This window comes from uncultured Pontibacter sp. (assembly GCF_947492645.1).
Lineage (GTDB): Bacteria > Bacteroidota > Bacteroidia > Cytophagales > Hymenobacteraceae > Pontibacter.
Genome location: NZ_CANLMZ010000009.1, coordinates 1 through 57671, shown reverse-complemented (window position 1 = coordinate 57671; position 57671 = coordinate 1). Strand labels below are relative to the sequence as shown.

Sequence of the window (57671 nt, the reverse complement as noted above, 5' to 3'; positions counted from 1 at the left end):
CTTCACGTCCAGCATAGCTGCCTGTAACGTATCGAGCCGTGAGTTTACGCCAATGGTAGAGAATTTATACTTTTCAGACTGTCCATGATTGGCTATTTTACGGATTACTTCTGCCAGCGAATCATCGTTTGTAAACACAGCCCCACCATCGCCCATGCCACCTAATGGTTTACTCGGAAAAAACGAAGTAGTGCCGATATGCCCCATTGTACCCAGTTTCACCTCATGCTCATCTGGTTGCACATAAACAGCCCCTAACGACTGGGCGTTATCTTCAATTACGTATAGCTTATACTCCTGTGCAATTTCCATTATTTCCTGCATGGCAGCTCCCTGGCCAAACAAGTGCACAGGAATAATAGCTGCTGTAGCGGGAGTAATAACCTTTTTAACCGATTCGGGATCAATAGTAAAAGTATCCGGCAGCACATCGGCAAATACAGGTTTTAAACCCAGCAACGCCACTACCTCCGCCCCCGACACATAGTTGAATGATGGTACAATCACCTCGGCTCCAGCTGGGAGTTGCAGCGCCATTAAAGCTATTTGCAGCGCATCGGTTCCGTTAGCACAGGGTATGGCATGGCGCACCTGCAGGTACTCTTCCAGGCTGCGGGCAAAGTTTGAAACCTGAGGCCCATTAATAAACTCCATACTTTCCATCACGGCACTAAAAGCAGCATCCAACTCAGGTTTGAGCTTGGCATATTGTGCTTTCAGGTCCACCATCTTAATGTCTTCCATGCAGGTAAATTATAACTGATGAGGTGTATAACAAAGATAAGTAAAGCTTTTAATGTTACAGAGTGAATATACCGATTCGCATTAACAATTGGGCGCAGGCATACTTCTTTTATGTTTGCCTTTCCATCAAAAAAACTGTAACTGCTCAGCAAATTCTACATCCATTAAGCTAAGCCTGCAATATAAACCCCATAAGAAAAACTGAGGCAACAGAATCGTGTCAGTAGTGGAGGGAATACTTTAAAGCCTGGTTATCAAAAAGTTATTTATAAACGAGGTGCTTAGTTGCCGACAGATGATTCGGGATGTATAACACTTGCTGGCTCTATGTAAGGGAGCTTTTAGTAAGGCGCTTGCAGCATTCCTCATAGCTTTCATACTTGATCACAAACAGGAATTGATCCCTTAGTAACCATTCGTTAACGAAAACTGCTCTACTTTTGAATCAAGCACTTTCCCGTTTTCGCATTTAAGGACGCGTTTCGGGTAGCGGTTTATAATTTCGTAATTATGGGTGGCCATAAGTATGGCGGTGCCGCTGTTGTTGATCTCCTCGAAAAGCTTCATAATGCCATCGGCCACCATGGGATCCAGGTTACCGGTTGGCTCATCTGCAAAAAGTATAACAGGCTCGTTTAGCAAGGCACGGGCAATTACAATGCGCTGCTGCTCCCCCCCCGATAGCTGGTGTGGCATTTTATTAGCGGCGGCATCCAAACCAACGCGCATCAAAACTTCCGAAATACGCTGCTTTACTCTTGATTTGTCTTTCCAGCCGGTTGCACGTAGCACAAAACTTAAGTTATCTGCAACTGTCCTGTCAAACAAAAGCTGGAAGTCTTGGAAGATGATGCCGATTTTACGACGGAGGTATGGTACTTGCTTTTTGGGAAGATCAGATATTTTAAAATCTGCTACAGCCGCTGAACCAGACAGCAGAGGCAGGTCGGCGTAAAGGGTTTTAAGCAATGAACTTTTCCCGCTTCCTGTGCGCCCCACCAGATACACGAACTCCCCTTTTTCAATGTCGAAATTAACGTTGCTTAAAATGGTGTTTACATCTTGGTAAATAGCGACTTCGCGGAGCGAAACCACAGGGGAAGTAGAAAAATTCATATAAGGATTAAATCTCTAATTTCTGAAGCTTGCCGAACTCAAGGGAATCGATCAGCGCAGCTAGCGCATCTTCCTTTCCATCCAAACCATACCGGTCCAGGTTCTTAAGTGGTCTGTCAGCTCTAAAGTAAGCAATTAGCACAAAATTATCATCACGGAGCTGTATATAATCCGGAATCTTGGCTTTGCCTTTTACTTTTATAATATACATGATCAGAATTGTAAATGAAGGATGACTAACAAAATGATGCAAAAAGCTTACGCTTATATAGCTCTGTCAATCATCCTTCATTAATTCATTACTTATTGCCTTTTGCGTGGTCAGCCAGGAACTGGGCCAAGCCACTATCCGTTAGCGGGTGCTTCAGCAAACCAGTTATAACCTTAAGCGGGCAAGTTACTACGTCTGCTCCAAGCTCAGCGCATTGCACTAAGTGCATTACATGGCGAACAGAAGCTGCCAATACCTGCGTTTGATAACCGTAGTTGCCATAAATATGCACGATCTGCTCAATCAGCTGTAAACCATCTGTAGACACATCATCCAAACGCCCGATGAACGGAGACACGTAAGTTGCGCCTGCCTTAGCAGCCAGCAACGCCTGGCCGGCAGAGAACACTAGTGTACAGTTTGTTTTGATGCCTTTCTCGCTGAAATAACGGATAGCTTTAACACCATCTTTTATCATCGGCACCTTTACAACTATGTTAGGATGCAGCTCAGCCAAAAGCTCGCCTTCGCGCACCATACCTTCAAAATCAGTTGCAATTACTTCTGCGCTGATGTCACCATCCACTATCTCGCAGATTTGCTTGTAGTGCGACATTACGCTATCATGGCCAAAAATACCCTCTTTCGCCATAAGCGATGGGTTAGTAGTTACGCCATCTAAAACGCCTAAGTCGTGCGCTTCCTGAATTTCCTGCAAGTTTGCAGTATCGATAAAGAATTTCATAATGCTGAAGTGTAGTAGATTATGCCTACAAATCTAACGCATTAATTGTGAATCCGGAAGGTAATGGTTGGAAATTTACTTGGGAGGGATACCGTTGGGGTATGGGCAAAAAAAAGTGGCAAACCGAACATCGCGCCGCTCAACCACCTACCCTTGCTACCTTCCGGTCCTGGGGGAGTTCAGCAGGAGCTGGCCGTGCCGATTTGCCGTTACAAAAGTACAAACAATTCCATTCAATGCAAATGGAAACAAATATTATGTTTGATAAAAGCCTGAAATTTGCGTTTTGTAATTGATCGTCAGGAAGAAAAATTTTGGGTGCTGGATAGAAAATGCCTGAATAAGAAGTATAAATCTACTGGGTTGTACGCTAATGTAAGAGAAACCTAAGACAGCAAAACAAGAGAAAGAAATACACAAAGTAAGAAAAACTGAAGAGATATGCATAGCCTTCTCCCCCGCCAGCAACAGCAAGAAAATAATCAAATAACAGAATCTATTGGCAAATACTATAAAACAGCCTTACCTTTGCGCATGCCAGAAAAAATTCTCATCCTCGACTTTGGCTCCCAATACACCCAACTAATTGCCAGAAGGGTGCGCGAGCTAAATGTATATTGCGAAATATACCCCTACAATAATGTGCCAGCACTCACCGAAGACGTTATGGGCGTTATCTTTTCAGGTAGCCCTTGCTCGGTACGCGACCAGGAACACCCAACCATAGACTTAAACCAGTTTTTAGGTAAAGTTCCGGTGCTTGGTGTGTGCTATGGCGCCCAGCTGATGGCGCAGGAATTAGGCGGTGAAGTTACACCATCCACTATACGAGAGTACGGCCGCGCCCGCATCAGCGAGCTGCACAATTCCGACAGGCTGCTGAAAGAAATTACTTTAGGCTCTGTGGTGTGGATGTCGCATGGCGATACCATAAAGGAAGTACCAGCTAACATGGAAGTAATTGCCAGTACAGAGAGTGTGCGCGTGGCTGCTTACAAACTGCGCGACCAGGAAACCTATGGTATTCAGTTTCACCCGGAAGTAACACACTCTGAAGAAGGCAAAACATTGTTGCGCAACTTCGTGGTGCATATCTGCGGATGCCAGCAAGACTGGACCTCTGAGCAATTTATTGAGGCTACCGTAGCCGACCTGCAACAGCAGTTAGGTAACGATAAAGTAGTACTTGGCTTATCAGGTGGCGTAGATTCTAGTGTGGCGGCCATGCTGATACACCAGGCCATAGGTAAAAATCTGTACTGCATTTTTGTAGACAACGGCCTGCTGCGCAAAGGCGAGTTTGAGCAGGTGCTTGATTCTTACCAGCACATGGGGCTGAATGTAAAGGGCGTTGATGCTAAAGATAAATTTTATACTGCGCTGGCCGGTTTAACAGACCCTGAACAGAAGCGCAAGGCGATTGGAAGGGTATTTATTGAAGTGTTTGATGAGGAGTCGCACCAAATAGAGGATGTGAAGTGGCTGGCACAGGGCACCATCTACCCCGACGTAATCGAATCCATGAGCGTAAAGGGGCCTTCTGCCACCATAAAATCGCACCATAACGTAGGCGGCTTACCAGATTACATGAAATTGAAAGTAGTAGAGCCACTAAAGACCTTATTCAAGGATGAAGTGCGTTTAGTGGGCAGAGCGCTTAAAATAGATGAAACTATACTTGGCCGCCACCCATTCCCGGGTCCGGGCCTTGCCATACGTATACTTGGCGATGTTACGGCAGAGAAAGTAAACATACTGCAGCAAGTAGATCACATATTCATCAACAACCTTAAAAAAGACGGACTGTATGATGAGGTATGGCAAGCAGGTGCTATACTTACACCGCTGCAATCGGTTGGGGTAATGGGTGATGAGCGCACCTACGAAAACGTGGTAGCTTTACGTGCTGTAACAAGTATAGATGGCATGACGGCTGACTGGAGCCGTTTACCGTATGAGTTTCTGGCGGATGTCTCTAACGAAATCATCAACAAAGTAAAAGGCGTTAACCGAGTGGTTTACGACATCAGCTCAAAACCACCCGCTACTATCGAATGGGAATAGTTTTCTAAACTAAAGTATATGACACAAGACACAGGACTTTCGTACTTTTGCTGAAAGTTCTGTGTCTTGCGTTTTATAGGCACTTATATCAAAACAAGATGGGAAACTTCAGAAATATTATTGCGTGTTTTTTGTTTACAGGCTTAGTCAGTATGCAGGCTCAAGCCCAAACGCAAGATCCGGCTACAACATACAACAACGGCAAAATACTGCTGCAACAGCAAAAGTTTGACCAGGCAATGGCAGAACTTCAACCGTTAACGGCCAGCACATCTGCCTACGCACAAGAAGCTTCCTATTTTTATGCATTAGCTGCGCTTAAAGGCCATAAACCAAAAGAGGCTTATGCCATGTTGCTGCAGCTGCAAAACCAGTACCCGAACTGGGCCGGCATGAACGATGCAGATTACCTGTTGGCTAATGTATTGTTTGAGCAAGGCGATTATGAGCGTGCCCTCAGCAAATTGCAGGAGCTACAGGGCACACCCCTTGCAACTGACGCTGAAGGTCTTAAACGCTACTACTTAAACAGCCTGAACGACAGAGCAGCCTTTGAAGCATTGCTACAGCGCAATCAAAACGATAAGGTTGTTGCTCAGGCTTTTGCTGATAAGCTAATTGGTGGCTGGTACCGCCCACACGACAGGCAAACACTAGAAAATATCGTGAGCCGCCATAAGCTGGACCGTAACCGCTATCTAAGCAAAGATGCGCTTCGCAGCCAGAGCTTTAATGTGGCCTTGCTCCTGCCCTTCCAGTTAAACCAGGACTACCAGCAAACTGCCCGAAAAAATCAGTTCGTTACGGATATGTATGCAGGCATTAAACTAGCTCAGGACTCTCTACAGAAACAGGGCATTGCTGTCAACTTGTATACTTACGACATCGGCGCCGATACCATGGGTGTAAAACGTGTGCTTAACCTGCCAGAAATGAAGCAGATGGACTTACTTGTTGGTCCTATCTATAAATCTACGGCAAAGGTAGCAGCCCGTTTTGCTGCACAAAATGGCATCAATGTTATCAATCCTTTGTCTCAGGACATAGAGATGGTACGCGGTAATACCAATGCATTCTTGTTTGAGTCTTCTGTGGCCACGCAAGCGAGGCAGGCTGCCACTTACGCTTACCAGAATTTCTCTCCGAAATCAGCTGTTATACTCTTTGAGAACGCTAAAGAAGACACCACCTTCTCTTATTACTACCGCCAGCATTTTATCAAGCTCGGTGGCAAGGTTAAAACTTATCGTAAAATTAACTCTAGCCAGGCCACAGCAACGGCAACATTATTCAAAGGCCTGAATTTAGAGGAAGTAGGCCATATGGCGGTTTTCTCCGATAAAATGACAGCTGCCGTAAATACAACAAGCCTTATACAGGGCAAAGCACCGCAAATGCCCATTGTTACTTATGACAAGTGGCTGGATATTAGCCAAATTTCGCTACGCCAGCTTGATAACCTCGAAGTATACTTCATCAGCCCGAAATATGTAAACAAGCAGAACCCAGGCAGCGAGTGGTTCCGCAGAAATTACGTGAGCAAGTATAACATGGCACCTTCTACGTTTGCATATACTGGTTTTGAGATGATGTATTACTTTGGCCAGCTGCTCCAGCACTATGGCCCTCAGTTTAACCAGCAACTGCTTAGCACAAGTATAAAACCTGGTGTGTTATACTCTGGTTTTGGTTACATCGACCCAAGTTCCAGAAACGATGCGCGCCAAGACAACCAGTACGTACCTATCACTAAACTTGAAAACCTGGAGTTAACAGTTGTGAACCCGGTTTTTTAGAAAATCTAAATTGACATTATCCATATGACACAAGCACCAATCAGCAACGAGTTATTCCATCGTGCCCAAAATAGTATACCAGGAGGCGTAAACTCTCCGGTTAGAGCATTTAAAGCCGTAGGTGGCAACCCAAGATTTATGGTATCAGCAAACGGGGCCTACATGCTTGACGAGGATGGCAACCGCTATATTGATTTTATAAATTCATGGGGACCAATGATTTTGGGGCATGCTGCCGAGGTGGTACAGGAGGCGGTGCAAAAAGCGATTCCTAACTCATTGTCTTTTGGAGCTCCTACCCGCAAAGAGATTGAGATTGCCGAGCTTATTGTGAGCATGGTACCAAGTATAGAGAAAGTACGCATGGTAAACTCTGGCACAGAGGCAACTATGTCGGCGATACGTGTGGCTCGTGGCTATACTGGCCGCGATAAAATAATTAAGTTTGAAGGGTGCTACCACGGTCATGGCGATTCATTTCTGATTTCAGCTGGAAGTGGTGCCATAACCTTAGGTGTTCCGGATAGCCCGGGTGTAACCAAAGGTACCGCCAACGATACACTAACAGCTCCATATAACAACCTGGATGCCGTTAAAATGCTGGCAGAAGCAAACAAAGGCCAGATTGCAGCCATTATTCTTGAGCCTGTGGCTGGCAACATGGGTTTAGTTACTCCAGCAGAGGGCTTTCTGCAAGGGCTACGCGATTTGTGTGACCAGGAAGGGATAATACTTATTTTTGATGAAGTAATGACCGGATTCCGCTTAGCAGCTGGTGGTGCTCAGGAATTATACGGCGTAACTCCAGACATGAGCACACTCGGTAAGATTATCGGTGGCGGCATGCCAGTAGGTGCTTATGGTGGCAAAAAAGAGATTATGGATTATGTGGCTCCCGCAGGTCCGGTTTACCAGGCAGGTACACTCTCAGGCAACCCGATTGCGATGGCAGCAGGCATGGCAATGCTTACTTATCTCAAAGAGCACCCGGAAGTATACACGCAGCTTAACCAGATTACTGAAAAGATGGTGAGTGGCATGCAACAAAACATGCAGCAACTAGGTGTTAACTATACAATCAACCGCGTGGGTTCTATGTTCAGTATCTTCTTTACAGAGCAGCCTGTCTCTGATTTCGAAAGTGCCAAAACATCAGATACTGCACTTTTCGGCCGCTACTTCAACGCCATGCTGCAGAAAGGCGTTTACCTTGCCCCTTCTCAGTACGAAGCGTTGTTTGTTTCAACAGCCATCACAGAAAGTATAGCTGATGAATACATAAAGGCCAATTTAGAGGCACTAAAGGAGGCGCTGCAATAAGCTACAAAAAACCTAAAAGTCAAGTACATCCTGTGGCTTGATTTACTTACATTTACGTTGCATTTTATTACCCTTATGATATTAACAGACAGACAAATTTTAGAGGAAATGGAGAGCGGCAACATTCTCGTGGAACCGTTTAACCGCGCCTGCCTCGGCACCAACTCCTATGATGTGCACTTGGGACGTTATTTAGCTACCTATAAAGATGAGGTACTGGATGCGCGCAAGCACAATGAGATTGAAACGTTTGAAATCCCTGAAGAAGGATTTGTACTGCAACCGGGCCGTTTATACTTAGGTGTTACCCTGGAATATACCGAAACGCATGCGCATGTGCCTTTTCTAGAGGGAAAATCAAGTGTGGGCCGTTTAGGTATAGATATACATGCTACAGCGGGCAAAGGTGATGTAGGTTTTTGCAATACCTGGACACTTGAGATATCTGTTTCGCAGCCAGTACGCGTATACTATAGTATGCCTATCGGGCAATTGATTTACTTTGAAGTAAAAGGCGGTATCGATAATTATTATAACAAGAAGCAGAACGCTAAGTATAACAAACGCACCATTACTCCAGTAGAGTCTATGATGTGGATGAACGAGTGGTAAACTCAGAAAATTATTTAGAAAAAGGCTGATTTATTCTTGTAAATCAGCCTTTTTGGCATCATATGTGCACTAAATAAGGTGAAAGCATTTTTTTACACTCTCAGGAATTATTAAAAAGTTTAGGGCGTTGTAAAGAATCGGGAAACAAACTTAGAACTATAGAAAAAGAAAAAATTATGAAGAAGCTACTGGTAATGACTTGTATGATGTTTGGATGTGCATTTACAGCTGCAGCGAATGGCGACACAAAACCTGCTGTTAAGAAAACATCCAAAGTTGATAAAAAAGTAGCTCTTGTGGCCGAGCAGAGAGCAAATCATCTGTCGAACAAAATGATTATTGATTTAGGCCTGAACAACTACCAGTCACGCAAGATCAGAGAAATAAATAACGAAGTTGTCGCCAAGAAACTTGCCGTTGAAACAGAGTTTGCAGGTAACCAAGCTGTTATTGATAAAAAATGCGAAGAGATTTGCAACGTTAGAGATATTGAACTTGAAAGTGTGTTAAGCACAAGACAGTATAACGAATATTTTGGTGCCCGTAAGGTTTATAACCAAGCCGAGCAGGAGTTTATGGCTAGCTTAGACGTGCAGGATAATGCAACCGCAGCAACTGAAACACCTGTTGCTGTTACGCTTAACTAAGAAAATACTACCTCTATAAAAGCAGAAAGGCCCCATTTTTGGGGCCTTTCTGCTTTTATAGAGGTAGCTTTATACTTAAGAGTCACCTTTTTGCTGCTGCTCTTCAATATGTTGCATTAACTCTTCACAAAGCGTCCGCATTTTTTGAGCCATTACGCTATCGCTGGTTGCTGTAGCTATACTTTGCGCCATAGCCCCAATAGTATCCACATAAAAATACTTCATTTCATCTACAGGCATATCCTTTGTCCAAAGGTCTATTTTCATGGTACCCGCCTGGTCACGGTCCCAAAGCGAAATGTTGATGGCTTTAGCAAAGTGGATTTTCTCTCCTGCATCTGTGGCTCTCCAGCTAATAGCTTCAGGTATTTTGTTTTCGTCTAAAGCAATGCTGAAGTATATCTCTGATTTCTTCATTTTCTAGGTTTTTAAACTTTATACTATATATATCTCGTACTATGCTTGAAAACATATAGAGGTACAAAGTTACGCGATGCGCCACGGAATAAAAACACTATTACTTATTTTTACCCTTAGCACCTTTATAGGGTGTTCCAGGGTACTTGCACCCTCATCAGGAAAGCTACACACTATTGCGTTTTATAACACGCAAAACCTGTTTGACACTATAGACGACCCCACTAAAGACGATGAAGACTTTACCCCGAAAGGTGCAATGAAGTGGGACCAGGAAAAGTATAACCGTAAGATACAAAAGCTAGCCAGCGCCATAGCCACCATCGGGAACAGCAAAGGTCCTGCTTTTATAGGACTGACAGAGGTAGAGAACGCTTTAGTTTTACAAGACCTCATAAAGACACCGCAACTCCGTAAAATGAAGTATGCGTATATTCATTTTGAGACTGACGACACACAGGGTCTGGACCTGGCCGTACTATATAAGCCGGGTGTCTTTAAATTGGAAACACAGCAAAGTATAAAAGTAGACTATGGCGCAAACAGTACTGCCAAGGATATACTGCAGGTAAACGGAACTGTACAGGGCATACCGCTCACTATCTTCGTAAACCATTGGCCTGCCCGCGCCGCTGCCCGCCGTAGCACCCAGGACGATGCCAGGCAAGTGGCTGCCGCAACAAAGCTGCGCAAAGAAATAAACGCCATACAAGCTTCAGATCCTGATGCAAACATTGTTGTTATCGGCGACTTCGATGCTGAACCACGCACGAATGTGATGCAAAAGCATTTGCTTGCAACCGGAAGGCCAAACCCATACTACAATGAAGAACTTTTTAATACCTTTTTTATGCATTATGTAAATGGCTTAGGCAGTTATTACAGCCGTGGCGACTTTAAAATGCTAGACCAGATACTTGTATCCAAATCATTGATCGCAGGCAAAGGCCTTGAATATGTACGCGGCTCTGCCAACATACATGACCCTGAGGAGCTGAAGTTTCTTTATGGAAAGTATAAAAACACGCCGCTGCCTACGTTTTCGGGAAACACCTATTTTGGAGGAGCCAGCGATCACTTCCCTATTTATATTAAAGTAAGAAAAGCGAAACGCTAGTGGCAGGCAGGTAATGTCAGGTTAAAGGTGGTGCCTTTATTCTCGTCACTCTCAACTGTGATACTGCCCTTATGCTGCTCTACCAGCCGCTGCACGATATTTAACCCCAACCCTACTGACTTTTCGCCACGTATGCCATGTCGTCCGGCCCGGGAGAAAGCGTTAAACAGGTGCGGCTTAAGTTCCTGAGGTATACCAATCCCATCGTCTGATATCTGCAACAGAAACTCTTTATCTTTCTGGCTGAGTTTAATACTGATACGGCCGTTTTCCTTTGTAAATTTTACTGCATTAGATAACAGGTTATCCAACACGCGCTTAAACTTATCGGAGTTTATACTTGCATAGGCTGGCATCGGCAGAGCCATGAACTCCAACTGGCGGCTGTCTTTCAGTTGCTCTTTCCATTCCTGGTATTCCTGCTCCACAATGAGGTTCAGGTTTGTTTTCTCCAGGGGGTAATGTTCTTCCTGATCTACCCTAGCCATGTCCAGCAAATCGTTAATGATAGCTTTTGAGTTCTGGCAGCTTTTCTGAATCATGGCATAGTATTTAGCCATTTCTTCTTTGTTGAGTTCTTTTACCTGCATCAGGTTTACAAGCATCTCAATGTTAGAAAAAGGCCCGCGAAGGTCGTGCGCCACAATACCCAGAATTTTTGTTTTAGCTTTGCTTACGTCTTCCAGAGCAGCGTTCTTCTCCTCTATCTGCTTTAGCTGCATAAAATGGTTTACCCTGAATGTATAATTCAAGCGTGTAAGCAGGAAAAAGAATATGAGTAAGAAAACAGAACCCGTTTGGTTTCCAATCAGCTGCGCATCCGAGAGGTTTAAAAACAGAACGCCAATGGCAAACGTGAGCCCTACCAGAAAAACAAGCGCAACTACTTCCCTTAACTCCATTACCCAAAGCAATGCCACAAGTATAAGCCCCATCAGGTACATTGTCATGTTATTGATAGGGTTGCCTTGGTTGGCCACAGACATTAAAAGGCAGGTAACAGCAAATACAAAGCTGTAAGCCAGGTTAATGTACCTGAAGTATGAATGTGTTTTTGGTAATCCCCGCTTTAGCAGGAAATAGATAGCAGACAAAGCGAGAGTAGCCGAAGCAGCATAACTTAAATAGGCCACACGAAACAAAGCTGCACCCGGAAATTTATCGGCGTAATCAAAAATGGCATTACTGCCCAGAACTGTTAAAGAAATGCTTAACCAGATGATAGCCATCATGCGGGTGCATTTCAGGTTATGCGGCTGGTAAAAATCTTTGAACGCAACTGCATAGGCAGCAGGCGCGGACCTGAATAAGTATAATTGCATCAAATAAATGCTGTAAAAACAATGCAAATGTACGAATCAGTTATAATACTTTACATATCAGTCATCTACTTAATTTTATACAGCTAACCTGATTTAATTTTTCAAATAACTGCAATAAAAAAGGTGAGCTTGTAGGCTCACCTTTTTATTTATACTTTATACTTATTAAACGTAGTTGTTAAGCATTACCGGCATCACCAGCATCAGCACACTCTCGTTTTCCTCGTTTACGATCGGCATTAGCAAACCTGCACGGTTTGGCGTAGAAAGCTCAAATGTGATCTCATCAGAGTCGATGTTATTAAGCATTTCCATCAGGAATTTAGCGTTGAAGCCAATTTCCATATCCTCTCCTTCGTACTGGCAGGTAAGGCGCTCGTTTGCTTCGTTCGAAAAGTCTAAATCCTCAGCTGATACCTGCAGCTCAGAACCTGAAAGCTTCAGGCGAATCTGGTGCGTGGTTTTGTTTGAGTAAATAGAAATACGCTTTACAGAGCTTAGCAGGTCCTGGCGGTCAATTACCAGCTTGTTTGGGTTCTGTACCGGAATAACGTTCTCGTAGTCTGGGTAGCGCTCATCAATCAAACGGCATATCATACGGATATTGTCGAAGCTGAAAAAGGCATTGGATTGGTTAAACTCTACTTTTACAGCAGTAGCCTCTGATGGCAACGTAGACTTTAACAGCATGAATGCTTTACGCGGAATGATCAGCGAAGCTTCCTGGCTTGTAGTGATATCAGAGCGGCGGAAACGCAGCAAACGGTGACCATCGGTGGCTACAAAGGTAACATTATCGCTGCGCAGCTGCACAAAGATACCCGTCATGGCAGGGCGAAGCTCGTCGTTGCTTACCGCAAAGATCGTCTTGTTGATAGCTCTGCCTAACACATTAGATGGTATCTCGATAGCGCTTGCTCCCTGCACAACCGGTACACGAGGGAAATCAGTAGCATTCTCGCCAGATAGCTTGTAACGGCCATTAGAAGAGCTGATCTCGATGGTGTACGTCTCCTCGTCAATTGTGAAAGTAACGGGTTGGTCCGGTAGGTTTTTCAGCGTTTCGAGTAAGATTTTAGCAGGAGCGGCTATGCGGCCGTTTTCTTTCGCTTCCACATGCAGCTGCGTGATCATGGATGTTTCCAGGTCGCTTGCTGTAATGGTTAACGTGCTGTCGTTTATCTCGAAAAGGAAATTTTCCAGGATTGGCACCACAGGGTTATTGGTTACCACACCGTTTATACTTGATAATTGCTTTAGAAGAGCAGAAGAGGAGACGATAAATTTCATTATTCTATCTATAATGTTATTTGGACAAAGTTATAAATAAATCGCATTTATACTATCAACTAATATAGTGTTTTGGCTGTATTTTATACGAAAAAGTTATATAATTTAAAACCGCTCATACTTGCGCTTGCGCAGGTAATACCGGCTTATACCGAAGAGCACGAGCAAGGCTATCGGAGCCACCAGGTTAAGCAATTGCCAGAAGCTTTTCTCCTCCTGCACGCGCACTTTATCCAATGGCCGAAGTTTTATTTCTTTGCTGCGTACGTTAATAAGGCCTCCGGAGTCTAACAAATAATGAATAGTATTCATGGCCAATTCTTTGTTAGCGAACTTCACATTGTTATAGCGGTCAAAGCCAAGCTCATAAGCCTGCCCGGTTCGTGGGTTTATTTCGTTGCGCACCAAATCCCCATCCGAGAAAATGGCAATTTTCGTGTTTACACCATTTTCTTTTACAACTGTTTCGGCGGCACCCTGTGGGGCACGGCGATTGCGGAACAACGATGTAAATTGACCTTCGAGCAAATAACCAACCGGCTGCTCCCCTGCCCCGTACTGTTCCGGGTTCACATCCATACGGGCCTCTTCTAATGTAACCGGCACAGGCGGCTCCAGCACCCTGGAGTATTTTGAAGTATAAACCAGCGGCGTTTTTCTGATGCCATCTGCCCTAACAGTATCAATGGTGCCTACAAACTTAGTATAAACGGCATCCAGGTTACGTGTAATCGGGTGTTTACTGAAGTTGTTGAGCAAGGGGTAAAAGCGCCAGTTAATCATCTCGGTTTGTGGGCGGTCTCCTGCATAGCCTGTTACCATAGGTATAAACCCTGAATTCAAATCCATGATCATCGTCGGGTTCAGGCGCACACCGTAGCGGAAAAGCAGGTCTTCCAGGTTTAAATTATAGGGTAGCGCAAACATCCCTCCTGCTCCTACGCTGTCCATATTGGCGTTTAAGGCATCTACAAAAAATACAGCTTTGCCACCATTCATAATAAACTGGTCAATTTTATACTTGTCCAGCTCTGTAAACTGATGTGTTGGCTTGGCAATAATGATCAGGTCGAGCCCCTTTAGTGTTGGTATCTGTGGCAAATCGCCTCGTGCAACTCGGTAGTACTCCTGCAGAGATCCCAGCAAATCGGTTACCTGCTGCATTTCCAGTTCGCCCTGCCCGGTAATGTAGCCTATTATCTTGTTGCCTGAAAAAGCCAGCTTACGCACACCAGTTGCCAGCTCAAACTCAACCCCCTCAACCGATTGGTTTAGGCGTTCGTCGGCAGAGGCTGCCAAATTGCCTTTCAGGAAATTAACTGCGGTTTCTTTGCCTTTATACTTGATGATAGCCCCCGGAAACACCAGACGCTCCACTTGTTTACCCTCTTCGGTAGCACGCAGGTTAGTAGGGTTTATGCCTTTCTGGGCCAGGTTCATGATAAACTCGTTGCGCTGCGTTTCGTCACTTATCTCGTTCGGGTCTATAAAATTATACCTTAGATTACCGCCCGCATAAATCCTGAATTCGTCCAGCGTCTCCTTTACCGATTGCTGCAGCCGCTTAAAGCCTGCCGGAAAATCGCCCTCCAGGTATACATCCACTACAACCTCATCGGGCAACTGCCCCAACATCTGCTTTGTAACTGGTGCAATAGTATAGCGTTTATCTTCCGTCAGGTCGAGGCGGAAGAAGAAGTTAGCTGCCAATACATTTAAAAGTATAATGCCTACAGCCCAGGCTGCGAATTTGAGCAGGTCGTTGTTCCGTTTGCTTTTGTTAGATGCTGCTACCATTTTCTGCTCTTTAATACAAGTGTAGTGGCCAGTATCATAATGGCGATAACGCTCACAAAGTATAACACATCCCGTGAATCGATCAGACCTTTGCTGATGGCAGTATAGTGGTAAGAGATACCCAACTGGCTTACCAGGTAGCCATACCTGCCCCACATCGGTATAGATGAGATCAGATCAAAACCGGTATAAATGATAAAGCACAGGAAAACAGCAATCACGAAAGAGATGATTTGATTACTGGATACAGAAGATGCAAACACACCGATGGCGCAGAACACACCCGCCAGAAATACAAGCCCTAGGTATGAGCCTACTACTGCAGCAGAATCCACGTTGCCTTTTGGGTTGCCTAACTCATAAACCGAGTAATAGTACAACAGCGTTGGCAACAAGGCAAAAAGCGCCAGTAACAGCGCTGCAAAGTATTTACCAAGTATAAGTTGCAGGTCAGAGATTGGTTTGGTTAAAAGCAGTTCAATGGTGCCTTCGCGCTTCTCCTCGGCAAACGTGCGCATGGTGATGGCAGGTATCAGGAAAAGGAAAACCCATGGTGCCATGTTAAACAGCGTCTGCATGTCAGCGAAGCCATAATCCAGCACGCTGCTCTCCGGAAACACCCACATAAACATGCCAATGGCTACCAGAAACACCGCTATCACGATGTACGCGATAAGCGAGTTAAGGAAGCCGTTAAATTCTTTTTTAAGTATAGCGAGCATTCTCTTTAATTATGAATCATGAATTATGAAAGAGTTTCTTTTGCCCCTTTCACAATTCGTAATTTAGAATTTCTAATTCTTCGTGAGTTGTTGGAATATCTTTTCAAGGGAGTTCTCCTCCTGCCGCAGCCCAACCAACGGCCAGTTATGCTCGGCGGCAATCCGGAACACATTAGAGCGTACGTCGGCTTCACGGCTTGAAGTGACGCGGTATGTGTTGCCCTGCGCCTGTTCTGCGCGTAACACCCCCGGAATCTGAGCGAGTAAACCTATTTCAATGGGCTGTTCAAACTCCACCAGCGTCACTTTTTCGTTCTTGCCTCCTGCTTGCAAACTTGCCACATCGCTATCTGCCACTAACTTACCCCGGTTAATTATCACTACCCTGTCGCAAATAGCGGTAACTTCCTGCATAATATGTGTTGAAAAGATAACCGTTTTGTTTTGTCCGATTTGCTTTATCAAGGCACGGATATCTACAATTTGGTTTGGGTCAAGGCCTGTAGTAGGCTCATCAAGTATAAGTACCTGTGGGTCGTGCACAAGGGCTTGCGCCAAGCCAACCCGCTGCCGGTATCCTTTCGATAAGGCTCCAATCTTCTTGCCCTGTTCCAGGGTTAAACCACACAGCTCCACCATCTCCTGCACCCGGGCTTTGGCATGTTTGCTTTTTAAACCATACACAGCTGCCACAAAAGCCAGGTACTCGTGCACGTACATGTCCAGGTAAAGCGGGTTGTGCTCTGGCAGGTAGCCCACGTTGCGCCGTACCTCTATGGGGTGCTGCACCACATCAAAGCCATTAACCACCACCGTACCGGCACTTGGAGGCAGGTAACAGGTCGCTATTTTCATGGTAGTGGACTTACCTGCACCGTTTGGCCCCAGGAACCCAAGTATCTGGCCTTGTTGCACCGCAAACGAGATATCATCCACAGCATGCTGTGTGCCGAAAATCTTTGTAAGGTTCTTTACTTCAACAGACAATTTTAGTTAAGGCTAATGATGAATGAAAATGTATACCAGGAACCCCGGTTATACTTTTATACTTGCCAACTGGCTTTAACAGCAGCAACAGTTATACTTTGATAATCTTCAAAATTTATCGTCAAAGGTACAAATATACCGCTTACCGTTAATTCTGCGCTTATTTAATCTTTAGTTCTTCGGTCGTTTTCCTTTTGGCATAAGCGGGCGAACTTCAATGTCTACATGGTGGTAGTTCGGGTGAGATTCCAGGGCATGCAGTATCGTTGAGGCAATGTCTTCGGGGCGCATCATGTTCTCGTTCACAGTTACACTTTCGATAGGGTCGAAGAAGTTAGTTTGCACCGAGCCAGGATAAATGCAGGTTACTTTAACGCCATAGTTGCGCACTTCTTTGTAAAGCGAATGAGAAAGTCCGCGTACTGCATGTTTTGTGGCGCAATAGCCAGCCATTTCCTCTATACCTGTTGTGCCCGCGATAGAAGATATGTTAATGATATGGCCTTCCTCCTGCTCTTTCATACCTGGCACCACTAAACGTGTGCAATAGAACATACCATGTACGTTGGTGTCAAACATCATATGCCAATCTTCCAGGCTTTGCTCCTCCAATGGTGCGGAATACCCTAGACCGGCATTGTTCACAAGTATGGCTACAGGGTTATTAAATATCTTGACAGTCTCGTTATAGGCGCGTTGCACGTCATCAACGTTCCGCACATCGCAAGGTATAAACTGGAAGTTATCGTGCTTCAATTCAGGTGACGTCCGGCTCCAGCCTGCAACTTTAGCCCCTTTTTCAAGTAATATTTGTACTGTTGCTAAACCTATCCCTTTACTTGCTCCTGTTACGATGGCTACTTTGCCTGCTAAATTCATGGTTGTTATACTTAGATTCTGACTGATTGTTAAACGGAGCGATCAAACTGCATTTTAAGTCAAATTATAAAACAGAGATTTTAGAGCCTGCTTATACTTTGCCTTACCCCATTCCACACAATTAATTTGTTTACGAGCTTCTTTTATTAAATGTCTCCTAACTGAGGCCTGATAAGAAGTTCTTCTACTACACTATTCTCTGAAATTATGTAAGCGTTGTGCACAGCCAGGGCAACATCCTCTGGTTTCATAAAACGCTCTGGAGGCAGATCCACACCTTCCCAGCTTGCAGTTAAAGTTGCACCCGGAAGTATGGCCGTTACACGAACGTTATGCTCCTTCGTCTCTTCCCGAAGCACTTTCGTCATGCCATACAAGGCATACTTGGATATACAGTAAGAGCCTCCGTTGGTATAGGGCGTTATACTTGCCGTTGAGCACATGTTAAAAATGTGGCCGGCGCGCCGGCTGATCATATCTCCTACAAATGCTTTGGTGATGTAATAGGCGCTATACAAGTTCGTGTTAATCATGAAAGGCAATGCTGAGTCATCTTCCTCGTGTATTTTACCAGGTATAAACAGGCCGCTGTTGTTCACCAGCACATCAATCTTCACTTTCAAGCTTTTCACGTACTTGATGAAGGCTTTTAATGAATCAGGTTGGCTAAGGTCGGCTTCGCGGTAAAATACTTTTGAGAAAGTATAACTCTGCTCTATCTCCAGCTTCAACTTTTGCAGTTCCTTTTCGTTTCGGGAACAGGTAATAATGTGGAATCCGTTTTTTGCAAACTGTTCGATTACAGCCCTGCCGATTCCCTTAGTGCCGCCTGTTACCAAAATGTATCGTTGCATAAATATGTGTCGTTTTATATGTTTTGCAATTTTAAACGTAATATAGCTATTAATACAGTATTTTTGTTTACAAACACGCTTTTAACCCGCATCTGAACCCCATATGCTCCAACACTTCGGAAAGTACTTGCTCTTTATGTCGAGCCTTTTCACCAGAACCGAATCGCCCAGGATACTATTTAACAGAACGATAGATGAAGCGATACTGATAGGCATCAACTCAATTGCTATTGTAGCCATTGTATCTACTTTTATCGGGGCAGTTACATGCGTGCAGGTGTCTTATAACTTGAACAATGCGTTTATACCGCGCTCTACCATAGGTTTTATGGTACGTGAAATGACGATTTTGGAACTAGCGCCTACCATTACCTCCATTGTATTGGCTGGCAAAGTGGGCTCTAACATTGCAGGCGGGCTTGGAACCATGCAAATAACAGAGCAGGTCGATGCCCTGGAGGTAATGGGTATCAACTCAAGTTCGTACCTGGTGCTGCCTAAAATACTGGCCTCGCTCTTTGTTTTCCCTTTGCTGGTAATCTTGGCAATGTTCCTGTCGATCGCCGGTGGCTATGTGGCTGGTACTGTTACTGATGCTTTAACGGCTCAGGAATACATCAGCGGTATCCGGGGTGACTTTGTTCCTTATAACATCTTATTTGCCCTGATCAAGTCTGTTGTATTTGCTTTCCTCATCTCTTCCATTTCTTCTTTCAGAGGATATTTTACCTCAGGTGGAGCTTTGGAGGTAGGCGCGGCCAGTACAACAGCCGTAACAAATAGTGTGATTGCTGTTCTTATCGCAGACTTTGTATGCGCACAACTGCTTTTGTAAAAAAGCACTCAAATACCCACAGCTTGTAAAACAATGATTGAAATACATAACATACATAAAACCTTCGGCGACAAAAAAGTACTGGATGGCATTAGCGGCGTATTTGAAACCGGCAAAACCAACCTGTTGCTGGGCGCCAGCGGTACCGGCAAAAGCGTACTGCTAAAGTGCATTGTTGGCCTCGTTAAGCCAGACCTCGGAAGCGTTACTTTTGACGGAACATACTTTACAAACAACAAACTCGACATTCGACAGGAGATTCGCCGTAAAATTGGGATGCTTTTCCAGAGCTCTGCTCTCTTCGACTCCATGACAGTAGAGCAAAACGTGGAATTCCCGCTAAAGATGTTGTCTAAAATGCCGAAAGACGAACGCTTGGACAGGGTAAACTTTTGTTTAAAGCGCGTTGGCCTGGAGAATGCAAACCGGAAGATGCCCTCGGAGCTTAGTGGCGGCATGAAAAAACGCGTAGGTATTGCACGCGCCATTGCCCCTGACTGTACTTACCTGTTCTGCGACGAACCCAACTCTGGCCTGGATCCGCTGACAGCACTTAAGATTGATGGGCTGATAAAGGAAATCACAGAAGAGTATAACATAACCACCATCGTTGTTACGCACGACATGAACTCGGTAATAGAAATCGGAGACAAAATTATGTTCCTGTACGAAGGCAAAAAGCTTTGGGAAGGCACCAGCGATAACATACTCGACTCTGACGTGAAAGAACTAAACGAGTTTATTTTTGCAAACCGCCTGATGCGCGATGCAAAGAAAGTAGAAGACGAAGGAGGAAATCTTTAAAGCTTCTCCAATTAAGAAGTATACCTATAAATAAAAGAGAGGGGCAGCCAATTTACCGGCTGCCCCTCTCTTTTATTCATAGGTGTTTGTCAATTATAAACCGTACAGCATACCTGAAACGGTAGCTGTCATCATACAGGCTAATGAAGCACCAAGCAAGGCCAGGAATCCTAATTTAGATAAGTTACCCTGCTGGCTAGGGGCCATACTACCTATACCGCCAATCTGAATGGCAATAGAGCTGAAGTTAGAGAAACCGCAAAGCGCGTATGTAGACATGATTAACGACTTAGGCGTTAGCAGGTTGGCATTCTTCATTTCAGCCAGGTCAAGGTACGCCACAAACTCGTTGATGGCAGTTTTCTGGCCAAGCAAACTACCTACTAAAAGCGTATCCTGCCACGGCACCCCCATTATAAAAGCAAATACTCTGAAGATCTGGCCAAGCAGGTACTGCAAAGAGAAACCTGAAAAACGACCGTCTGTGCTGGCAACTACCCAGCCGTTCAGGCCTGTTAGGTCACCAACAACGTCTGTTAACAGGTAATTTACAAGTGCGATAACGGCAATAAAAGCAAGCAACATACCACCAACGTTTGCGGCAAGTCTTAAGCCATCAGCAGCACCACGCGAAAGGGCATCTACCAGGTTTACGCCCAGCTGCTCCTCGTTCATCTCTAGTTGTGTATGTATCTTCTCAGGCTCGGTTTCCGGTACAAGGATTTTAGCCAGTACAATGCCTGCCGGGGCATTCATGATGGATGCTGTTAGCAAATGGGCTGCAAACACCGCCTTCTGAGCAGGATCATCACCTCCTAAAAAAGCTACATAAGCGGCTAGTACACCACCAGCCAAAGTAGCCATACCACCTGTCATAAGGCACATCAGCTCAGAGCGCGTCATGCGGCCAATGAACGGACGCACAAGCAATGGTGCCTCTGTTTGACCTAAGAAGATATTGCCTGCAGCAGATAAGCTCTCAGCACCTGACAAGCGCATTCCCTTAGACATAATCCAGGCAATACCGAAAACGATCTTCTGAAGTACACCCAGGTAATATAAACCAGCCGATACAGTTGAGAAGAAGATAATTGTTGGCAGTACCGAGAAAGCAAAGATAAAACCCAAGCCGCCATTCTGGGCAGGATTAGCCAGGTTGCCGAATAAAAATTGTGCACCTGCCTGAGAGAAATCCAAGAAAGTTACGAAACCGCGGCTAACGGCAGCAAAGCCATCAGCAACCAGGGGGACTTGTGTAACGAGTACACCAAACAGGAGTTGTAGAAAAACGCCGAAGCCAACTAGCTTCCAGTCAATGCGTTTTCTGTTTTTTGAGAATAGGAACGCAATGGCCAAAAGGACTAATAACCCGATGACCCCTCTAAAAATATCGTACATGCTTTGGCTAAAAAATTTGCCAAAAGTAACCTTAATATCTTTTAAAACAAAAAGTCCTGCACCAGTAAGGCGCAGGACTTTTAATGATTCAGATATTGTTAAAATCAGTTTCGCTTGTTCAACTCATCACGGATTTTAGCGGCCCGTTCATAATCCTCTTTTTCAAGAGCATCATTCAGCAACTTATTAAGCTCATCCACAGAAGTTTGGCTAAGAGATTCTTTTGCGCCTGTTGATGCTGAGCTGGAGGAAGCGCTGCTTTTAAGAGTCATTTCTTCACTTTCCTCTTCTTCGTCTTCCAGGTCGCTAAGTATAATGCCAGCTTCTGAAAGCACACTCTCCACCGTATAAATCGGAACACCAAAACGCAAACCTATGGCTATAGCATCTGAAGGTCGGGCATCCAATTCAAAATCTGTGGTACCATTGGTGCACATAATTTTGGAGTAAAACACACCTTCTTTCAGGTCAGAGATCAGGATCTCCGTTACCTTTACATCCATCTGCTCAGCAAAGGACTTAAACAAGTCGTGGGTGAGTGGGCGGTTTGGATTGATTTTCTCTATTTGTATGGCAATAGATTGTGCCTCGAACATGCCGATAATAATCGGAAGCCTTCTGTTTCCGTCTCTTTCACCTAAAACCAAAGCAAACGAACCCGTTTGCGATTGGCTAGATGAAAGCCCGAGTATCTCTAACTGAATTTTCTTCACAGTATTCTTCTAAGTCTATTTGTCTAAAGCCTTGGCAGCTTCAATTAATTTAGGAACTACGTCGAAAGCGTCTCCAACGATGCCATAATCGGCAGCTTTAAAGAATGGCGCCTCCGGATCCTTATTAATAACGACAATAACTTTAGAAGAGTTAACCCCTGCCAAGTGCTGAATGGCACCTGATATACCAATGGCGATGTACAAGTTAGGGCTTACAGTAATACCCGTTTGGCCTACGTGCTCGTGGTGAGGTCTCCAGTCAAGGTCAGACACAGGCTTAGAGCAAGCAGTTGCCGCACCCAATGCTTTTGCCAGATCCTCAACCAGGTGCCAGTTCTCAGGGCCTTTTAAGCCACGGCCGCCAGATACCACGATTTCAGCTTCAGGAAGTAAAATACCACCGTCTGTATCCTGCATTACTGTCTCTTTTGGAGCAGCAGCAAAATCAGCATCAGCCAGATCAGCAGAAAGCTTTTCTACAGCAGCTGTGCTTCCGCCGTTGCTGGAAACTTCGAATGCGTTTTTCTTTACAGCGATGATTTTCACATCAGAAGTAAGGGCAACATCAGCAAAAGCTTTACCCGAGAAAACACCACGTGTTACTACAAACTGGCCACCGTCTGTTTTCGGAAGCGTAGTTACGTTTGTAGCAAGCGACCCGTTTAAGCGTACAGCCAGTTTAGAACCTACAGCCGCACCAATGTTCGAGTTAGCGAACACCAACACTTTTGCGCTTTCCTGCTGAGCAGCTTTGGCAATAACTTTTACATAGGCATCAGCCACAAACTGGTTCAGGCGGCTGTCGGCATCGTACAACACTTTGCTTATTCCCTGTTCGCCAAGTTTAGCTAGCGCCTCTTCGTGCACCTCACCGATAGCAACTGCCGTAGCGCTTGTACCTAACGTTTGTGCAACCTGGCTGCCGTAAGCGGCAGCCTCTAACGAGGATTTCTTTATCTCTCCGTTTAGACCTTCTACAAATACTAATACAGACATGGTTATAGTACTTTAGCTTCGTTTCTTAATAATGCGATCAACTCTCCTGCGTTTTCAGGGTCAATCATCTTTACACCGCCTTTTTTCTCAGGCTTGCTATAGCCAACATACTCCGCTTTTGCTTCGGCGCCAACAGGCTCTCTTACAGCTAAAGGCTTTGTACGGGCAGTCATGATACCGCGCATGTTCGGAATTCTTGGCTCTGACATAGGCTGCTGTGCGCTGGCCACAAAAGGCAGCTTCACTTCCACCACTTCTTTACCTCCCTCAATTTCACGCTCCAGACGGGCTGTGCTGTCATCAACCATATCCAGTTTAAAGGCTGGCGTTACCGACGGAATGCCGAGCATCTCGCCTACCATATTGTGTACCTGGAAACCGTTATAGTCGATAGACTCTTTGCCCATCAGGATCATGTCGTAGTTATTTTCTTTGGCTACGGCAGTAATTTGCTGCGCCACAAAGAAAGCATCTTTTGGATGTGCGTTTACACGGATGGCGTCGTCTGCTCCAATGGCAAGCGCCTTGCGGATGTTCGGTTCAGCATCGGCCTCTCCTACGTTCAAAACTGTTACAGTACCGCCCTTCGCCTCTTTAATTTCGATGGCTCTGGTTAGTGCGTACTCGTCCCAAGGGTTGATAACAAACTGAACGCCATTTTTGTCGAACTCTTTGTTATCGCCTGTGAAGTTGATCTTTGAAGTAGTATCGGGAACGTTACTGATGCAAACTAATATTTTCATATGCGAAATGTTAGCTTATTAAAAGTTAAATTTGTGCGAAGTTAGTTAAAATATAGCCAAATCGAAATGTCTCAAAACAGATTAGAACAACTTTTCAAGTTCCTTGAAGAGGACCCAAACGACGCTTTTACTTTATATGCCATTGCTACGGAATACCGCAATACTGACAAGCAAAAGGCGATGGAGTACTACGAAAAATTGCTAGCCGAACATGAGAACTACGTAGGTACGTATTACCACGCAGCCAAACTATACGAAGAGTTTGGACAGAACGATGTAGCAGAAAGCATTTATAAGAAAGGAATGCAGATTAGCCGAAAAGAAGGCAACCTACACGCTTTCTCTGAACTGCAGCAGGCCTACAATAAAATGATGGGCCTGGATTACGAGGATGACTAGTATTACCCCGTACTGCTTGCTTCAAAAATAGTATGCATGCAGCATATTTGCAAGTACTATTTATAAAACTGCTATCGCTGTATTTTGTTACAGAATATTAGACTTTGCTACTTTAATTGGCTGCATGTCCTTAAAAGAAAAGGGTAAGACAATTGGGTGTTTACACATTGTGTCTCAATTGTTTTACCCTTTAAGCTTTTTACTTTAAAGTTCTTAGCCACTTATATGGTTAAAGTATAGCACCTTAGAGCTGTGTGGCACCAACTTTAGTCCTTTAGGTATGTCCTGGTGCGATGCACGCATGTGGTTCTTATACCATACTGTATAATGCTCTTCGTCTGTCCAGTAGGTCATCAACCAGATCTCGTTAGGGTTATCTTTGGCACTCATCACATCCATCTTCACAAACCCGGGAGCGTTGTCGACGAGGTGCGGGCGGTTAATAAAAGCATCCCTTACTTCGGGTGCCATATCATTTGCAATAGTAAATGTACTAACAGCTATAAACATAAATCAGAATTCAAATAAACTATAAAATTACAGGCCGCCTTAAGCTTTGGGAGCCTGGAGGCAAACAGTAAACGTGCTGCCTACAGCAGGTTCGCTTTTAACAGAGATACTGCCACCAAGTGTTTCGGTTTGTACTTTCGTTAAGTATAATCCTAGTCCCTTCGCATCCTTGTTTTTATGGAAGGTGGTATAAAGGTTAAACAATTTATCTTCGACTTTCTCCATATCCATGCCTTGCCCGTTATCTGAAACTGCAAAGCAAAGCTGCCCATTATCTTTCCAGGACTTTATGTGTATCTCTGGTCTTCTGTGGGGTGAGCGGTATTTTAATGCGTTTGACAGCAGGTTGTGGGCTATACTTTCGAGGTATACTTTCGGCACAAAAAAGTTATGCTCCTGCAGGTCTGTTGTTACAACGGCATCAGTCTGCATAAGTATACTTTGCAGGTTTTCCAGCTCTTTCGAGATTACATCTTCCAGGTTAACCTCCTGCTGCACAAGTTCACGGCTTAGCTCACTCTTCACGATCAGGTTCAGGTCGTCTATCGTAGCGGCCATGTTATCGATAACCCCATTGATACGATGTATAACTTCGGAGGCAACCTCTAATTCCGGCTCTGCCTGATACAGGTTATACAAGCCTCTTATGTTGTTCATCGGCGAACGCAGGTTATGAGTAATGATATGCGCAAAATCCTCAAGGCGTTTATTTTTAGCCTTGAGTGCATCCGCCGAGGAGGTTAGCTCATTATTGAGATTTTTTAGGGTAACGGCTTGGCTCCTAAGTATAAATGCCACCACATCCTTTAGCATCACCTGGGTAATTTCCAGTTCATTCAGGGTCCAGGGCAACGACTTACCTCTTACTACCTGAGCCCATTTTTCAAACGATTTGCGCGGGTGCATACGCACCTTTTGCATATCATAGGGCTTTTCAGGGTTTCCAGCCCAAATGCGAGTCTCCTGTATCTCTGGCTTAAAGTATAAAATATACTCTTTGTTATACTTCGAGATTTCGAGTGCCAGCAATCCGCTCGCCTTTGTTTTGTAAGCTTCGGCAGGTGGATATACTGCCGACAGTTGCCTGGTATGAAAAGCCAATTCAGATTTTGTAACCGATAACCACTTTACAAGCTCCTGCAGTTCTTCAGCAGCAGGAGTATCGCCAATGGTATACCATCGTTTGTTAATGCTGATTGCTGCCCCCGAGGCACCTGTAATGCTAAGTAAATTACATTCCGGGTTAAACAAGCCTTCTACAATGTTTTTGCTTTCAATTACTTGGCTTATCAGTTTCTCCTCCTGCCCTTTGTAACTCGCCATTAGTTGCATATCCTTTTTCTCTTGCCCGGCAAGTATGGCGTTCGCAAAGGCTTGTGCAGCCCACAAGCACATTTGCCGCTTCCAGAAATCAATGAAGACCGGAGAAAGATGCTGGCAGGCAATAATCCCCCAAAGCTTGCCCTGCACCATAATAGAAACAGACAATGTGGCCTGCACTTCCATGTTTGCCAGGTACTCCAAGTGGATTTCAGAAGGGTTGCGCAGCTCTGAAAGTATAATATTAGCAGGCTCGCCTGTGCGTGGGTTAATATAAGGCGCTATATGGACGGCCTTTGCTTTTGCATCCGGAATCTGGCGCACGTGCTTTACCTCGAGCAGGGCACGTGCCTGGGCTGGTATATCGCTAGCCGGAAAATGTTGGTGAAGGTAAGAATTAGAGCCAGGAACAACTTCTTCAGCGATAACTTCCCCATTCCACTCTTCGTCAAAGCGGTACAGCATAACCCGATCATAGTTAAGAACTTGCTGCACATAACCAACAACTAAATCCGCCTGTGCTGCAAGCGAATCAAGAGAATTTAAGGTAGACAGAAAGGAAGTATACTTTGATTGAAACGCAAGCACTTCAAGATCTGTGGCGTTGCGCTGATAAGGTTCACATTCAACAACCAGCCTTCCCTCCGACTGATGAATAAATCCAAAAAACTGCTTTCCCTGTACCTGCAGTAGTTGCGGGTTTATGTTATCTACATTTTTTAGGATCGCTTCAAGTATACTATATTCACCTGCTGTTGTGAGCACCTCCAAGGTGTTCCCGTACAGTAGCGCTGGGTCAACGTCCAGAAAAGAAGATATGTTTTCACTTAACTGCTCAACTGTAAGCGTTTTGCTGTTCAGAATAAGCATAAAACCATGCGGCTGTACGCGCCCTATTACATGTATAGGTTCCCGGTCGCAGTTAGAGAGGTCTACATTTAGATTGGGGTAGTTTTGCATAAACTATTCTACCGCTGCCCACAAAGCAAAAACAGCTGGTAAGTGATTATATTACATAGGTTTTAAAAGCAGTAAAATAAGCTCGCAAGTAGATGCATAACATCCAATGCCCGTAGCAGCCGCCCTTTATGCTAAAATATTTGGTGCACGTTAGGTACGGCAAATTACATTTATTTAAAAAATATCCACTAATTATTGTTTAACCATTTATCATCCTGCGCTAAAAAACCGCAACTGAATCTGATTGAATCTCAGATTCGAAGCAGCTACAGGCTTATTCCAGCTTACAGGATAATAAAATAGCCAGCACATTTGAGGTACTGGCTATTTTGACTGTACGTTATATCTCTTTCTAAGAAAGTGTCAGCACTAAATCATCTGTGTTTACAAGTGATCCTTCTGGCAAATGAACAGACCCAACCTGCGTATCTTCTGAGGCTGTAATGGTGGTTTCCATTTTCATGGCCTCGATAATAAACAATGGCGTGTTCTTTTTAACCTGCTGCTCTTTCTCAACCAAAATTTTGGACAGCAAGCCCTGTAGCGGAGCACCTACATGCTTCGGGTTTGCTTTATCTATTTTCTGGTGTTGCACCCGTTCCACTTTTACTGCGTTATCGCGCACTTCAATGTTACGTGTCTGGCCATTTAGCTTAAAGAACAGGGTGCGCATGCCGTCGTCATTTACAGGCCCCATCGACTGGAACTTGATAACGATTGACTTACCCCGTGCAATATCGATGATAGCCTCTTCGCCGGGTTGCATGCCGTAGAAAAACAAGCGTGTCGGAATTTTAGAAACATCACCATACAGCTCGTAATGCTTCTTATAATCTTCGTATACTTTAGGATACAGTTGGTACGACAGAAACTCCAGGAAACTGCACTCTTTGCCAAACTTCTCCTGGAATGCCGCAAACTCCTCATCAAAGTTTATTGGTTCCAAGTGCTCGTTGGGCCTGTCCGTAAACGGCTTGTCGTCTTTCAAAACAATATCCTGTATCTTTTTCGGAAACCCTCCTACCGGCTGGCCCAGGTTGCCTTTAAAGAACGACTGCACAGAATCCGGGAACGAAATCTGATCGCCACGCTCCAGCACATCTACCGGCGTCAGGTTGTTAGACACCAAGTATAAAGCCATATCGCCTACCACTTTAGAACTAGGCGTTACTTTTACCACATCGCCAAACAGTTGGTTTACTTCTGCATAAGTCTCCTTAATAGTTTCCCACTTGTCGCCTAGCCCAAGTGCATTTGCCTGTGGCCGCAGGTTGGAGTATTGCCCACCCGGTATTTCGTGGCGGTATACTTCGGCGGTACCGGCCTTCAAGCCAGACTCGAATGGATAATAATACTCACGTACTGTTTCCCAATAGTTGGAATGGCGGTTCAGACTAACCTGATCGAACTCGCGGTGGCGCTCCTGGAAGCGCATCATCTCCACAACAGAGTTAAAATTTGGCTGCGATGTTAAGCCCGACATAGAGCCAAGCGCCACATCCACCACGTCTACTCCCGCTTCTATTGCCTTTAAGTATGTTGCAGATTGTATAGAAGCCGTATCGTGGGTGTGCAGATGGATCGGTATTTTAACGGTGTCGCGGAGCGCCTCTACCAGCAGCGTGGCAGCATAAGGCTTGAGCAAACCGGCCATGTCTTTAATAGCGAGGATGTGTGCCCCGGCATCTTCTATTTGTTTAGCCAGTTGCAGGTAATATTCTAACGTATACTTTGTCTTGTTCGGGTTTAGGATATCGCCTGTGTAACAAATGGCGCCCTCTGCCAAACCTTGGGTGCGCTTGCGCACAAAGTTTATGCATGGCTCCATACTTTTCATCCAGTTAAGCGAGTCAAACACCCGGAAAATGTCAACGCCAGTCTCCCAAGATTTCTCTACAAAAGACTCGATCAGGTTATCAGGATAAGCTTTGTAGCCAACCCCGTTTGAGCCACGAATCAGCATTTGCAGAAGTATGTTCGGAACAGCTTTTCTGATCAGGGCGAGTCTCTCCCATGGGTCTTCGTGCAGAAAGCGCAGGCACACATCAAAGGTAGCGCCACCCCATACTTCCATACTAAAGGTTTGCGGATGGTCTTTGGCAAAACCCTCTGCAATCTTCAGCATGTCAAAGGTACGCATCCTGGTTGCCAGCAACGACTGGTGCCCGTCCCGGAAAGTAGTATCGGTGTAATGTATCAGCGGGTCGTTGCGCAGCCACTTTGAGAATTCGTCAGGGCCAAGCTCAGTAAGGAGGTCTTTTGTGCCTTTCTCGTAAGGCTGGTTAAGGCGCTGGCCAAAAAAATCTGGTTTGCGAAGCACTCTGTCCTTCTCAACTTTCTTTACATCAGGGTTACCATTCACTATCACGTTGCCCAAAAAGGTAAGCATTTTGGTAGCCCTGTCTTTGCGCTGCTTAAATACAAACAGTTCCGGGTGTGTTTTGATGAAATCGACAGTATACGCTGAAGAAATAAACTCCGGGTGATTGATGATGTTTTGCAGGAACTGGATGTTTTGCTTCACACCACGGATACGGAACTCATCGAGGGTTCGCGACATTTTCATGGCGGCATGGCGCAGCGTTGGCGCATGCGACGATACTTTAACCAGCAGCGAATCAAAGAACGGGCTTATTTTAGCCCCTTGGTACACGCTGCCCTGGTCCAGGCGAATGCCAAAACCACCGGCGCTACGATAGGCAATTACAGTACCATAGTCCGGTTTAAAATCGTTCTCTGGGTCCTCGGTTGTAATGCGGCATTGGATAGCCACGCCATTGGCACGCACTTTATGGTTCGGGCCTAAGAGCACCTCTTCGTTATCCAAAGTATAGCCGTCGGCGATAAAAATCTGCGTTTTGATCAAGTCGATGCCGGTAATCATTTCCGTAACCGTGTGCTCTACCTGAATGCGCGGGTTTACTTCGATAAAGTAGATATTATTGGTATGAGGCTCAACTAAAAACTCCACCGTACCTACGTTGTTGTAGTTTACAGCCTTGCATATTTTAATCGAATAATCGTATAGTTTCTGCTTTGTCTCCTGGTCCAGGCTGATGGCTGGAGCTACCTCCACTACTTTCTGGAAACGGCGCTGCACCGAACAGTCGCGCTCAAACAAATGGGTGATGTTGCCATAGTTATCTGCCACAATCTGCACTTCAATGTGCTTCGGATTCTCCACATACTTCTCCAGGAAAAGCGTGTCGTCGCCAAAGGCTTTCAAAGCTTCATTTTTAGCCTCAAAAAAGCCTCTCTCCAGTTGTTCGTCGTCACGGATAACACGCATGCCACGGCCACCACCTCCGGCTGCCGCTTTCAGCATCAGCGGGTAACCAATGCGGTGCGCCTCTTCCAGAGCGGTTTCGTAGGTATTCAGGTCAAGGTCGTTGCTTTGAATAATAGGCACCTCACAGCTTAGTGCCACTTTTTTTGCTGCAATTTTATCGCCTAACGAAGCCATTACTGTAGGTTTCGGACCGATAAAAATTATTCCGTTATCGGCACACTTTTGTGAAAAGTGCTGATTCTCTGACAGGAATCCGTAGCCAGGATGAATCGCATCCACACCGTTTTCTTTGGCTATTTTGATAATGCCGTCTATGTCGAGGTAAGGCTGCAGCGGCTGGTTGTCTTTGCCAATCTGATACGCTTCGTCGGCTTTGTAACGGTGCAGTGAATACCTGTCTTCATAAGTATAAATGGCAACTGTCTCGATGTTAAGTTCGGTGCAGGCGCGCAGCACACGTATAGCAATCTCGCCACGGTTAGCAACAAGTACTTTTTTTATTTTCATATAAGGTGAGATGAAGTAAGTTTTTTGATTTAAAGGCTCAGCAACACTTATCCGCAGGTAAAACAGCAGCACCTTTCAGCGGCCACCTGGGATTTAAGATCACTTCTAAAAACACCTGTTCTTACAGCATTTTTCCTTATAAGGTTATAATTCAATTTATACTATACTTAGAACTTATCTGACATAGAATGTTGCAATAAACTTAATAGTTAAAACAGTAGTCCCTAAGAAAAGCAACTTCAGCCTATATACTTGCTCTGTTAGCAAGTTAATCAAGGAAAATAATAGCAAAGCTAAGCCACAAGCCTTATTTACGAAATGCAGAGAGCCTCCCCTGCAGATATATTTCTTTGAGAAACGAATTCTAATCTCATTCTAATCTCAGTCTAATTCCGCTCTAATAACTCGGTTCTACCTTTGGCAGCAACTAAAACAGAACAGTATGTTTAACCGAATCTTTCACTTATTACTTTCACTTGCAGCTTTTCTGCTTTTACAGCAGGCGAGGGCACTTTCGCCTTTACCTGCTACATCCGATACATTGCGGGTTGACTTAGCTGATGTCGAGCAACTCTTCATGCAGCAAAACCTCCCCCTGCTAGCCCAGAAGTATAACATTGAAGCTTCTCGGGCTGCCATTGTAAAGGCAAAACTGTTTGAGAATCCGGAACTGTCGGTAGAGCAGAATATCTATAATTCAAATACCAGACGTTATTTTGAGACAAGACGTAACGGACAAAATGTTGTACAGTTGCAACAGTTATTTCACTTGGCAGGCCAGCGCAACAAACGCATTCGCGTGGAACAGTTTAACAGCCGTCTTACTGAACATGAGTACTATGACCTTGTCCGTACTCTTCGCCTCGAACTCCGCAGCAGCTACCTTGATTTACACTATCAACTGCAGCAATACCGCCTATTAAACGAACATGCATTATCCGTTGAGAAGCTGGTAAATGCATTTGATGGGCAGTACCAGAAAGGCAATGTTGCCCTGAAAGAGGTGATCCGCCTGAAGGCACTCCTACTGGCATTAGAAAACCAACAACTAGAACTGGTAAACCAGATCAACCAGAACCAAAGCGATCTTCGCTTATTAACGGCCTCCCCGACTACAGCATTCTTCTTACCAGTAATTGACGAAGCCAGTATAGAAGGCGCCAACACAGGTATGCTGACTTTTGACCAGGCTCTACAACTGGCACAGGAAAACCGATCTGATTTGCAGGTGGCCAGCACCAGCATTTTACGCCAGGAAGCCGTAGTGAAGTATGAAAAAGCGCAGGCTGTACCTGATATTTCGTTGGGGGGCATTTATGACCGTGCCGGCAGCATCATGTACAACTACACAGGTATTACCCTTCAAATGTCTCTCCCACTCTGGAACCGCAACCAAGGCAACATCAAGATTGCCAAAACAGAGCTGGAAAAAAGCAAAATACTGCTCTCACAGCGGCAACTGCAGGTTGAAAATGAAGTAATGCAGGCTTTGCAAGCCCTCCGGGAAGCAGAGCAGCTATACAGCAGAACAGACCCCAATCTAAGCACGGATTATAAACGCCTGATCGGAGGTGTGACTGAAAATTTCGCCAAGCGCAATATTAGCCTAATCGAGTTTATCGATTATTACGAGACCTATACCGAAACCATGACCCAGCTGCTGCAACTACGAAACAGCCGCATACGCGCCATTGAAGAACTAAATTATACAGTGGGTTTTCCACTCATCACCTACTAACTGACATACAGCAACCATGAAGCATATACTAAAAAGCAGCGCTCTTATACTAGGTGCAGGTACAGCAGCCATCTTGTTTAACGGCTGCAGCGAAACCAAACAGGCAGCAGTAACCACTATGCCCTCAGAATTTTGCCTTTCGGACACACTCTCCAGTATGATCAAGGTAGATACTGCCAGCATACAGGAAGTACATAGTTCACTGAACTTATCGGGAAAAGTGACATTTGAAGACCAAAAAGTTTTTAAAATTTTCCCATTGGTAGGTGGTCATGTAGTACAGGTAAAAGCCGAACTAGGCGATTATGTGCAAAAGGGACAGACCTTGGCCGTGATCAAAAGTGGAGAGGTAGCGGACTTCGAAGAACAGATGATGACTGCTAAAACAAACCTGCTGCTGGCACAAAAGAACCTGGACGTAACACAGGATATGTTTGATGCCGGATTGGTATCTGAAAGAGATTTGGTAATGGCAAAACAGGAAAAACAGAATGCCGAAGCTGGGCTGAAGCGCATAAAAAAGATCTTCAGTATCTACAGCATCGGCAATGGTTCGGAATATGTAATTAAAGCACCGGCTGCTGGTTTTATCGTGGAGAAAAAGGTAAACACCGATATGCAGGTACGCCCCGACAACGCAGACAATCTTTTCACCATCTCAAATATGAATGCTATATGGATATTGGCCAATGTGTACGAAACAGATATAGCAAAGGTAAAAATGGGTTACGAGGCTGAAGTAACAGCCTTAAGCTACCCAGGAAAAGTTTTTAAAGGTAAAATTGATAAAATGTTTAATGTGCTGGACCCTGATACGCGAGTGATGAAGGTGCGCGTCCGGCTTGATAATGCTGACTTCGAACTGAAGCCGGAAATGTTTGCCAATGTTACGGTGCGGTATCCTGAAAATCGTACCCTTTTGTCTATACCGGCAGATGCTGTGGTAATGGAGAAAAGCAGAAAATATGTGACGGTATATCGCAAACGCTGCGACATCGAAACACGGGAAGTACAGCTCTACCAGACATCAGGTGGTAGGGCTTATGTACTTAGCGGTCTTAAAGAAGGCGAACAAGTAGTATCCAATTATCCACTGCTGGTATTCCAAGCTTATAACTCAAAATAACAGGCTATGAATTCTTTTATCAGAAGTATAATCGGGTTCTCGCTAAAGAACCGTGTCTTCGTATTCTTTGCAACCGGCCTGTTAATAGTAGCCGGCATCATCAGCTACCTGAACACACCAATAGAAGCCTTTCCGGATGTCACCAATACCCGTGTACAGATCATAACGCAGTGGCCGGGCCGAAGCGCTGAAGAAGTTGAAAAGTTTGTAACCATTCCTATTGAGGTAGAGATGAGTTCGGTACCGCAGAAAACCAGCCTTCGCTCTATTTCGCTTTTCGGACTCTCGGTGGTAACCATGATTTTTGAAGACGATGTAGAAGATTTTGTGGCGCGCCAGCAGGTAGCCAACAGGCTTACCCTTGTGAACCTACCCGAAGGCATTGATGCAGAAATGCAACCTGCCGCAGGGCCAACCGGCGAGATTTTCCGCTATACCTTAAAAAGCGATACCAAGGATGTGCGTGAACTCAAAACAATCCAGGACTGGGTGATTGACCGACAGCTGAAAGGGGTGCCCGGTGTGGCCGACGTAGTGAGCTTCGGTGGTGAAGTAAAGACCTATGAGGTAAGTGTGGATCCTAATCAGATTGCCAAGTATAACATTTCAGCTATTGATATTTATGAGGCGATCGCTAACAGTAATGTTAACGTTGGTGGCGATGTGATTGAGAAAAACGGTCAGTCGTATGTAGTGCGTGGCATTGGCCTGCTTAATAATATTGATGAGATCAACAATGTAATCGTGAGTGACCGAAATGGTGTACCAGTACTGATTAAACACGTGGCGCAGGTACAGGAGTCGCATTTGCCTAACCTGGGCTATGTAGGACGCGATGATGAAAAGAACCTGGTGCAGGGCATTGTGGTGATGCGCAAAAACGAAAACCCAAGCCAGGTACTAGATGCCCTGAAAGCTAAGATCGATGAGCTTAATGAACTGGTACTGCCTTCCGATGTGAAAATTGATACCTTTTACGACCGCTCCACACTAATTGGCTTTACGACCAGTACCGTTACCAAAAACCTGTTGGAAGGAATTGCTTTGGTTACCATTATTGTGTTCCTGTTTATGGCAGACTGGCGCACAACTGTTATTGTGGCTATCACTATACCGCTTTCATTACTTTTTGCCTTCTTCTGCATGCGCTTGAAAGGAATGTCGGCTAACCTGCTCTCGATGGGTGCAATCGACTTTGGTATTATCATAGACGGCGCTGTGGTGATGGTGGAAGGCCTGTTTGTTATGCTGGACAAGAAAGCGCACCAGCTGGGCATGCCCAAATTCAACAGGCTGTCCAAACGTGGTCTTATTAAGGGCACCGCATCGGATCTGGGTAAGTCGATCTTTTTCTCAAAGCTTATTATCATCACAGCGCTATTACCCATCTTCGCTTTCGAGAAAGTAGAAGGCAAGATGTTTTCTCCGTTGGCTTACACGCTGGGCTTTGCTCTCTTAGGAGCACTTATCTTCACGCTGACGCTGGTGCCTGTGCTGTCGAGTTACCTGCTTAACAAAAATGTAAAGGAGAAGAATAACCCCTTTGTTAATTTCCTCAACAGCAAAGTATATAGTGCTTTTAGCTTCACTTACCTGCACAAAAGGGCCAGCCTGGCAGTAGCTGCGGTAGTATTGGTTACCGGTCTTTTTTGCTTCCGCTTTTTGGGAACAGAGTTTCTACCCCAGCTGAACGAGGGGGCTGTATACGTGCGTGCAAGTATGCCCATGAGTGCTTCATTGGAGCAGTCCATCGAGATGACAGAGAAGATCCGTAAAACGATCATGCAGTTTGATGAGGTGAATCAGGTCATGTCGCAGACAGGGCGCCCCAACGACGGCACCGACCCCACCGGCTTCTTTAACATAGAACTGCACGTAGACCTGAAGCCAAAAAGCGAGTGGAGCCGCAAGATCACCCAGGAGGAGCTGACGGAAGAAATGAAAGACCGGCTGGAAGTATACCAGGGCATCAGTTTCAACTTTTCGCAGCCCATCATGGATAATGTGGAGGAGGCAGTATCGGGTGTGAAGGGTTCGATGACCGTAAAGATTTTCGGAAACGACCTGGAGAAGCTGGAAGTATTGGCCGACACAGTTAATAACATATTGGCGAATGTAGAAGGTATAGACGACTTAGGTGTTATCAGGCTTCTGGGTCAGCCTGAACTTCGAATAGAACTGGACCAGCAGCGCATGGCTACCTATGGGGTAAATACAGCCGAGGTTCAGTCTGTAATTGAAATGGCAATTGGCGGGAAAGCCGCCAGCGAACTGTACGAAGGGGAGCAAAAATTCGACATTCGCGTCCGGTACAAGGAAAATTACCGGCAAGACGAAGCGCAGCTGGGCAGCTTACTTGTGCCAACGAGCAATGGCGGCAGCATTCCCTTAAAAGAGATTGCTAGTATTGGTACCCTTACCGGACCTGCCTTTGTTTACCGTGAAGACAATGCCCGCTTTGTAGCAGTTAAGTTCTCTGTACGGGGCCGTGACCTGGGCAGCACTATCAAAGAAGCGCAGGATAAAGTAAACCAGGTTGTGCAACTGGATAAGGGCATGCGCCTGGAGTGGAAAGGCGAGTTTGAAAACCAGATACGGGCCACCAAACGCCTGACCGAAGTATTGCCGGTGAGTTTGCTGCTTATTTTCCTGATTTTGTTTATCACTTTTGGTAATTCCCGCGATGCCCTGCTGGTGCTGCTGAATGTACCTTTCGCCATGATCGGTGGTATCGGAGCACTTCTCATTACTAACACTAATTTCAGTATTTCGGCTGGGGTAGGCTTTATTGCCCTGCTGGGTATTTGTGTGCAAAATGGTGTGATACTGATTGCAGTATTCAAAAAGAATCTGGAAGAACGCATGCCTTTAATGCAGGCTATTAAAGAAGGTGTGGCAGAACGTACCAGGCCCGTTGTTATGACGGCCATGATGGCTGCCTTAGGTTTACTGCCAGCTGCTCTCTCAACCGGTATTGGTTCAGAAACGCAAAAACCACTGGCTATTGTTGTGATCGGTGGATTGGTTAGTGCCACCATACTTACCCTGCTCATCTTCCCACTAATAGTAGATACAGTGTACAAGAAGGAAATTAAACGGAAAGAGCGGCGCCAGCAAAAGCGTAATCAGCAAAGCGGCATGCCAGCAGCAGTTTAAAAAGTTTAGAGGTTGAAAGCTAGTGAGATAACAACTCTCAATTGTGGAGGTGGCTTTTGGCCACCTTTACTTTTATACTTTTACTTTGCCTGGGAAGTATAACGTTACCTGTGTACCCGTGCCTTCTAAGGATGTTATCTCAATATTGCCACCGTGCATCTTCATTATCTTTTCGGTAAGCGGAAGACCAATGCCGGTCCCTTTATGTCCGCGGGCATTGGTAGCTCTATAGAAAGTCTGAAAAATATGAGGTTGCTCCTGTTCCGGTATACCTATCCCTTTATCTTTAACTACTATTTTCACACCTTTCTTATCTGCTTCCAGATCCACATTCACCCCGTTACCGTTCGAAAACTTTACGGCATTCTCCAAGATATTCGAAACAGCAATTTTAATCAGACTTTTATTACCATTTATTACTAGTGCGCCAGCTTCTGAAGGCATGTGCTGCATATCCCAGTTTATACTTTGCTCAGGATAGGGATTGCAAATTTCTGAGAGAATTTCCATTAGTAACTCGTCTATGCGCAGCTCCTCTTGCAGCATTGTATCTCCGTCGAAACCTGTTTGTGCCAATCCCAGCAAGTCGCTGGTTAGCTTTTCGAGCCGCTCTGTTTCACGCTGCATGTTTTCCAGCGAAACAATGTATTCTTCCGGATCGCGTTTTTTCAGAAGCGCCACCTCAATCTCTCCGCTGATGGCAGTTAAAGGGTTGTGAAGTTCATGCGACGCATTGGAGATAAAATTCTTTTGCATATCAAAAGACATCTCCAGACGGCTTAGCATTTGGTTAAATGTATGGATCAGATTCCCTATCTCATCTTTTGCCGTTTGCTCTTTCAGTCGTAAGTGCAGGTTTGAGGCCCTTATCTTGTTTACCTCCTGCACAATATGATTTATGGGATGCACCACGTGCCCTGTAAATACATACCCTACCATAATGACCAATACCAGACTCCCTAAAAAGCTAATGAACAATATCTGCCTCAGGTTGGCTAGTTTGCTTTGCCCATACAAATCTTCCGCAGACACAAGCACATAGAATTGCCCCTGGTTATCATCAAACTTCCATCCTACCCACTGCCGTTGTATTGTTGTGAATTCAATAAAGCCCTCCTTGTCCAGCTGGTCAAAATTATTAGCCAGATCTTTCAAATTAACTTCGCTTAGTTTAAAGGCCGGTTGCCGGTTGCTGTCATAAATATGAACCTGCTCTACAGGTAATGATTTGGTGTACTGCTCCCTTACACGCTGCATCATTTTAGGGCTTAGCTCATCCTCGTCTAAGTACAGTTGAGCCGCAATATGAGCCCTGTCATGAAGCCGCTCATGAAACTCTCTTTTTGTGTAACGTTCCGAGAAAAAATAGATAACGATACCGATAATGCCGAAAATTGCAGCAAACAGCAGGGTAAATGAAAGGGTTAGCTTTGTTCTGAATGTCATGCCAAGTACTGTTATACTTTAAGGACGTACCCCATACCGATCACAGTGTGTATCAACTTTGTTTCAAAGTCCTTGTCGACCTTGTTCCGGAGGTAGTTAACATATACATCCACCACATTTGAGCTGAGATCAAAATTTAGCTCCCACACATTTTCAAGCAAGTCCAGGCGAGATAAGACTTTGCCCTTGTTCCGAATAAAATACTCGAGCAAGGAGAATTCTTTCGCTGTCAGATGGATTTCTTTGGCTCCCCGGGTCACAACTTTGGTATCCAGGTTTACTTCCAGGTCTGCAACTGTTAATTTACCGCTGTGTTGAGTTAGGTTGCTTCTGCGGGTAAGCGCTCTGACACGTGCCATCAATTCTTTAAATTTAAAAGGCTTGGTCAGGTAGTCATCTGCACCGGCATCTAACCCTTTTACAACATCGTCAGTGGTTCCCAGGGCGGTAAGCATCAGGATGGGCACATGTATATTTTGCTTTCTGATAGCGCTGCAGACCTCTATGCCATTCTTATTGGGTAAAATTACGTCCAGCACAATCAGCGCATAGTCTTTCTGCAGGGCAAGGCTAAGTCCTGTCTGTCCATCGTATGCTACATCCACTTCATACGACTGCTCCTGCAAACCTTTTTTTACAAAAGCGACTACATTGGGTTCGTCCTCAACAACTAAAATATTCATCCTTATCTTAAATTAAACACTAAGTTAACCAGAAAACATGAACACAGAGCACAATAAAAGTAACTTGGAACAACCAGATCAGAGGAATTCAGAAGTATAAGTGTATATAATTTTGAGGTTTTCAGGTAACTTACATATTATTGTAAATGTTATCCGGTAAGCAATTCTTCCTTAGTTTCATCTTAAGTATATCCCTTTTAAATCCTTTTACAGGTTTTGCTCTTAATTTAGCAGATACTGATTCTTTAAAACCAGACAAACAACGGCTGCTTGTTCTCGGAGCAAGCTTTACCGCCGGCTACACCAGCATGCTTGTTGGCCTTAACAAGGCCTGGTATGCAGAGCAGGAACGAACTGATTTCCATTGGTTCAATGACAACAGGCAATGGAAGCAGATGGATAAAGCCGGTCACTTCTGGAGTGCATTTCACCAGAGCCGTGCAGGTATAGATTTATTGCGTTGGGCAGGTGTTCCAGATAAAAAAGCCATACTTTACGGTGGCCTTACCGGAATTATACTTCAAACACCAATAGAGATTTTTGACGGGTACCAGGCAGATTACGGCGCATCGGCAGGTGATGCGGTAGCAAATACAATAGGCTCGGCGGCTGTTATTGCCCAGGAGCTGGCTTGGCAGGAGGTGCGCATTATGCCGAAATATTCTTTTCACACTACCCGCTATGCCGCTGTGCGGCCTAATGTGCTGGGCAGTTCTTTTGCAGAACAGGCGCTAAAGGATTATAATGGCCAGACTTACTGGCTGTCGGTAAATGTTGGAGACTTTTTGAAAGAAGAAACAAAGTATCCGAAGTGGCTAAGTATAGCCATTGGTTACGGAGCCGAAGAAGTAGTATATAACAGCCCTAGCGGAAACCGTGCAGCTGGCTTTGATGCACACCGCCAGTTTTACCTGAGCCCCGACCTTAACCTGATGCACTTTAAGGGCAGAAGCAAAGTATGGAATACAGCTTTATACTTGCTGAGCACGATAAAAATACCTGCCCCAACACTAGAGTATAACCGTAAAGGTGGTTTTAGGATGCATGCCTTATACTTTTAAAGCACCCTCACCTGCTTAAAGATTCGTATCTTTGCGATAGAGGCTTGATCCCTTACACTTTGTATACACAGCGATCAACAGAACAACCTATAAAGAACACAAACATGAACGTAGGAGACAGAGTGCGCTTGATGTCTGGCCGTGAGGAAGGCATAATTACACGCATTTTAGATAATAATATAGTAGAGGTTGCCATCGATAACGACTTTACCATACCGGTAGCAAGGCGCGAGGTGGTGGTGATAGCTCCGGAAGAGGCAAAGTTTCTGAAAAGTGACGATACAACAGAGAAACCGATTGCCCGCAAAGAACCCATTGCTCCAGTACTGGCCACCCAGGGTATTTACCTGGCGCTAGTGCACCAGTCGGAAGAATTGCTGGCAGTAACTGTGATAAACAACTCGGATTACGATTTGCTCTTTACTTCTGGTGAGGAGCGTGAGACACGCTACAGGGGCTTGCAAAACGATAAACTGGCACCAAAGGCAACCCGCGTAATCACTCATTACCATTTAAAGGATTTCGAGAAATGGCCGAGCTTGCTCATACAATTTATGCAGCACCGCAACGGCAGCCCTACCCTTTTTGAGCCTGTTACCAAACGTGTGCAGTTCAGAGCAAATTCTTTTTACAAGAGCAAGAAAACCGCTCCGGTCATTAACAAAGAAGCCTACCTGTTTCACCTGGACCAAAAGCCGGTATCCGTGGACCCGGACAAGATTAAAGAGCAATTAGCTGAGGCTACAGAGCAGCATCCTAACTTTAAACTAAAGGCACCGGAACATGAGGTAGACCTGCACATCGAGAAGCTGACAGAGGATTTCTCCGGTATGAGCAACAGCGCGATGCTTAAGCTGCAACTCGAAAAGTTTCAGGATGCCCTGGACCGTGCGCTTGCCGCCAATATGCATGAGATCGTGTTTATACACGGTGCTGGAAACGGCATACTTCGCAAAGAAATACAAAAGCTGCTAAGCCGCACACCTGGCATTAAGTACTTTGAAGATGCTAAAAAGGAAAAGTTTGGTTATGGCGCCACATTAGTCAGATTAAAATAAGTATAAAATAGTAATTGAAGTATAAGAGAAATTGTCTTTACACTTTCTACACAAATACTTTTAAGTGGAAATATTCGCCTCCAACATGTAGAGGCGGATTTTTACATCTAAGCTAAAATAAAACGCTTAACAAAGGCTATAACTTTTGTTATCTTTGCATTATAAAAATTAACAGCAAGCCGTCTTATCGCTGCTCCTTTCGGGGAGGAGAGGAAAGTCCGGGCAACGCAGAGCATCCTACTTCCTAACGGGAAGGGGCTTTTCCGGGGACGGAAAGGCTACAGCTAGTGCCACAGAAAATAACCGCCATTTGCAAAAGTGGTAAGGGTGAAAAGGTGCGGTAAGAGCGCACCAGCGGCTAGGCGACTAGTCCGGCTGGGTAAACCTTAGGAGTTGAAAGACCAAATAGGCTGGCAGCGCCTCGCTTCGGTGGGGCTAAGGGCTGCTCGTCCGATGTCAGTGGGTAGGTCGATGGAGCCTGTGCGTAAGTGCAGGCCTAGATAAATGATAAGACGCATGCTCTTGGGCATAGCGACAGAACCCGGCTTATAGGCTTGTTGTTAATTTTTATACTTTCCCCTCCTACTGCTGTACCTTAAATTTCATACAACTGCTTTTCCGGCTTTGGTGGCCATAAGAGTTCAGAAACTTGCAAGTCCTGCTTCATACCATTATACCCATGAAGCTTTTTCAAAGTATAAATCCAATCATACTTAACATAATAGATACACTAAAGTTAATAGCAGTTCTAATTCGGAACTGGCTTTAGTCTTGCTTATCTTTGCAGCACAAAACTTAAAGATTACGCATGCTTGATTTAACACTATACGACCCGTTCGAGAAGATGCAGTTTACCGACACAAATTGCTTTTTGTGTGGCACCAGCATCACCACCGAGCATAAAGCACCTGTTTTTGGTGAGTGGCTTCAGCGTAAGTATAACCTCGAGAACAAAGAACTTTTACTTTTAGATAAAAGCGTTACCACATTCAGCCAACTTACCATTCCATGCTGCGACCGCTGCCACACGCATTACCTTTTACCCCTTGAAGCCGAAATTGAGCAGGCTGCTGAAAACGGGATAAGCGGAATCCAAAGTATGGATCGTCAGAAGCTCTTCCAATGGATTGGCAAAATGTACTATGGCACCTTGATGACCGAGTTGATTAAGGAAACGGACCCGCTGATAATGCCAGAATATGCTGTAAGCGAAGATCCTAAAATGCTAGGCAAGTTCCGTTCTTTTTTCCAGGTACTGCAATCGCTGCGCGTTCCGATGGTATTTTCAGACTTTCTGCCCTGCTCCTTCTTTATTGTAGAGCTAAATCCGCAGCAGGACGAGCTTCCGTTTGAGTACCAGGACGAGTTAACAACTATGGCCTTTAGCATAAAGTTAGGCTCCGTAGCTATCGTGTGCACATTATTGGATAATGGTATAATTGAAAAAGCGCTGGGCAAATTAACCCAGATAACACACAGAAAAAAACTGCACCCCATACAGCTGGCAGAAATAAAAGCGCGTGTATTTTATGCTGCCTATATTTTTAGTGTCGTACCGGAATATTTCATCAGGCCGCAAAAGCCCGAAGACGACCACCTGGTGCTGGACACGCTGATAGATGACGTTACAAACGAGATATTTAACCCTTGGGACATGACAGCCTATGCCCACATGCTGGAAGAAATGCTGAAACCGTGGGGTATTCGTGAGGCGGAGATCCTCAAAAACCCCAAGCAACCCATCAGTTTTCTAATCACAGAAGAAAACACGTTTAAAGAAGTTGAAAAAGTATAGCAAAAGAAGAAGCGGCTGATGGTACCATCAGCCGCTTCTTCTTTTGCTATACTTGCTAATTACTCAATTATAAAACTGACATCTACGCTGCTCGAAATCACCACTTCCCCTCCGGCAATAGAAGGTCCGCCGCCAGCATCAAAACTAGCTGACTCCATCATGGCAGTTTTATACATCGGCCTTGGGCCACCTCCGTTAGTGCTTTCATTAATGATATACACACGCCCAACTTTGGCACCTAATTCTCCGGTAAGTAAAGTAGCTTTCTGTTTTGCATTGGCAATTGCCTTTTTGCGTGCCTCCGCTTTATACTTTTCCATATCTGCTACCTGAAACTGGATACCATCTACACGGTTAACGCCCACGCCATACAACCCTGAAAGTATTTCATCATACTTGTCAAGCTTCTTTATCTTTACCGTCATGGTTTTGATCGCCAAATACATATCAGGCGTAGTAATACCGTATTCGCCTCTGTTGTAAACCGGCTGTACCGTTACAAAAGAGGTCTGTACATCCTTTGTATCTACGCCATTCTTTTTAAGGTAACTGATGATTGCAGCAGCTTTTTTGTCAGTTTCCTTTCGGGCCGCATCAAGCGTTTTCTCCCTTGTTTCCACTCCCAGGCTCACGATGACTTCGGTTGGTTGCACTTTAACTTCACCTACGCCTGTAACACTAACAAGAGGCGGCAGGTTGGGCTGCTGCGCTTGTACTTGTATAGCAGCAAAAAATAATACCAGCAGGGATAATAACTTTGTCTTTTTCATAATTATTTGGTTGGATGATGAATAACATGGAGACTTCAAGTATAAGCGACTCCTATATAGAGCAAAGCTAATCAAAACCCGTACCACAAAATTTAGTTTGGCACTTAAAAATAAAAATGCCTTCAGTTTACTTTACTGAAGGCATTTCTTTCTCAAAAACATCTAAATTCCCTTATTAGGAATAAGAAAACTCTTCGTCGTTGGAGTTGTATCTCGCCAACAGCACAGCACCAATTGTTAAGGCTCCTGCTGCAAGTACAACTTGGGTGGTGGTCATGCGCCTGGCTGCTTTTAGTAATATTGTGCCTAAGTCATGCATCAGGTCAGGCAGCTTCTCATGGCGCCCCTGAATGACATGCATAGCCGATTCTACCGTTTTAGACATATCGTTGGGCTGCAGTAAGGTAAGTATGCCTTCTCCATTACTCTTCTTCTGCTGGTCCTGGTTCGTATTATTCTGTTGGCTTTGTTTATTCTGATTTTCAGAGTTTGTATCATTCATAGTTCTCATGTATTAGTTCAGACTTATAGTTCAAGTAACATATACGTATATTTAACTTTCAAGGCTTATAGATCACACTTTTGGTGCTCCTCCATATTGTTGAACAAGTTCAGTCATGCGTTTTTGCAGGCTATCTGCGCTCAGCATCATACTTGCCGGAAAACCAACTTCTAAGTCAGCAATTTCCAGCATTTGTGCTTCCTGGTTGTAATCATATTTTCCGGAAACCCCTTTTTCATTGAAACTGCCACTATTGGCTTGCAGCGAAAGGCCCATTTGCTTTAACTTGGTTTTCATTTCCTCAAAAGCTTCTGGCTTTACTCCTGCATACTGAATTCTTCTACTCATTTTGTTTCTCTTTTTCTGTGACTATCGGAATTTATCTAACGCAATAACCTCTTATAGGTTGAAATCTGCAATTCTATAATTGGCGCTAAAAATTTTCTACCTGAGATTCAGCCACTTTTAAAGTAATCAACGAAAATATAACTACACCCTATTGCGGTTAAAAAAACAGCTAGTATATTTGCACCACAATTAGACAGAACGGCCCGTTCGTCTAGGGGTTAGGACGCCAGATTTTCATTCTGGTAACAGGGGTTCGATTCCCCTACGGGCTACTACAATTAAAAAGCCGCTCCACATTAAATGGAGCGGCTTTTTTAGTTCGATAAAATTCCCCTTCGGAGATTCACTACTTATTTTTTGAAGTCCTTTATTTCAAATAAGTAAACTAGCTAACAGTACTGCGTGCCACTGGATAAGAATCAACAAAGAAAGACAGAATCGACGGCACCAACTGTGTATCAAAGAGTTGTGCAGACTCCCCAAAAGCACTACATTTGCATTTCCCTATGCTTTAAAGCATCCCAAAAGCGAGCTTTAAAAATAACCCTCAACTTCACCCTTAAAAGCCTTTTATTATGAGAAGACCTTTACTGACAGTCTTTCTACTCGCCACTATTCTGCACCATACGCTGGCCCAGCTCACGCCCGCCAGGCAGGAGAACTCCCTTAAGTTCGACAACCAGCTGCTTTTAGCTCCAGTCAAAGGCCAGCTTGATCTGGGAAGTGAGTTTACCATGAGTTGCTGGGTAAATCCCTCCTCCCGAACTCCCTATTCCATAGTAATGGGAAAGCCAGCTCCTAACCGAGGGCAAGACCCATATATGAGTTATGTAATAAGCTGGAGCAACAATGGAAACCGCCTTGAGTTCGTACAGACAACGGGCAGTGCAGGCTCTTACCGGTCTGTCACTGCACCTGCCGATGCACCGCTAAATACCTGGACACACGTCGCTGCCACACTTCAAAATGGTACAATGCGCCTGTTCATAAACGGCCAGGAAGCCGGAAGCACGGCAAGCCCAGGCACACCACCCGTAAACCAGGTGCCTTTCGGCATTGGAGGGGGCATTGATGGGACAAACTATTGCTGCGGCGTGAACGGAAATCTGATGCAGGCCTCTGTGTGGAGCAGGGCACTCTCTGCAGCTGAGATTCTTTCCCTGGCTGAAACCAATCCCGCACCCACAGCTACAGGTTTGGTAGCATTCTGGAAAATGGACGAAGGCGAGGGTCAAACTGTACGGGACCTTTCTGTCAATAACCTGCATCTGCAATTAGGGATTGCATCAACTGCAGATGCGCAGGATCCAAGCTGGACAGACAATTTCGTCCTAAACAATGGGCCCTTTTATACGCTACATCAGAACGAGCTTCCAATCCAGCACGCATTAACTGAGGTTTTCCCCTTCCGACGTGGCGCCGATAAGCATGACTTCGTAGGATCTTCACTTCAATGGCCTCCTTTGCCGCCTCCAGGTGCTTTCCGCCCATTAGAGTACCTTACAATAGAAAACAACCAGGTTTTGATAAAAACATCAGAGACTTTTACCAATTCTCCTCAGATGGTACATGCGCGACATTCGGCCCAGGGAGATTTTAACGGCGATGGCCTGAATGACTTCATTATCATAGGCCACGGCACCGACATTGATCCGTTCCCCGGTGAGCAAAGCCTTATTTTCATCCAACAGACAGACGGGATACTTAAGGATGAGACAAGCACCAGGTTTCCGGCGGCCCTTGATTTTACGCATCACGTAACGGTAGGCGACATCGACAAGGACGGTGATCTGGATGTGTATTTTGCTAACATAGGTGGCGGCACCAACGGCCCCCGTATGCTTTTGAATGACGGAACCGGTGTATTTACAGTCGGGGCTAACCTTTTGCCAGCCTCAGTTGCCTCCAGAAACCAGGTATATACTTCCAGCGTCTTTGCTGATTTTGATAGGGACAGCGATCTGGATCTGTTTTTGGGGGCAGATGAAAACGGCGGCGAAAACCTGATCCTCTTCAACAACGGGCAGGGCAGGTTTGACATTTCCCCCAAAAGCAGGCTGAACAAACTGCCGGACAACACATGGATAGGTGTTGGTGTAGCAGTAGCCGATTTTGACAACGACGGTGACCCGGACTTAGTTAGCAACAACACAAGAGGCAATCCTTTTTACCAAGGTGCATTCCTCCAGTTGCTTTTTAATGACGGCGCAGGCGGATTCTCTGACCGCTCAGATCTTCTTCCTGTGGCATTTTCACAATCAACATCCAACCAAGAGTGGGTAGTATGGGTAGATGCTGTTGACGTGAACAAGGATGGGTGGATTGACCTAGTGACCAAAGGTAATAGTGTACCTGGCAAGGTATTCCTTAACTACGGTGGCTTCTTCCGTGACATGACGCACCTGCTCCCCTCAGGCTATAGAGCTGACAATGCTTTCCGGGCCGCTGATTTTGACGGGGACGGTGATATGGATTTATTGGCTATTTCAGGCAAATCAGCGTTTGTACTGGAAAATGTAAAACAGTTTCAGAACTCCATTGCAAGAATAGCCACAGCAGGCAGAACCTCCTTCTGTACAAATGAAGCCATCAGCACAACACTAACTGCATATAGCGCCACAGGCTATACCCACCAATGGCTGAAAGACGGACAGGCAATAGAGGGGGCTACTGCAAACACTTTCACGGCGACCGAAGCTGGTAGTTATAGTGTAGTAAGTAAAAACGGCAGCTATCCGCCCACCACCTCCCAACCTACACCTATTGAGGTTACTTCTGCCCCTACAGCACAGCTAACCCAAAGCAGCGGCAAACTACTCGCCTCCGAAGGAATAAGCTACAAGTGGTATTTGAATGGGCAATTGCAGTCTTTCAACACAAGGGAAATCACACCAACCCTATCCGGGGAATATCGGGTAGAAGTAACTTATGCTTCTGGCTGCATCGCCAATTCAAACACATTGCACTTTAGTGTGCTAACCGGGCTGAAAGAATTTGCAGCAGGTAAGCTGCAGCTCTATCCCAACCCAACCAGTAACGGCGAAATAGTTATAGCCTTTGATAATCAGGATCAGCCGAGTTTATATGATGCAACCGTCCAGATACTGAGTGTTGAAGGAAAAGTTTTACAGGAAGCGCAGTTAAGACAGCAGGAATCGAGAATCATGCTCCCAAAGGCTAAGGGGATTTACTTGGTCAAAGTGATAAAAAGCGACAGTGCCTATACCACAAAAGTAGTGCGTAACTGACGGACTGAGACAATTCCTCTGCTTCAGTATACCCTACCCAGAAATGAGAATGAGCTCTTGCAAGAGCAAAAGGTCTCTGTGGAAATAGTGCGATACTTCCATCCTTTAGTCTACTGTGTAAACAGCAAAAAGCGGCTTAAGCAACAGTTTAAGCCGCTTTTTTTCAGAGTAACAGAAAAGTAATAGAAATGATTTTTGCTGCTGTTGCTCTTGCCGGTTGACCCTCTTCCCCACCCTTCATGCTCTGTACTTATCACACACGCTTCTTATCCTATTACTTGTTCCTGAACCTCCACATGATTCACTAAATGATCTCAAGAATCAGTAAATCAGATTGGTTTAAGATGCGGCAACTTGAATTTTTCTGTCTGACATCCAGGCTTTCAAATATGTTTGCAGGAACAACTTTAGGCAGTAACTTTCGTCTCACAAGCAGCTATTTTATGAGACGATTTAGTAAACCTATTTCAGGACTAGTCAGTCAACTTATTTTAGGACGGGACAATTACTATAAAAAAAGGCGCTTCAGAAATAACTGGAGCTGCTTATTACTCTACTTCGAACACTACTACAATCTATTGTTCTTGAGTTAAGGAACCAGCTTTAGCTCCACTCCAACTGCTCTATAACTTTAAAAGTGCAGCTCCCTATTTTATATGCATATAGGTGTAATCAAATACACTATAATCAAAGTCAATTGTTCTTCTAATACATTGATAAAAAAATAGTATTAATACAACCATTCTAAATGATATAGCCACTACTAATTAATAGTTATATTTGAAATCCTATATATAAAGTAGGTCATTATGTTATAAAAAAACAATTTTTCGGCAAAACGGAAGTAAAAGTTTATAATGAACACTATGAGCTTCTACTATTCTGCTAACGAAAAGCAGAAATATTTTTAGGAGCAAAATTCATTGGTGGTAACATAATCTTATACCCTAGGCAATCAGATATAAACGAGGTTAAAATATTTGCTTTTCAAATAGCATTATTATTTTAAAAATTTATTTTCATCCTTTCCCATATTATTAATTGGGAAAATAAGTCTCGTCTTCAAGTCCCTAATACCAAATTACTTAAATAAATAATCACCCCATATTTAATCTACTGCTTAATGAAACAACTTTTACTTAACACACAGCAACTATCCGTTAAAATCTTGATGTTATTACAGTTTTGTCTGCTGTTCAGTTTTGATGCAAAGGCTCAGAATCCATTTGATCTTGATTTGACTTTTAATCAATCTGATGTAGGATTTGGAGATGGATTCAACGAGGGAGTTAGTAATAGCCTCGTATTACCAGACGGCAAAATCTTAATTGTAGGTACTTTTACAAAGTATAGTAATTATTCACGTAATGGTGTTGCGCGCTTAAATGCCGATGGTACCCTTGACACCAGCTTTGACCCTGGAACAGGTTTTCCAGATGGTATAAGCACCTTCTATAAACCTGCTATTGCACTACAACCGGATGGGAAAGTTATAATTGTAGGAGTATTCAATAGTTATAATGGAATTAGCTGCAATGGAATAGTTCGTTTAAATACCGATGGGAGCCTCGATACAAGTTTCAATACAGGTTCTGGCTTCACTTCAAAAGATGCTAAAGCATTGGTTATTCAACCTGACGGCAAAATTGTTATTTCAGGTGAATTTGACTACTTCAACGAGATCAGAACTAATAAAATAGTTCGCCTAAACTCAAATGGGAGCTTGGACAACAGCTTTAATTCAGGATATGGTATTAATGCTACTATAGATGCAATAGCTTTACAGGCGGATGGCAAGATCGTAATAGGAGGAGACTTCTCCCAATATAGAAATGGTGTGTACCGCAGTAAAATTGCTCGCTTGAATTCTGACGGAAGACTAGACGATAGCTTCGATCCAGGTTCTGGCTTTCATTCTATCCATAGTGGTTATGGCGCAGGAACTATAAGATCAATTTTGCTGCAGCCAGACAGTAAAATTATTGTTATAGGGGAATTTCACAAGTATAATGGAATTGATCGCAACAGGATTGCACGTATTAATACTGATGGAAGCCTCGACACAAGCTTTAACCCAAATTCTAGTTTTGACAATAGAATTCAAACGATTTCATATCAGACAGACGGCAAGATACTTGTAGGCGGGCATTTTACTAAATATAATCAAGTTAGCCTTAATGGAGTTGCACGCTTAAATGGCGATGGGAGCCTAGATACTAGCTTTAAATTAGGGACTGGCTTTTTAGCCGTTAATCTTTCAGCTAGCCAAGTTGAAACATTAGCTCCTCAACCTGACGGTAAAATAGTTGTTGGCGGCGAATTTGATTACTTCAATGAAGAAAGGTTTAACAAAATTGTCCGCCTGAACTTTGATGGCAGTTTGGATAGCAACTTCAATCCAAGCAGCGGCTTTAACAATACAGTTAGAGCAATAGCCATACAGCAAGATGACAAAGTACTAGTAGGTGGTGACTTCACCAACTATAATTGGACTTTACAAAATAGATTATCGCGTCTTAACTCTGACGGTACTTTAGACAATAGTTTTGAAATAGGCTCTGGTTTCAATGGCTCTGTCAAATCCATCTTGTTACAGCAAGACCGTAAGATAATTATAGCGGGTAAATTTACTATCTACAATGGAAGTACTTTTAACAAGATCATACGCCTAAATGATAATGGGACTTTAGATAACTCTTTTAAAATATATGCAGGCTTTGATAATGATGTAGAAGTAGCTGTGCTGCAGCCTGATGGAAAAGTCATATTAGGAGGCAATTTTACCAGCTATAATGGAACTAACTGTAACAGAATTGTCCGACTTAATACTGACGGAAGTTTAGATCAAACATTTAATGTAGGTTCAGGCTTCAGTAGCACTGTATCTGCTATTGCTCTACAACCTGACGGTAAAGTTATTGTGGGAGGTTCCTTTTGGAGTTACAATGGAATCTATATGTACGGATTAACTCGTTTACATACAAATGGCAGTATTGATACTAGTTTTAAACCAAAAGTTGGCTACTATAGTATTGGCCCTGGCTTTGTTACTCATTCAATAGTAATACAGCCAGACGGAAAGATTATTTTAGGAGGAAGTGCCAACAGAACAGAGAACGTTAATCAACTTTTCCGCTTAAATGCAGATGGTAGTCTTGACGCAGGCTTTAGCTTCAACCATGGTGGGCCCAATACGATCTTACTGCAAGATGATGGAAAGATTATTTTGGGAGGGCTCTTTTGGATCGAAAATAAGCAGATAATGATGATCCGCATGAATGCTGATTTGAGTAAGGATCTCACCTTCGTTCTCAACTCTGAATATGGTAATATTTATGAAATTGCATTACAATCAGACGGTAGAATGTTGGTGGGAGGAGAATTTACAAGCTACAATGGAATTGGAAGAAATAGAATCGCAAGATTGATAGGTGAGAACACGTCACCTGTGACAGGTATTTACGATGAAGCTCATGAGCAAGCAAATGTATATCCCAATCCGGCAACAGAAAGATTATTTATTCAATTACCTTCAATTGGGAAAGCTTACATAACTGTTACCGATTCAACTGGACGTATAATACAAAAAGTCAGCACCTTTGTATCATATGAATTAAAAATTAGCAATTTTAAGCGAGGTGTTTATTTTATCAAAGTAGAACAGGATAATCAGACTCAAACATTAAAATTTCTTAAGGTTTAACTATCTCAAGTGATCCGAACACAATACTCTTCAACAATTACCAAATCCCCGTGGAAATGGTTCGATAATTCACTCCTTTGGTCTACAGAAATACAAAACCCGCTTCACATTAAATGGAGCGGGTTTTTTGCGTAATAAATTTACCCGAAGGGGAGACTTATCGAACTTTCGGGTCACATCTAGTCACAATTCATAAATCAGCCTTACCCTTATCACACATAATCTTCTTTCAAAGAAACCAGCTTATCTTTAAGCTTATACTCCTTACCCCTGCCTACCACATAGCTTCTCCCCTTCTTCTCTAAGCGGTTTAAGTGTAGCAAGAACCAACTCGGCAGCAACATAAAAACTTTTTGACAACGATCACTTGTTGTGAAAAATTCAGAAAGATTTTTTCCCTCGGTGTGATATTCTTAGGCTTTATGCGAATAATGAAGTAATCCAAACTTCAAACTCACAATCAACAAGCCAACCCGATGGACGTCACTCTAAATACTAAAAAGCCTCTTGCCAGAACTTTGCATACTGAGCAAGAGTTGCCAGTAGCCCGGCTCTATTACATGGACAACCTAAGGGCATCGGCTATGCTGCTAGGAGTACTTTTTCATGCTTCGCTTGCTTATAGCCCCCTGATGCATTACTTGTGGCTTACCGCCGATACACAACAATCCGTACTTGTAGATGTAGTCGCCTGGTTTTTCCATTTGTTCCGGATGCCTGTTTTCTTTTTGATCGCTGGTTTCTTTACCTGCTTTTTACTTGAGAAAAGAGGAGCCAAAAAAATGCTTGGAAACAGGACGCTGCGTATATTACTCCCTTTTCTGATCTTTTTGCCATTGGTTCTTGTAGCAACAGGGGCAACTATAGGCTGGGCCATCCAGGCCGTAGAAAACCCTTCTCCCATGTTGGCGTTAATTACTTCCTTTAGTAAAATGCCGGATGCTCCCGCAGCCCCGATTACTACCATGCACCTTTGGTTTTTGTACCAGCTCGTGTTTTTCATCCTGCTGGCAGTTGTCATCTATAAAACAGTTGGGTTCAAGTGGCTGCAGTCTAGTTTAAACAAGGCTCCGCTACTGTTTGTAGCAGCTTTCCCCCTATTATTGTTTCCGGCCTTGCTTTCACAACCTATTCCCCATCCCGCCCCGGAAAGCTTTTCACCTCAATTGTGGTCGTTTGGGTTTTACGGGCTGTTCTTTATCCTTGGCGTTGGTTTGTTTAAAAGCACAGGGTTTGTGGACCGCTTACAACCTTATTGGCCATACTTAGTCGGAGCCGGGGTGAGCTTATACTTTGTCTTATTTTCTATGCTCCCCGAAACGGTTGCAATTGAAGCAGTTATGAGCAACGGAACAGGTCCCGAGCTTACTGCAACCCATACTTTAGAAGCTGTACTGGAAGCTTACATTGCCTTCTTTATGACGCTGGCTGTACTTTTAATCAGTAAAAAATACTTTACGCAACATAGTGCGCTTTTCCGCTATCTTGCGGATGCATCTTACTGGATATACTTAATTCATTTGCCTGTACTGTTTATCATCCAATTTCAACTACTGGATGTATCCTGGAATATGTGGCTTAAATTAACAGTTTCAGTTCTTGGCACTATAGCCATCGGGATGATTTCTTATTTGGTGCTGGTGCGTTGGACTCTAATAGGACGCTTGCTCAATGGCACAACCAAGCGTTTCTTGTTTCTTGTACTTGTCACAGCACTTATGTTCCTGAATACAGGCTGTAGTATTTCACTTACAAGAAACCACTATTACTTTCAACCCATTCATCCAAAACAACAGGCATCTAAAAAGTACTTGAAACTGAAACCTATCAACGAAACGAGATCAGATGAAACAGCCAACTAACGCTGACCTGTTTCTGTCTGTGGTGGAAGCCAACAAAGGCATTCTTTATAAGGTAACGAATGCTTACTGCCATAACCCGGATGACAGGCAAGATCTTCTCCAGGAAATTATTGTACAGTTATGGAAATCGTTTGACAGCTACAATGGGCAGTATAAATATACTACCTGGATCTACCGGATTGCCCTTAATGTGGCGATCTCTTTTTACCGAAAAGAGAACCGAAGGCAGGAAATCGCCAACCCTTTGCCAGAGCAGATTATGCTTTTTACGGATGAAAGCGAACAGGACCTGATAGAGAAGAATACAGGTGTGCTGCAGCGCTTTATCGCCCAGCTAAAGGAGCTGGACAGAGCCCTGATTCTGCTCTACCTGGAAGAAAGGCCCCAAAAGGAAATTGCCCAGATCATGGGTATATCCGAGAGCAACGTGGCCACCAAAATCAGCAGAATCAAGCAGGTATTAAAACAAAAATTTGAAGCATTAGCATTAAGTAATCATGGAAGATAGAGAACTCATCAACTTATGGAAAGCGCAGCATGATAAAATTGAGCAATCGCTTTCTATTAACAGACGCCTACTGGAAGAAACGATTCATCAAAAAGCACACAATGCTTTAAATCCCTTAAAACGTTTAAAAACAGGCGGCATGGTGGCGTTTATACTTTACCTGATCGTGCTGGGCTACGTGCTGTTTTACGCTATTTCCAACTATAGCTCAGCGGCCAACTATTTTATCGTTTCCATGTCTGCTATAGCCCTGATTAACCTGAAAGGATTTACCGATTACGTCAGGCACTTAATCTGGGTAAATACCATTGATTACGATGGGCCTGTAACGGAAATACAGCAAAAACTTTTAAAGCTCCAGCTCTCCATTATCAGCCACGCCAGAACGATGGTCTTGCAGCTTCCCTTCTGGACAACTTTTTATTTAAGCGACACCTGGTTTCCTCACAGTGTCGGGCTCCAGTATATCCTGTTCCAGGTTATACTAACATCGGCTTTTACCTACTTGGCCTACTGGCTGTACAAAAACCAAACAGCGGAGAACCTGGATAAAAAATGGTTTCAGAAACTTATAGCAGGCTCAGGCGGCAAATCGGTAGCAAAAGCCTTAGCGCTTTACAAGGAAGTAGAAGCTTTTAGACAAGAGTAAGAAAGGTGTATGCCTGACCTCAAATTATAAAACTATTATATTTTATAGTTTCTTATCATTAAGGAAATAAGTACCTAAAGCAGCTAAATCTTCATGCAAATGGTTCAATAATTCCATCCTTTGGTCTACTACAGAAAAAAAGCCGCTCCACATCAAATGGAGCGGCTTTTTTGGTTCGATGATTCTTCCCCTTCGGTTCCATAGAGCATTGCATAAGGTAAAGACACTTGCAGAAGCTTATTTACGGCAGGAAACACATGATTCTTAAGCCATTGAGAGTTAACACTAACTGCTTCGTTGTACAGGTAGCATTTAAGTGTCTTATCTACTTACTGTAACACTACCTTTGAAAGTGAAACTATCGAATGAGAGTACATAAAAGTAAACTCCTGTAGCCTGCCCCTGCGCCCTCCAAGCAAAGTCTGCGATCTTGCTTTCATAAACGGTTTTGCCCCAGCGATTCAGAATAATAACTCTATTGAAATTGCCAATACAACTACCATCAACTAAGGCGGGAATTGCAAAAGCATCGTTTAGTCCATCCCCGTTCGGGGTAATAATGTTTGCTACTTTCTCTTTCAAGTAATTCTCACTTCCAGCTTTAATCTCGGCTATGGCGGCTGCACTTTCGCACCCGTTTACACGCTGCGTCACAAACATGTGACCTGGTACAGCATTGGCAGGAAAGTACTGGTTCCCCTCTCCTACTTTATTTGTCAAGGCGGCATCCGTATACCAGCTTATCTGAGAACCGACAGCAACTAGGGGAACCAGTAATACACCATCACAGACGTAGGAGCTGCTCACTTCCGGTGCAGCAGGTAGCGGGTTAACCAATACCCTTACCTCGGTAGCAGCACTTTCACACCCGTCAACAGTCTGTGTCACATAAAAGGAGGCACTACCGGAAATAGCGGGTCGGAAATCATTACCGGTGGCAGCAAGCGTATGCAGGCCTGCATCTTTGTACCAGCGCAGGTTCTGGCCCAGTGCGGAAAGAACAGGCATATCGCCTAGGCAAAGCACCTTGGCCGAAGACATCGGCGCGGCAGGCTTTTCCCTTACTTTTAGCTCAACTGCCCTTGGTCGACTTTCGCATCCCTCTACGGACTGTGTTACATAAAAGGTAGTGGTAGTTGAAAGTGTAGGCTGGTATTGGTTCCCCTCTGCCAGGAGAGCTATGCCTGTGGCATCGGCATACCAGCGAATGTTTTCTCCAACTGCCTCCACAGGTTCGCCTGGCGCACCGGGGCAGTAAGGGGCCGGAAGCTTCACCTGTGGGATCGGGGCACAGGCCTTCTCCTCTTTCACATAAGCATAGAAAAAGGTGTGACTGCCAGGCTCCTTTGCGACTTTATGTCCATCTAAATCCAATGCAGCTCCTGTTGATGTACTCAATAGTGTACTAGCGAAAAGTAAGCCGCTGGGGTAAGGTCTAAGGGAGAGATGAGACAGCCGGGTGTCCGCCGCGAAGCTTCGTAACCAAAGTATGCCTCCCTCTAGGCTTAAGCGTGAGATAAAGAGCCCCTCAGGTAGAGGTGTTCCCCAAAGCGAGGAATTGCCACTGTTTATACCTGCCAGATAAAGCCCACCTTCCGGGTGCGGGAGCAATCTGAATATACCGCCGTTAAAATACTGCCCCAAGTCTTTCAGCCATTCGGCATTTCCTTCAATATCTAGTTTTGCAATAAACGCGTTCATGCCGGATTGCTGGGGGTTGCATTCTGCTGATACCTCCAACTGGTCTATGGAGAGACGGCCACAGTAGGTTCCTGTCAGGTAGGTATTGCCCTCCACGTCCACTTCCATATTACTTATGTAGGTGTTGTTTGTATTGCTGTTTATGTTCTTCTGCCAAAGCAGTCGGCGCTGTGGATCCAGCTTGCGTACCAGCGGAGCTTGGTGCATGCCTGTCTCATAAAAATTCCCCTCCTGATCCATCCGGAAAGGCGTGTAAGGCTCAGCAGGGAGCTTGGAGGCTATGCTTCCATTTTCAGGATTCATCTGCATCATGAAGGCGGCACCGTTCTCTGACGACACTAGTTCGTTTTCATACCAGAAGCTCCCTTCCACATTCATGGTAAAGACAAGCTGCCCGGACGGATTCTGAAAGAGCCTGCCTGGATAAAGAAAGCCACCATTTAAAAATTTTATCCATTGGCGCTGCCCTACAGGCGTAAACTTGGTAAAATACGCAGTCGTGCCGGAAGGCTGTATGATGGAGTTATCAAAGACGCCATTCGTGTAGCCGGACAGTTCATAGTAATTTCCATCCCTGTCGGTAACACCTACGGTGGCAATACCGTTTTTCATACCCTTGTTCTTTTTGTACCATAGGGGTGCTCCGTCTGGACTGTGCTTGATCAATACTCTGTCGTAAGTTGCAGGATAAGCTCCTGGCAATGCGGTGGTGCCGTGATACACGGTGCCTGTGTACTCTCCGTGCAGAAAGATGTTCCCCTGCCCGTCAACAGCTGACAGGCCAAAATTACCGGTGTAGTTTCCTTTCAGCGAGCGCGCCCACTGTACCGTCTGGGCATTTAGGGGAGTGATACTAAACACAAAAAAAAAGAACAGCAAAGAGCTGCCAAAAAGGGATCCGAGGTAAAGCTGTTTCATGCCAATGCTGTTGCGCTTAAAAGTTAGCCCTGTGAAGAAAATCCGGCAGGTAAAAATAAGGTTTTAACCCATAACAAAAGACATAGACTAGAATTTTAACTCGTTTATGTAAAAGAAAGAATTAAATAGCCAAAACAGGGGAAGCTGTCTATTGACATCATTAGAAATATTTTTGTAAGAAAGATTCTAAACCCATCAAATCCCTGTGGATAAAGGTACTGTTTTGAAAGTCAAGGAAAATAGTAGAATTTTTCTTATCTTCACCTTACCTGAAAGAGAGCTCCT

The 57671-nt window shown here is 44.5% G+C and carries 45 protein-coding genes, 1 tRNA gene and 2 other RNA genes (1 of these 48 running past the window's edge); 22 read left to right on the top strand and 26 right to left on the bottom strand.

The window, feature by feature from the left end; translation table 11 throughout:
- The 5 genes from Q1A23_RS14330 to ffs form a co-directional block, all read right to left on the bottom strand.
- A protein-coding gene (locus tag Q1A23_RS14330; RefSeq protein WP_299824476.1) for a DegT/DnrJ/EryC1/StrS family aminotransferase crosses the window boundary here: on the bottom strand, positions 1-744 show its 5' portion. It extends 393 nt beyond the left edge of the window; the window shows 744 of its 1137 coding nt (coding positions 1-744); it begins with the start codon at positions 742-744; its stop codon lies off the left edge, out of view.
- A gap of 405 nt (positions 745-1149) precedes the next feature.
- On the bottom strand, positions 1150-1860 hold the full coding sequence (locus Q1A23_RS14325; RefSeq protein ID WP_299824474.1) for an ATP-binding cassette domain-containing protein: 711 nt from the start codon (positions 1858-1860) through the stop codon (positions 1150-1152).
- Between the two features lie 7 nt (positions 1861-1867).
- Complete coding sequence (locus tag Q1A23_RS14320; protein WP_299824472.1) at positions 1868-2071, bottom strand: fructose-6-phosphate aldolase; 204 nt, start codon at positions 2069-2071, stop codon at positions 1868-1870.
- 88 nt (positions 2072-2159) lie between these two features.
- Positions 2160-2816, bottom strand: coding sequence for a fructose-6-phosphate aldolase (fsa, locus tag Q1A23_RS14315; protein ID WP_299824471.1), 657 nt, complete (start codon positions 2814-2816; stop codon positions 2160-2162).
- Between the two features lie 112 nt (positions 2817-2928).
- Positions 2929-3026: signal recognition particle sRNA small type (gene ffs / locus Q1A23_RS14310), an RNA gene on the bottom strand.
- Positions 3027-3350: 324 nt separating this feature from the next.
- Here ffs and guaA point away from each other — a divergent pair.
- The 5 genes from guaA to Q1A23_RS14285 all read left to right on the top strand — a co-directional run bounded on the left by guaA (position 3351) and on the right by Q1A23_RS14285 (position 9255).
- Positions 3351-4880, top strand: coding sequence for a glutamine-hydrolyzing GMP synthase (gene guaA, locus Q1A23_RS14305; RefSeq protein WP_299824893.1), 1530 nt, complete (start codon positions 3351-3353; stop codon positions 4878-4880).
- Between the two features lie 98 nt (positions 4881-4978).
- On the top strand, positions 4979-6676 hold the full coding sequence (locus Q1A23_RS14300; RefSeq protein ID WP_299824469.1) for an ABC transporter substrate-binding protein: 1698 nt from the start codon (positions 4979-4981) through the stop codon (positions 6674-6676).
- 24 nt (positions 6677-6700) lie between these two features.
- Positions 6701-7996 carry a glutamate-1-semialdehyde 2,1-aminomutase gene (gene hemL, locus Q1A23_RS14295; protein ID WP_299824467.1) on the top strand — a complete coding sequence of 432 codons (1296 nt, stop codon included), beginning with the start codon at positions 6701-6703 and terminating at the stop codon, positions 7994-7996.
- Between the two features lie 75 nt (positions 7997-8071).
- Positions 8072-8608, top strand: a complete 537-nt coding sequence (gene dcd / locus Q1A23_RS14290) for a dCTP deaminase (RefSeq protein WP_299824465.1) — start codon at positions 8072-8074, stop codon at positions 8606-8608.
- Positions 8609-8784: 176 nt separating this feature from the next.
- Positions 8785-9255 carry a hypothetical protein gene (locus Q1A23_RS14285; RefSeq protein ID WP_299824463.1) on the top strand — a complete coding sequence of 157 codons (471 nt, stop codon included), beginning with the start codon at positions 8785-8787 and terminating at the stop codon, positions 9253-9255.
- Positions 9256-9330: 75 nt separating this feature from the next.
- On the opposite strand, the gene gldC is transcribed toward Q1A23_RS14285, so the two are convergent.
- Positions 9331-9672, bottom strand: coding sequence for a gliding motility protein GldC (gene gldC, locus Q1A23_RS14280; protein WP_299824461.1), 342 nt, complete (start codon positions 9670-9672; stop codon positions 9331-9333).
- A 76-nt stretch (positions 9673-9748) separates the two neighbouring features.
- Between gldC and Q1A23_RS14275 the strand changes: the two genes are divergently transcribed.
- Positions 9749-10789: a hypothetical protein gene (locus Q1A23_RS14275; RefSeq protein ID WP_299824459.1), complete on the top strand. Its 1041-nt coding sequence runs from the start codon at positions 9749-9751 to the stop codon at positions 10787-10789.
- Here Q1A23_RS14275 and Q1A23_RS14270 read toward each other — a convergent pair.
- The 7 genes from Q1A23_RS14270 to Q1A23_RS14240 form a co-directional block, all read right to left on the bottom strand.
- Positions 10786-12111: a HAMP domain-containing sensor histidine kinase gene (locus tag Q1A23_RS14270; protein WP_299824457.1), complete on the bottom strand. Its 1326-nt coding sequence runs from the start codon at positions 12109-12111 to the stop codon at positions 10786-10788. The genes Q1A23_RS14275 and Q1A23_RS14270 overlap by 4 nt on opposite strands.
- Positions 12112-12276: 165 nt before the next feature.
- Positions 12277-13401: a DNA polymerase III subunit beta gene (gene dnaN, locus Q1A23_RS14265; RefSeq protein ID WP_299824455.1), complete on the bottom strand. Its 1125-nt coding sequence runs from the start codon at positions 13399-13401 to the stop codon at positions 12277-12279.
- Positions 13402-13506: 105 nt separating this feature from the next.
- Positions 13507-15198, bottom strand: a complete 1692-nt coding sequence (gene gldG, locus Q1A23_RS14260; protein WP_299824453.1) for a gliding motility-associated ABC transporter substrate-binding protein GldG — start codon at positions 15196-15198, stop codon at positions 13507-13509.
- Entirely contained in the window at positions 15192-15920 is a 729-nt protein-coding gene (gene gldF, locus Q1A23_RS14255) for a gliding motility-associated ABC transporter permease subunit GldF (RefSeq protein WP_299824451.1), read from the bottom strand. Before gldF ends, gldG begins: the two co-directional genes overlap by 7 nt.
- A 72-nt stretch (positions 15921-15992) precedes the next feature.
- Entirely contained in the window at positions 15993-16907 is a 915-nt protein-coding gene (gene gldA / locus Q1A23_RS14250; protein ID WP_299824449.1) for a gliding motility-associated ABC transporter ATP-binding subunit GldA, read from the bottom strand.
- Positions 16908-17078: 171 nt separating this feature from the next.
- Complete coding sequence (locus Q1A23_RS14245) at positions 17079-17786, bottom strand: SDR family oxidoreductase (protein WP_299824447.1); 708 nt, start codon at positions 17784-17786, stop codon at positions 17079-17081.
- Positions 17787-17932: 146 nt separating this feature from the next.
- Positions 17933-18640: an SDR family oxidoreductase gene (locus Q1A23_RS14240; protein ID WP_299824445.1), complete on the bottom strand. Its 708-nt coding sequence runs from the start codon at positions 18638-18640 to the stop codon at positions 17933-17935.
- A gap of 103 nt (positions 18641-18743) precedes the next feature.
- On the opposite strand from Q1A23_RS14240, the gene Q1A23_RS14235 reads away from it, so the two are divergent.
- Both Q1A23_RS14235 and Q1A23_RS14230 read left to right on the top strand, forming a co-directional pair.
- Positions 18744-19475: an ABC transporter permease gene (locus Q1A23_RS14235; RefSeq protein WP_299824444.1), complete on the top strand. Its 732-nt coding sequence runs from the start codon at positions 18744-18746 to the stop codon at positions 19473-19475.
- 33 nt (positions 19476-19508) lie between these two features.
- Positions 19509-20279: an ATP-binding cassette domain-containing protein gene (locus Q1A23_RS14230; protein WP_299824443.1), complete on the top strand. Its 771-nt coding sequence runs from the start codon at positions 19509-19511 to the stop codon at positions 20277-20279.
- 93 nt (positions 20280-20372) lie between these two features.
- Here the strand turns inward: Q1A23_RS14230 and Q1A23_RS14225 are convergent, their stop codons facing one another.
- The 4 genes from Q1A23_RS14225 to Q1A23_RS14210 all read right to left on the bottom strand — a co-directional run bounded on the left by Q1A23_RS14225 (position 20373) and on the right by Q1A23_RS14210 (position 24129).
- Entirely contained in the window at positions 20373-21677 is a 1305-nt protein-coding gene (locus Q1A23_RS14225; RefSeq protein WP_299824441.1) for a nucleoside transporter C-terminal domain-containing protein, read from the bottom strand.
- A gap of 104 nt (positions 21678-21781) precedes the next feature.
- A complete protein-coding gene (locus tag Q1A23_RS14220; RefSeq protein WP_299824439.1) occupies positions 21782-22390 on the bottom strand; it encodes a bifunctional nuclease family protein in 609 nt (202 codons plus the stop codon).
- Positions 22391-22405: 15 nt separating this feature from the next.
- Positions 22406-23386: an electron transfer flavoprotein subunit alpha/FixB family protein gene (locus Q1A23_RS14215; protein WP_299824437.1), complete on the bottom strand. Its 981-nt coding sequence runs from the start codon at positions 23384-23386 to the stop codon at positions 22406-22408.
- A gap of 2 nt (positions 23387-23388) precedes the next feature.
- A complete protein-coding gene (locus tag Q1A23_RS14210; protein ID WP_299824435.1) occupies positions 23389-24129 on the bottom strand; it encodes an electron transfer flavoprotein subunit beta/FixA family protein in 741 nt (246 codons plus the stop codon).
- A 66-nt stretch (positions 24130-24195) separates the two neighbouring features.
- Here Q1A23_RS14210 and Q1A23_RS14205 point away from each other — a divergent pair, with 66 nt between their 5' ends.
- A complete protein-coding gene (locus Q1A23_RS14205; RefSeq protein WP_299824433.1) occupies positions 24196-24528 on the top strand; it encodes a tetratricopeptide repeat protein in 333 nt (110 codons plus the stop codon).
- Between the two features lie 213 nt (positions 24529-24741).
- On the opposite strand, the gene Q1A23_RS14200 is transcribed toward Q1A23_RS14205, so the two are convergent.
- From Q1A23_RS14200 to Q1A23_RS14190, 3 genes are all read right to left on the bottom strand, one after another.
- A complete protein-coding gene (locus Q1A23_RS14200) occupies positions 24742-25038 on the bottom strand; it encodes an antibiotic biosynthesis monooxygenase family protein (protein WP_299824432.1) in 297 nt (98 codons plus the stop codon).
- Positions 25039-25077: 39 nt separating this feature from the next.
- Positions 25078-27318, bottom strand: a complete 2241-nt coding sequence (locus Q1A23_RS14195; protein WP_299824431.1) for an ATP-binding protein — start codon at positions 27316-27318, stop codon at positions 25078-25080.
- A gap of 352 nt (positions 27319-27670) precedes the next feature.
- A complete protein-coding gene (locus Q1A23_RS14190) occupies positions 27671-31114 on the bottom strand; it encodes a pyruvate carboxylase (protein WP_299824430.1) in 3444 nt (1147 codons plus the stop codon).
- 442 nt (positions 31115-31556) lie between these two features.
- On the opposite strand from Q1A23_RS14190, the gene Q1A23_RS14185 reads away from it, so the two are divergent.
- The 3 genes from Q1A23_RS14185 to Q1A23_RS14175 are packed head-to-tail and all read left to right on the top strand — an operon-like array spanning position 31557 to position 37134.
- Positions 31557-32852 (top strand): TolC family protein, encoded by a 1296-nt coding sequence (locus Q1A23_RS14185; protein ID WP_299824429.1) that lies wholly within the window; start codon positions 31557-31559, stop codon positions 32850-32852.
- Between the two features lie 16 nt (positions 32853-32868).
- Positions 32869-33978, top strand: coding sequence for an efflux RND transporter periplasmic adaptor subunit (locus Q1A23_RS14180; protein WP_299824428.1), 1110 nt, complete (start codon positions 32869-32871; stop codon positions 33976-33978).
- Between the two features lie 6 nt (positions 33979-33984).
- The gene (locus Q1A23_RS14175; RefSeq protein WP_299824427.1) at positions 33985-37134 is read left to right on the top strand and encodes a CusA/CzcA family heavy metal efflux RND transporter; all 3150 of its coding nucleotides are present in this window, start codon (positions 33985-33987) and stop codon (positions 37132-37134) included.
- 72 nt (positions 37135-37206) lie between these two features.
- On the opposite strand, the gene Q1A23_RS14170 is transcribed toward Q1A23_RS14175, so the two are convergent.
- Both Q1A23_RS14170 and Q1A23_RS14165 read right to left on the bottom strand, forming a co-directional pair.
- Positions 37207-38580, bottom strand: a complete 1374-nt coding sequence (locus Q1A23_RS14170) for an ATP-binding protein (protein ID WP_299824426.1) — start codon at positions 38578-38580, stop codon at positions 37207-37209.
- An 11-nt stretch (positions 38581-38591) separates the two neighbouring features.
- On the bottom strand, positions 38592-39263 hold the full coding sequence (locus Q1A23_RS14165; RefSeq protein ID WP_299824424.1) for a response regulator transcription factor: 672 nt from the start codon (positions 39261-39263) through the stop codon (positions 38592-38594).
- Between the two features lie 308 nt (positions 39264-39571).
- Between Q1A23_RS14165 and Q1A23_RS14160 the strand changes: the two genes are divergently transcribed.
- The 4 genes from Q1A23_RS14160 (at position 39572) to Q1A23_RS14145 (ending at position 43177) form a co-directional block, all read left to right on the top strand.
- On the top strand, positions 39572-40324 hold the full coding sequence (locus Q1A23_RS14160; protein WP_299824422.1) for a DUF2279 domain-containing protein: 753 nt from the start codon (positions 39572-39574) through the stop codon (positions 40322-40324).
- Positions 40325-40428: 104 nt separating this feature from the next.
- Positions 40429-41382, top strand: a complete 954-nt coding sequence (locus tag Q1A23_RS14155; RefSeq protein ID WP_299824420.1) for a DUF2027 domain-containing protein — start codon at positions 40429-40431, stop codon at positions 41380-41382.
- A gap of 171 nt (positions 41383-41553) precedes the next feature.
- An RNA gene (gene rnpB / locus Q1A23_RS14150) (RNase P RNA component class A) lies at positions 41554-41947 on the top strand.
- Positions 41948-42190: 243 nt separating this feature from the next.
- A complete protein-coding gene (locus tag Q1A23_RS14145; protein ID WP_299824418.1) occupies positions 42191-43177 on the top strand; it encodes a hypothetical protein in 987 nt (328 codons plus the stop codon).
- Between the two features lie 59 nt (positions 43178-43236).
- On the opposite strand, the gene Q1A23_RS14140 is transcribed toward Q1A23_RS14145, so the two are convergent.
- From Q1A23_RS14140 to Q1A23_RS14130, 3 genes are all read right to left on the bottom strand, one after another.
- The gene (locus Q1A23_RS14140) at positions 43237-43947 is read right to left on the bottom strand and encodes an SIMPL domain-containing protein (protein WP_299824416.1); all 711 of its coding nucleotides are present in this window, start codon (positions 43945-43947) and stop codon (positions 43237-43239) included.
- Between the two features lie 175 nt (positions 43948-44122).
- Positions 44123-44449 (bottom strand): hypothetical protein, encoded by a 327-nt coding sequence (locus Q1A23_RS14135; RefSeq protein ID WP_299824415.1) that lies wholly within the window; start codon positions 44447-44449, stop codon positions 44123-44125.
- 72 nt (positions 44450-44521) lie between these two features.
- Positions 44522-44797: a hypothetical protein gene (locus tag Q1A23_RS14130; RefSeq protein ID WP_299824413.1), complete on the bottom strand. Its 276-nt coding sequence runs from the start codon at positions 44795-44797 to the stop codon at positions 44522-44524.
- Positions 44798-44997: 200 nt separating this feature from the next.
- On the opposite strand from Q1A23_RS14130, the gene Q1A23_RS14125 reads away from it, so the two are divergent.
- From Q1A23_RS14125 to Q1A23_RS14100, 6 genes are all read left to right on the top strand, one after another.
- Positions 44998-45069 (top strand) — tRNA-Glu (locus Q1A23_RS14125).
- Between the two features lie 303 nt (positions 45070-45372).
- Complete coding sequence (locus Q1A23_RS14120; RefSeq protein ID WP_299824411.1) at positions 45373-48045, top strand: FG-GAP-like repeat-containing protein; 2673 nt, start codon at positions 45373-45375, stop codon at positions 48043-48045.
- A gap of 1123 nt (positions 48046-49168) precedes the next feature.
- On the top strand, positions 49169-51748 hold the full coding sequence (locus tag Q1A23_RS14115; RefSeq protein WP_299824409.1) for a T9SS type A sorting domain-containing protein: 2580 nt from the start codon (positions 49169-49171) through the stop codon (positions 51746-51748).
- A 476-nt stretch (positions 51749-52224) separates the two neighbouring features.
- Entirely contained in the window at positions 52225-53610 is a 1386-nt protein-coding gene (locus tag Q1A23_RS14110; protein ID WP_299824407.1) for an acyltransferase family protein, read from the top strand.
- Positions 53594-54118 (top strand): RNA polymerase sigma factor, encoded by a 525-nt coding sequence (locus Q1A23_RS14105; protein ID WP_299824405.1) that lies wholly within the window; start codon positions 53594-53596, stop codon positions 54116-54118. Before Q1A23_RS14110 ends, Q1A23_RS14105 begins: the two co-directional genes overlap by 17 nt.
- Positions 54108-54767 carry a hypothetical protein gene (locus Q1A23_RS14100; RefSeq protein ID WP_299824404.1) on the top strand — a complete coding sequence of 220 codons (660 nt, stop codon included), beginning with the start codon at positions 54108-54110 and terminating at the stop codon, positions 54765-54767. Before Q1A23_RS14105 ends, Q1A23_RS14100 begins: the two co-directional genes overlap by 11 nt.
- 321 nt (positions 54768-55088) lie before the next feature.
- On the opposite strand, the gene Q1A23_RS14095 is transcribed toward Q1A23_RS14100, so the two are convergent.
- On the bottom strand, positions 55089-57386 hold the full coding sequence (locus Q1A23_RS14095) for a gliding motility-associated C-terminal domain-containing protein (RefSeq protein ID WP_299824402.1): 2298 nt from the start codon (positions 57384-57386) through the stop codon (positions 55089-55091).
- Between the last annotated feature and the right edge of the window lie 285 nt (positions 57387-57671).

Excerpts from the sequence above, each read along its gene's own strand:
- Q1A23_RS14325 (WP_299824474.1), bottom strand. The coding sequence starts at position 1,860 with ATGAATTTTTCTACTTCCCCTGTGGTTTCGCTCCGCGAAGTCGCTATT.
- Q1A23_RS14320 (WP_299824472.1), bottom strand. The coding sequence starts at position 2,071 with ATGTATATTATAAAAGTAAAAGGCAAAGCCAAGATTCCGGATTATATA.
- fsa (WP_299824471.1), bottom strand. The coding sequence starts at position 2,816 with ATGAAATTCTTTATCGATACTGCAAACTTGCAGGAAATTCAGGAAGCG.
- guaA (WP_299824893.1), top strand. The coding sequence starts at position 3,351 with ATGCCAGAAAAAATTCTCATCCTCGACTTTGGCTCCCAATACACCCAA.
- Q1A23_RS14300 (WP_299824469.1), top strand. The coding sequence starts at position 4,979 with ATGGGAAACTTCAGAAATATTATTGCGTGTTTTTTGTTTACAGGCTTA.
- hemL (WP_299824467.1), top strand. The coding sequence starts at position 6,701 with ATGACACAAGCACCAATCAGCAACGAGTTATTCCATCGTGCCCAAAAT.
- dcd (WP_299824465.1), top strand. The coding sequence starts at position 8,072 with ATGATATTAACAGACAGACAAATTTTAGAGGAAATGGAGAGCGGCAAC.
- Q1A23_RS14285 (WP_299824463.1), top strand. The coding sequence starts at position 8,785 with ATGAAGAAGCTACTGGTAATGACTTGTATGATGTTTGGATGTGCATTT.
- gldC (WP_299824461.1), bottom strand. The coding sequence starts at position 9,672 with ATGAAGAAATCAGAGATATACTTCAGCATTGCTTTAGACGAAAACAAA.
- Q1A23_RS14275 (WP_299824459.1), top strand. The coding sequence starts at position 9,749 with ATGCGCCACGGAATAAAAACACTATTACTTATTTTTACCCTTAGCACC.
- Q1A23_RS14270 (WP_299824457.1), bottom strand. The coding sequence starts at position 12,111 with ATGCAATTATACTTATTCAGGTCCGCGCCTGCTGCCTATGCAGTTGCG.
- dnaN (WP_299824455.1), bottom strand. The coding sequence starts at position 13,401 with ATGAAATTTATCGTCTCCTCTTCTGCTCTTCTAAAGCAATTATCAAGT.
- gldG (WP_299824453.1), bottom strand. The coding sequence starts at position 15,198 with ATGGTAGCAGCATCTAACAAAAGCAAACGGAACAACGACCTGCTCAAA.
- gldF (WP_299824451.1), bottom strand. The coding sequence starts at position 15,920 with ATGCTCGCTATACTTAAAAAAGAATTTAACGGCTTCCTTAACTCGCTT.
- Q1A23_RS14245 (WP_299824447.1), bottom strand. The coding sequence starts at position 17,786 with ATGAATTTAGCAGGCAAAGTAGCCATCGTAACAGGAGCAAGTAAAGGG.
- Q1A23_RS14240 (WP_299824445.1), bottom strand. The coding sequence starts at position 18,640 with ATGCAACGATACATTTTGGTAACAGGCGGCACTAAGGGAATCGGCAGG.
- Q1A23_RS14235 (WP_299824444.1), top strand. The coding sequence starts at position 18,744 with ATGCTCCAACACTTCGGAAAGTACTTGCTCTTTATGTCGAGCCTTTTC.
- Q1A23_RS14230 (WP_299824443.1), top strand. The coding sequence starts at position 19,509 with ATGATTGAAATACATAACATACATAAAACCTTCGGCGACAAAAAAGTA.
- Q1A23_RS14225 (WP_299824441.1), bottom strand. The coding sequence starts at position 21,677 with ATGTACGATATTTTTAGAGGGGTCATCGGGTTATTAGTCCTTTTGGCC.
- Q1A23_RS14215 (WP_299824437.1), bottom strand. The coding sequence starts at position 23,386 with ATGTCTGTATTAGTATTTGTAGAAGGTCTAAACGGAGAGATAAAGAAA.
- Q1A23_RS14210 (WP_299824435.1), bottom strand. The coding sequence starts at position 24,129 with ATGAAAATATTAGTTTGCATCAGTAACGTTCCCGATACTACTTCAAAG.
- Q1A23_RS14205 (WP_299824433.1), top strand. The coding sequence starts at position 24,196 with ATGTCTCAAAACAGATTAGAACAACTTTTCAAGTTCCTTGAAGAGGAC.
- Q1A23_RS14200 (WP_299824432.1), bottom strand. The coding sequence starts at position 25,038 with ATGTTTATAGCTGTTAGTACATTTACTATTGCAAATGATATGGCACCC.
- Q1A23_RS14195 (WP_299824431.1), bottom strand. The coding sequence starts at position 27,318 with ATGCAAAACTACCCCAATCTAAATGTAGACCTCTCTAACTGCGACCGG.
- Q1A23_RS14190 (WP_299824430.1), bottom strand. The coding sequence starts at position 31,114 with ATGAAAATAAAAAAAGTACTTGTTGCTAACCGTGGCGAGATTGCTATA.
- Q1A23_RS14185 (WP_299824429.1), top strand. The coding sequence starts at position 31,557 with ATGTTTAACCGAATCTTTCACTTATTACTTTCACTTGCAGCTTTTCTG.
- Q1A23_RS14180 (WP_299824428.1), top strand. The coding sequence starts at position 32,869 with ATGAAGCATATACTAAAAAGCAGCGCTCTTATACTAGGTGCAGGTACA.
- Q1A23_RS14175 (WP_299824427.1), top strand. The coding sequence starts at position 33,985 with ATGAATTCTTTTATCAGAAGTATAATCGGGTTCTCGCTAAAGAACCGT.
- Q1A23_RS14170 (WP_299824426.1), bottom strand. The coding sequence starts at position 38,580 with ATGACATTCAGAACAAAGCTAACCCTTTCATTTACCCTGCTGTTTGCT.
- Q1A23_RS14165 (WP_299824424.1), bottom strand. The coding sequence starts at position 39,263 with ATGAATATTTTAGTTGTTGAGGACGAACCCAATGTAGTCGCTTTTGTA.
- Q1A23_RS14160 (WP_299824422.1), top strand. The coding sequence starts at position 39,572 with ATGCTTGTTGGCCTTAACAAGGCCTGGTATGCAGAGCAGGAACGAACT.
- Q1A23_RS14155 (WP_299824420.1), top strand. The coding sequence starts at position 40,429 with ATGAACGTAGGAGACAGAGTGCGCTTGATGTCTGGCCGTGAGGAAGGC.
- Q1A23_RS14145 (WP_299824418.1), top strand. The coding sequence starts at position 42,191 with ATGCTTGATTTAACACTATACGACCCGTTCGAGAAGATGCAGTTTACC.
- Q1A23_RS14140 (WP_299824416.1), bottom strand. The coding sequence starts at position 43,947 with ATGAAAAAGACAAAGTTATTATCCCTGCTGGTATTATTTTTTGCTGCT.
- Q1A23_RS14135 (WP_299824415.1), bottom strand. The coding sequence starts at position 44,449 with ATGAATGATACAAACTCTGAAAATCAGAATAAACAAAGCCAACAGAAT.
- Q1A23_RS14130 (WP_299824413.1), bottom strand. The coding sequence starts at position 44,797 with ATGAGTAGAAGAATTCAGTATGCAGGAGTAAAGCCAGAAGCTTTTGAG.
- Q1A23_RS14120 (WP_299824411.1), top strand. The coding sequence starts at position 45,373 with ATGAGAAGACCTTTACTGACAGTCTTTCTACTCGCCACTATTCTGCAC.
- Q1A23_RS14115 (WP_299824409.1), top strand. The coding sequence starts at position 49,169 with ATGAAACAACTTTTACTTAACACACAGCAACTATCCGTTAAAATCTTG.
- Q1A23_RS14110 (WP_299824407.1), top strand. The coding sequence starts at position 52,225 with ATGGACGTCACTCTAAATACTAAAAAGCCTCTTGCCAGAACTTTGCAT.
- Q1A23_RS14105 (WP_299824405.1), top strand. The coding sequence starts at position 53,594 with ATGAAACAGCCAACTAACGCTGACCTGTTTCTGTCTGTGGTGGAAGCC.
- Q1A23_RS14100 (WP_299824404.1), top strand. The coding sequence starts at position 54,108 with ATGGAAGATAGAGAACTCATCAACTTATGGAAAGCGCAGCATGATAAA.
- Q1A23_RS14095 (WP_299824402.1), bottom strand. The coding sequence starts at position 57,386 with ATGAAACAGCTTTACCTCGGATCCCTTTTTGGCAGCTCTTTGCTGTTC.